49 protein-coding genes and 2 tRNA genes (2 of these 51 running past the window's edge) are annotated in these 57,671 nt (G+C 71.9%); 26 read left to right on the top strand and 25 right to left on the bottom strand.

Annotation, left to right across the window (positions count from 1 at the left end):
- Positions 1-3,542, bottom strand: partial view of a type VII secretion protein EccCa gene (gene eccCa, locus OHS17_RS14055; RefSeq protein WP_330312457.1) — the 5' portion only. The gene continues 424 nt to the left of window position 1, outside the view; the window shows 3,542 of its 3,966 coding nt (coding positions 1-3,542); its start codon is at positions 3,540-3,542; the stop codon falls past the left edge of the window.
- Between the two features lie 193 nt (positions 3,543-3,735).
- On the opposite strand from eccCa, the gene eccD reads away from it, so the two are divergent.
- Positions 3,736-5,205, top strand: a complete 1,470-nt coding sequence (gene eccD / locus OHS17_RS14050) for a type VII secretion integral membrane protein EccD (RefSeq protein ID WP_330312456.1) — start codon at positions 3,736-3,738, stop codon at positions 5,203-5,205.
- Positions 5,206-5,218: 13 nt separating this feature from the next.
- Here eccD and OHS17_RS14045 read toward each other — a convergent pair whose 3' ends face one another.
- Entirely contained in the window at positions 5,219-6,145 is a 927-nt protein-coding gene (locus OHS17_RS14045; RefSeq protein WP_330312455.1) for an aminoglycoside phosphotransferase family protein, read from the bottom strand.
- 169 nt (positions 6,146-6,314) lie between these two features.
- Between OHS17_RS14045 and OHS17_RS14040 the strand changes: the two genes are divergently transcribed.
- Positions 6,315-7,427, top strand: a complete 1,113-nt coding sequence (locus tag OHS17_RS14040) for an ADP-ribosylglycohydrolase family protein (protein WP_330312454.1) — start codon at positions 6,315-6,317, stop codon at positions 7,425-7,427.
- Here the strand turns inward: OHS17_RS14040 and OHS17_RS14035 are convergent.
- From OHS17_RS14035 to OHS17_RS14020, 4 genes are all read right to left on the bottom strand, one after another.
- Positions 7,415-9,010, bottom strand: coding sequence for a sodium:solute symporter family protein (locus OHS17_RS14035; protein ID WP_330312453.1), 1,596 nt, complete (start codon positions 9,008-9,010; stop codon positions 7,415-7,417). The two genes, OHS17_RS14040 and OHS17_RS14035, sit on opposite strands and share 13 nt — an antisense overlap.
- Positions 9,011-9,452: 442 nt before the next feature.
- Entirely contained in the window at positions 9,453-9,653 is a 201-nt protein-coding gene (locus OHS17_RS14030; RefSeq protein WP_026171673.1) for a DUF397 domain-containing protein, read from the bottom strand.
- 209 nt (positions 9,654-9,862) lie between these two features.
- Positions 9,863-10,720, bottom strand: a complete 858-nt coding sequence (locus tag OHS17_RS14025) for a helix-turn-helix domain-containing protein (protein WP_026171672.1) — start codon at positions 10,718-10,720, stop codon at positions 9,863-9,865.
- Positions 10,721-10,934: 214 nt separating this feature from the next.
- A complete protein-coding gene (locus tag OHS17_RS14020; protein ID WP_073968696.1) occupies positions 10,935-11,657 on the bottom strand; it encodes a GOLPH3/VPS74 family protein in 723 nt (240 codons plus the stop codon).
- 194 nt (positions 11,658-11,851) lie between these two features.
- Between OHS17_RS14020 and OHS17_RS14015 the strand changes: the two genes are divergently transcribed.
- Entirely contained in the window at positions 11,852-14,257 is a 2,406-nt protein-coding gene (locus OHS17_RS14015; RefSeq protein WP_330315251.1) for a D-alanyl-D-alanine carboxypeptidase, read from the top strand.
- A gap of 199 nt (positions 14,258-14,456) precedes the next feature.
- Positions 14,457-16,283, top strand: a complete 1,827-nt coding sequence (locus OHS17_RS14010) for an MFS transporter (protein WP_330312452.1) — start codon at positions 14,457-14,459, stop codon at positions 16,281-16,283.
- Between the two features lie 47 nt (positions 16,284-16,330).
- On the opposite strand, the gene OHS17_RS14005 is transcribed toward OHS17_RS14010, so the two are convergent.
- Genes OHS17_RS14005 through OHS17_RS13995 form a run of 3 tightly spaced genes read right to left on the bottom strand, consistent with a single transcriptional unit; the run spans position 16,331 to position 19,837 of the window.
- On the bottom strand, positions 16,331-16,816 hold the full coding sequence (locus OHS17_RS14005) for a flavoprotein (protein ID WP_330312451.1): 486 nt from the start codon (positions 16,814-16,816) through the stop codon (positions 16,331-16,333).
- Positions 16,809-17,681 (bottom strand): GNAT family N-acetyltransferase, encoded by an 873-nt coding sequence (locus tag OHS17_RS14000; RefSeq protein ID WP_330312450.1) that lies wholly within the window; start codon positions 17,679-17,681, stop codon positions 16,809-16,811. Before OHS17_RS14000 ends, OHS17_RS14005 begins: the two co-directional genes overlap by 8 nt.
- Positions 17,682-17,731: 50 nt before the next feature.
- On the bottom strand, positions 17,732-19,837 hold the full coding sequence (locus OHS17_RS13995) for a restriction endonuclease (protein ID WP_330312449.1): 2,106 nt from the start codon (positions 19,835-19,837) through the stop codon (positions 17,732-17,734).
- A 152-nt stretch (positions 19,838-19,989) separates the two neighbouring features.
- Here OHS17_RS13995 and OHS17_RS13990 point away from each other — a divergent pair, with 152 nt between their 5' ends.
- The gene (locus OHS17_RS13990) at positions 19,990-20,457 is read left to right on the top strand and encodes a hypothetical protein (RefSeq protein ID WP_330312448.1); all 468 of its coding nucleotides are present in this window, start codon (positions 19,990-19,992) and stop codon (positions 20,455-20,457) included.
- A gap of 29 nt (positions 20,458-20,486) precedes the next feature.
- Here the strand turns inward: OHS17_RS13990 and OHS17_RS13985 are convergent, their stop codons facing one another.
- From OHS17_RS13985 to OHS17_RS13975, 3 genes are all read right to left on the bottom strand, one after another.
- Complete coding sequence (locus OHS17_RS13985) at positions 20,487-21,302, bottom strand: SAM-dependent methyltransferase (protein ID WP_330312447.1); 816 nt, start codon at positions 21,300-21,302, stop codon at positions 20,487-20,489.
- Positions 21,303-21,574: 272 nt separating this feature from the next.
- Entirely contained in the window at positions 21,575-22,525 is a 951-nt protein-coding gene (locus tag OHS17_RS13980; RefSeq protein ID WP_330312446.1) for a hypothetical protein, read from the bottom strand.
- 295 nt (positions 22,526-22,820) lie between these two features.
- A tRNA-Arg gene (locus tag OHS17_RS13975) sits at positions 22,821-22,893 on the bottom strand.
- A 118-nt stretch (positions 22,894-23,011) separates the two neighbouring features.
- Between OHS17_RS13975 and OHS17_RS13970 the strand changes: the two genes are divergently transcribed.
- Positions 23,012-23,506: a hypothetical protein gene (locus tag OHS17_RS13970; protein WP_330312445.1), complete on the top strand. Its 495-nt coding sequence runs from the start codon at positions 23,012-23,014 to the stop codon at positions 23,504-23,506.
- On the opposite strand, the gene OHS17_RS13965 is transcribed toward OHS17_RS13970, so the two are convergent.
- Positions 23,503-24,783, bottom strand: a complete 1,281-nt coding sequence (locus OHS17_RS13965; protein ID WP_330312444.1) for a M6 family metalloprotease domain-containing protein — start codon at positions 24,781-24,783, stop codon at positions 23,503-23,505. The two genes, OHS17_RS13970 and OHS17_RS13965, sit on opposite strands and share 4 nt — an antisense overlap.
- Before the next feature lie 286 nt (positions 24,784-25,069).
- Here OHS17_RS13965 and OHS17_RS13960 point away from each other — a divergent pair, with 286 nt between their 5' ends.
- Entirely contained in the window at positions 25,070-25,717 is a 648-nt protein-coding gene (locus OHS17_RS13960; RefSeq protein WP_161212698.1) for a TetR/AcrR family transcriptional regulator, read from the top strand.
- Positions 25,718-25,879: 162 nt separating this feature from the next.
- On the top strand, positions 25,880-27,424 hold the full coding sequence (locus OHS17_RS13955) for an MFS transporter (RefSeq protein ID WP_330312443.1): 1,545 nt from the start codon (positions 25,880-25,882) through the stop codon (positions 27,422-27,424).
- A gap of 95 nt (positions 27,425-27,519) precedes the next feature.
- Here the strand turns inward: OHS17_RS13955 and OHS17_RS13950 are convergent, their stop codons facing one another.
- Positions 27,520-28,032 carry a MarR family winged helix-turn-helix transcriptional regulator gene (locus OHS17_RS13950; RefSeq protein ID WP_018104253.1) on the bottom strand — a complete coding sequence of 171 codons (513 nt, stop codon included), beginning with the start codon at positions 28,030-28,032 and terminating at the stop codon, positions 27,520-27,522.
- Between the two features lie 135 nt (positions 28,033-28,167).
- On the opposite strand from OHS17_RS13950, the gene OHS17_RS13945 reads away from it, so the two are divergent.
- Entirely contained in the window at positions 28,168-28,950 is a 783-nt protein-coding gene (locus tag OHS17_RS13945; RefSeq protein WP_330312442.1) for a dioxygenase family protein, read from the top strand.
- Between the two features lie 6 nt (positions 28,951-28,956).
- On the opposite strand, the gene OHS17_RS13940 is transcribed toward OHS17_RS13945, so the two are convergent.
- Positions 28,957-30,003: a questin oxidase family protein gene (locus OHS17_RS13940; protein WP_330312441.1), complete on the bottom strand. Its 1,047-nt coding sequence runs from the start codon at positions 30,001-30,003 to the stop codon at positions 28,957-28,959.
- A gap of 377 nt (positions 30,004-30,380) precedes the next feature.
- Between OHS17_RS13940 and OHS17_RS13935 the strand changes: the two genes are divergently transcribed.
- Complete coding sequence (locus OHS17_RS13935; RefSeq protein ID WP_026171668.1) at positions 30,381-31,379, top strand: sigma-70 family RNA polymerase sigma factor; 999 nt, start codon at positions 30,381-30,383, stop codon at positions 31,377-31,379.
- Between the two features lie 109 nt (positions 31,380-31,488).
- On the opposite strand, the gene OHS17_RS13930 is transcribed toward OHS17_RS13935, so the two are convergent.
- Positions 31,489-32,457 (bottom strand): helix-turn-helix transcriptional regulator, encoded by a 969-nt coding sequence (locus OHS17_RS13930; RefSeq protein ID WP_330312440.1) that lies wholly within the window; start codon positions 32,455-32,457, stop codon positions 31,489-31,491.
- Between the two features lie 62 nt (positions 32,458-32,519).
- Between OHS17_RS13930 and OHS17_RS13925 the strand changes: the two genes are divergently transcribed.
- Positions 32,520-34,043 carry an MFS transporter gene (locus tag OHS17_RS13925; RefSeq protein ID WP_330312439.1) on the top strand — a complete coding sequence of 508 codons (1,524 nt, stop codon included), beginning with the start codon at positions 32,520-32,522 and terminating at the stop codon, positions 34,041-34,043.
- 74 nt (positions 34,044-34,117) lie between these two features.
- Here OHS17_RS13925 and OHS17_RS13920 read toward each other — a convergent pair whose 3' ends face one another.
- Both OHS17_RS13920 and OHS17_RS13915 read right to left on the bottom strand, forming a co-directional pair.
- A complete protein-coding gene (locus OHS17_RS13920; protein ID WP_330312438.1) occupies positions 34,118-34,873 on the bottom strand; it encodes a DUF6227 family protein in 756 nt (251 codons plus the stop codon).
- Between the two features lie 134 nt (positions 34,874-35,007).
- Positions 35,008-36,057: a P1 family peptidase gene (locus OHS17_RS13915; RefSeq protein ID WP_330312437.1), complete on the bottom strand. Its 1,050-nt coding sequence runs from the start codon at positions 36,055-36,057 to the stop codon at positions 35,008-35,010.
- Positions 36,058-36,175: 118 nt separating this feature from the next.
- Here OHS17_RS13915 and OHS17_RS13910 point away from each other — a divergent pair, with 118 nt between their 5' ends.
- From OHS17_RS13910 to OHS17_RS13885, 6 genes are read left to right on the top strand one after another with little or no spacing between them, the layout of a single operon-like run.
- Positions 36,176-37,327, top strand: coding sequence for an MFS transporter (locus tag OHS17_RS13910; protein ID WP_330312436.1), 1,152 nt, complete (start codon positions 36,176-36,178; stop codon positions 37,325-37,327).
- A complete protein-coding gene (locus tag OHS17_RS13905) occupies positions 37,324-39,648 on the top strand; it encodes a molybdopterin oxidoreductase family protein (protein ID WP_330312435.1) in 2,325 nt (774 codons plus the stop codon). The genes OHS17_RS13910 and OHS17_RS13905 overlap by 4 nt, the downstream gene beginning before the upstream one ends.
- Before the next feature lie 7 nt (positions 39,649-39,655).
- Positions 39,656-40,258, top strand: coding sequence for a 4Fe-4S dicluster domain-containing protein (locus OHS17_RS13900; RefSeq protein ID WP_018104243.1), 603 nt, complete (start codon positions 39,656-39,658; stop codon positions 40,256-40,258).
- The gene (locus tag OHS17_RS13895) at positions 40,255-41,064 is read left to right on the top strand and encodes a QcrA and Rieske domain-containing protein (protein ID WP_330312434.1); all 810 of its coding nucleotides are present in this window, start codon (positions 40,255-40,257) and stop codon (positions 41,062-41,064) included. The genes OHS17_RS13900 and OHS17_RS13895 overlap by 4 nt, the downstream gene beginning before the upstream one ends.
- Complete coding sequence (locus OHS17_RS13890; RefSeq protein ID WP_330312433.1) at positions 41,061-41,498, top strand: hypothetical protein; 438 nt, start codon at positions 41,061-41,063, stop codon at positions 41,496-41,498. Before OHS17_RS13895 ends, OHS17_RS13890 begins: the two co-directional genes overlap by 4 nt.
- Before the next feature lie 37 nt (positions 41,499-41,535).
- Entirely contained in the window at positions 41,536-41,739 is a 204-nt protein-coding gene (locus tag OHS17_RS13885) for a hypothetical protein (protein ID WP_073864958.1), read from the top strand.
- Positions 41,740-41,794: 55 nt separating this feature from the next.
- On the opposite strand, the gene OHS17_RS13880 is transcribed toward OHS17_RS13885, so the two are convergent.
- The 5 genes from OHS17_RS13880 to OHS17_RS13860 all read right to left on the bottom strand — a co-directional run bounded on the left by OHS17_RS13880 (position 41,795) and on the right by OHS17_RS13860 (position 47,076).
- Positions 41,795-42,250 carry a hypothetical protein gene (locus OHS17_RS13880; protein ID WP_330315250.1) on the bottom strand — a complete coding sequence of 152 codons (456 nt, stop codon included), beginning with the start codon at positions 42,248-42,250 and terminating at the stop codon, positions 41,795-41,797.
- Between the two features lie 327 nt (positions 42,251-42,577).
- Positions 42,578-43,411 (bottom strand): S-methyl-5'-thioadenosine phosphorylase, encoded by an 834-nt coding sequence (locus tag OHS17_RS13875; protein ID WP_330312432.1) that lies wholly within the window; start codon positions 43,409-43,411, stop codon positions 42,578-42,580.
- Between the two features lie 109 nt (positions 43,412-43,520).
- Positions 43,521-43,862 (bottom strand): FmdB family zinc ribbon protein, encoded by a 342-nt coding sequence (locus OHS17_RS13870; protein ID WP_330312431.1) that lies wholly within the window; start codon positions 43,860-43,862, stop codon positions 43,521-43,523.
- A gap of 67 nt (positions 43,863-43,929) precedes the next feature.
- A complete protein-coding gene (locus tag OHS17_RS13865; RefSeq protein ID WP_330312430.1) occupies positions 43,930-45,213 on the bottom strand; it encodes an MFS transporter in 1,284 nt (427 codons plus the stop codon).
- Positions 45,214-45,528: 315 nt separating this feature from the next.
- A complete protein-coding gene (locus OHS17_RS13860) occupies positions 45,529-47,076 on the bottom strand; it encodes a potassium/proton antiporter (RefSeq protein WP_383165120.1) in 1,548 nt (515 codons plus the stop codon).
- Between the two features lie 278 nt (positions 47,077-47,354).
- On the opposite strand from OHS17_RS13860, the gene OHS17_RS13855 reads away from it, so the two are divergent.
- Complete coding sequence (locus tag OHS17_RS13855; RefSeq protein WP_330312429.1) at positions 47,355-50,108, top strand: penicillin acylase family protein; 2,754 nt, start codon at positions 47,355-47,357, stop codon at positions 50,106-50,108.
- A gap of 28 nt (positions 50,109-50,136) precedes the next feature.
- On the opposite strand, the gene OHS17_RS13850 is transcribed toward OHS17_RS13855, so the two are convergent.
- The gene (locus tag OHS17_RS13850) at positions 50,137-50,721 is read right to left on the bottom strand and encodes a 5-formyltetrahydrofolate cyclo-ligase (protein WP_330312428.1); all 585 of its coding nucleotides are present in this window, start codon (positions 50,719-50,721) and stop codon (positions 50,137-50,139) included.
- Between the two features lie 106 nt (positions 50,722-50,827).
- Between OHS17_RS13850 and galU the strand changes: the two genes are divergently transcribed.
- The 7 genes from galU to OHS17_RS13815 all read left to right on the top strand — a co-directional run bounded on the left by galU (position 50,828) and on the right by OHS17_RS13815 (position 56,251).
- Positions 50,828-51,730: a UTP--glucose-1-phosphate uridylyltransferase GalU gene (galU, locus tag OHS17_RS13845; RefSeq protein WP_330312427.1), complete on the top strand. Its 903-nt coding sequence runs from the start codon at positions 50,828-50,830 to the stop codon at positions 51,728-51,730.
- A 4-nt stretch (positions 51,731-51,734) separates the two neighbouring features.
- A complete protein-coding gene (gene glp / locus OHS17_RS13840; protein WP_330312426.1) occupies positions 51,735-53,045 on the top strand; it encodes a molybdotransferase-like divisome protein Glp in 1,311 nt (436 codons plus the stop codon).
- 121 nt (positions 53,046-53,166) lie between these two features.
- The gene (gene moaC / locus OHS17_RS13835; protein WP_164625758.1) at positions 53,167-53,667 is read left to right on the top strand and encodes a cyclic pyranopterin monophosphate synthase MoaC; all 501 of its coding nucleotides are present in this window, start codon (positions 53,167-53,169) and stop codon (positions 53,665-53,667) included.
- A complete protein-coding gene (locus OHS17_RS13830) occupies positions 53,664-54,179 on the top strand; it encodes a MogA/MoaB family molybdenum cofactor biosynthesis protein (RefSeq protein WP_161208829.1) in 516 nt (171 codons plus the stop codon). Before moaC ends, OHS17_RS13830 begins: the two co-directional genes overlap by 4 nt.
- A gap of 17 nt (positions 54,180-54,196) precedes the next feature.
- Complete coding sequence (locus OHS17_RS13825) at positions 54,197-54,820, top strand: GNAT family N-acetyltransferase (protein ID WP_018104227.1); 624 nt, start codon at positions 54,197-54,199, stop codon at positions 54,818-54,820.
- Positions 54,821-54,955: 135 nt separating this feature from the next.
- Entirely contained in the window at positions 54,956-56,080 is a 1,125-nt protein-coding gene (gene sepX, locus OHS17_RS13820) for a divisome protein SepX/GlpR (RefSeq protein WP_330312425.1), read from the top strand.
- 97 nt (positions 56,081-56,177) lie between these two features.
- Positions 56,178-56,251: transfer RNA gene (locus OHS17_RS13815), tRNA-Ala, on the top strand.
- Between the two features lie 83 nt (positions 56,252-56,334).
- Here the strand turns inward: OHS17_RS13815 and OHS17_RS13810 are convergent.
- Positions 56,335-56,931, bottom strand: a complete 597-nt coding sequence (locus tag OHS17_RS13810; RefSeq protein WP_018104225.1) for a TetR/AcrR family transcriptional regulator — start codon at positions 56,929-56,931, stop codon at positions 56,335-56,337.
- A 151-nt stretch (positions 56,932-57,082) separates the two neighbouring features.
- On the opposite strand from OHS17_RS13810, the gene OHS17_RS13805 reads away from it, so the two are divergent.
- On the top strand, positions 57,083-57,671 hold the 5' portion of the coding sequence (locus OHS17_RS13805) for a hypothetical protein (protein ID WP_330312424.1). The gene runs 5 nt beyond the window's last position; the window shows 589 of its 594 coding nt (coding positions 1-589); the start codon lies at positions 57,083-57,085; its stop codon lies beyond the right edge, outside the window.

The following is a 57,671-nucleotide window of genomic DNA, read 5'->3' as shown; positions in this document are numbered from 1 at the left end:
ATGTCGCCCAGGTACGACTCGAAGGTGCTCTGGGCCGTCGCGTAGCCGACCAGGTACGGCTCCGGCACGCATTCCAGCAGGCTGCGCCGGTAGTCCCCGACGCAGATCAGCGCCTCCTGAGGTGTGTAGCGGGCGGTGATCTGCCGGATGAGGAGCCGGAGCAGGGCCGTCTTCCCGGACTCCGACTCGCCGAACACCGCGAACAGCGGATCGGTGTCGAAGTCGACGTACACCGGCGCCAGGTTCATCTCGTCGATGCCGATCGCGATACCGCGCCGGGGGGTGTCGGCGGGCCCGGACGGCAGGTCCCGGGCGGCCAGCATCCGGGGCAGCATCCGGACCGCCGGGGCGTGCGGGCCCGGCCAGCCGTCGGTCACCTCGCGGACGAACGCGGCGGTCGCCTCGGACAGGTCGTCGCCGCCCCCGCCCGCCGAGTCGTCGGTGCGCGGCAGGGCGCCCATGAAGTGCAGCTTCTCCGCCGTGATGCCGCGGCCCGGGGTGCCGACCGGGACGTTCTTGGCGACCTTGCGGTCCAGCTCGGAGTCGGTCGGGTCGCCGAGTCGCAGCTCCAGGCGGTTGAGCAGCTGGTCCCTGAGCGCGGCGCGCATCTCCATGTACCGGGAGACGGTGACGACCAGGTGGATGCCGAGGCCGAGGCCCCGGGCGCCGATGTCGGCGACGACCGGCTCCAGGAACTCGTAGTCCGACTTGAAGGACTGCCAGCCGTCGATGACCAGGAAGACGTCACCCCACGCCTCGTCCGGCAGCCGTCCGGCGGCGCGCAGCCGGCGGTAGGTGGTGATCGAGTCGATGTCGTTGTCCCGGAAGAACGCCTCGCGCCGGCTGAGGATGCCCGCGACCTCGGCGACCGTACGGCGGACCTTCTCCGGGTCGAGCCGGGAGGCAACCCCGCCGACATGCGGTAGGCCGGCGACGGCGGACATGCCTCCGCCGCCGAAGTCCAGCCCGTAGAACTGCACTTCGGACGGGGTGTGGGTGAGGGCGAAGGAGCCGATCAGGGAGCGCAGGAGGGTCGACTTCCCTGAGCGCGGCCCGCCCACGACCAGCATGTGTCCCGCGGCGCCGGAGAAGTCCCGGACCAGAGTGTCGCGGCGCTGCTCGAACGGCTTGTCCACCAGGCCGAACGGGACGACAAGGGCGCCGTTGCTCGCGTACTCGGGGGAGTGCAGGCCGCGTTCGGGCGTGACCGTGCGCGCGGGGAGCAGCCGGTCGAGCGACGGTGCCTCGGTGAGCGGCGGCAGCCACACCTGGTGGGCCTGGGGTCCCTGCCCTTCCAGGCGGCGGGCGATGACGTCGAGGACCGTGTCAGCCAGGGCGTCGGGCGTGGTCCGCCCGGGCGCGAGGGAGACGTCCGGCGCGGGCTCCGGGTAGTGGACCGCGACCGGGGCGGCGGTGAACAGGACCGGACGCCGGTCGATGGCCGGCCCGTCACCCGTGACCGGCGCGGACCCGGGCCGGTAGGCCCCCGACACGTACGCCGCCTTGAAGCGGGTCATGCCCTCCGTGCCGAACTTCAGGAACCCGGAACCGGGTACCGACGGCAGGTGGTAGGCGTCGGGCACCCCCAGGGCGGTGCGGGACTCGGCGGCGGAGAACGTCCGCAGCCCGATCCGGTACGAGAGGTAGGTGTCCAGTCCGCGCAGCCGCCCCTCCTCCAGGCGCTGCGAGGCCAGCAGCAGATGCACGCCCAGCGACCGGCCGATGCGGCCGATCTGGATGAACATATCGATGAAGTCCGGCTTGGCGGTGAGCAGTTCGCTGAACTCGTCGATCACCAGGACCAGCGAGGCCAGCGGCTCCAGCGGGGCCCCGGCGGCGCGCGCCTTCTCGTAGTCGGTGAGGTTCGCGTAGTTGCCGGCGGCCCGCAACAGCTCCTGGCGGCGCTGGAGTTCACCCGTGATGGAGTCCCGCATGCGGTCGACCAGGGTCAGGTCGTCCGCCAGGTTGGTGATGACCGCGGCGACGTGCGGGAGATCCGCCATCCCGGAGAAGGTGGCGCCGCCCTTGAAGTCCGCCAGCACGAAGTTCAGGGTCTCCGAGGAGTGGGTGACGGCGAGGCCCAGCACCAGGGTGCGCAGCAGTTCGGACTTGCCGGAACCGGTCGCGCCCACACAGAGCCCGTGCGGACCCATGCCCTCCTGTGCGGCCTCCTTGAGGTCGAGCATGACCGGGGAGCCGTCCTCGCCGACACCGATCGGGACCCGCAGCCGGTCGGCGGTGGAGCGCGGCCGCCACACCGTGTCGGTGTCGACCGCGGCGGGGTCGCCGATGGACAGCAGGTCCGTGAAGTCCAGGTTGGCGAGGAGCGGTTCGTCGTCGTCCGCCCCGCTGCCCATCCGGAACGGGGCCAGCCGGCGGCCCAGCGCCCCGGCGACCTCGACCGGCAGGTGGTCGGGCGTGCCGTGGTAGGTGGCGCCGGCCGATTCCAGCCGCAGCCGCCCGGGCCGCACCGCGATGTGCAGCCCGCCGCGCGGCTCGTCCAGCTCCTCCGGGACGATCTCCACGACGGTCACCCCCTGAAGTCCCTCCGCCGAGGCGAACAGCGAGTCCTGAGGGACGACGCCGCCGTCCAGGACGAGGACGACATGGGGCTGGTCCAGGAGCGGTGTGGCCTCGCGGTTGAAGCGCGAGCGGCCGTCCAGGGCGGGCCGGAGCAGCTCCTCCACCTCCGCCAGGTCGTCGCTGAACATCCGCTTGGTGCCCGCCCCGTCGTAGGCGCCGGGGATCTGCGTGTGCGGCAGCCACTTCGTCCAGTCCCACTGGTCCGTGACGTCCGGGGCGGCGACGACCGCGACCACCAGGTCGTCGGGGGAGTGCAGCGCGGTGAGTGCGGCGACCATCGCGCGGGCGGAGCCGCGTACCGGCTCGGGGTCGCCGGAGACCACGACGTGGTAGAAGGCGCGCAGAGACACCGCCATGGGCAGGTGTTCCAGCGAACCGTGCGTGGCCAGGAACCGGTGCATGGCGCCGGCCGACAGCGGTTCCAGCTCCTCCACCGGTGCCGTGGTGGGCGCGACGAGCGGGGTCCACAACTGCTGTGGGCCCAGGCCGACGCGGACCTGCCCGAAGTCGGCGTCGGCGATCCGGCGCTCCCAGAGCCGTTCCCCGTCCACCAGGGACCACAACTGGTCCGGATCCGGGTGCAGATAGAACTGCGCCTCGCGCTGGGCGCGCGCGGTGCGGCGCACCTTGCGCCGGGTCTGCGCGAGGTACTTCAGATAGTCGCGGCGCCCCTCGGCGGACTGGCCCTGGGTGCCCTTGCGGTGGCGTACCACTTGGGCGATGGCCATGGCCACGGTGGACAGCAGCATCATGACGCCCATGATCTTCATGAACGGGTGCGAGCCCGGCATGAAGAAGAACACCACCGACGAGCCCATGCCGAGCATCGGCAGGAGCTGCATCGCCATGCCCTCCTGCTGCCCGCGCGGCAGTTCCGGAGGCGGCTCCACCCGCAGTTCCTCGGTGGGAGTCGCGGGTGGCATCGCGCGGGGCGGGCGTTTGACGACGATCTGGGACACCGGCGAATCAGCCCCTCAGTGCGGCCCGGAGCCCTGTGGGCCGGCACCCCCGTGGCAGCGACCTACCTCCGCGCGCCGATCATCCTAATGTAGGCATGGAGGGTCCTCGATAGGGTGACGTCCAGTGGGCGTACGGCAGTGCTCCGCGGACCCGGTCCGGGAGCGCCGATCAGCGAACGAGGGGACCACGCGGGTGAGTTCGACCCTGGCAAGCACCGGCTTCTGCCGCATCACGGTCGTGGCGCCGGACAGCCGTATCGACGTGGCGCTGCCCGACGACGTCACCGTCGCCGACCTCCTGCCGGAGATCCTGCGGCTGACCGGGCAGGAGACGCCCCCGGGCGCCCCGCCCGGCTACCACCTGACCCGCCGCGACAACACCGTGCTCGACGCCTCGCACACGCTGGGCGTCCAGCGCGTGCTGGACGGCGACGTGCTGCGGCTGCGGCCCTTCACCGAATCGCTCCCGCCCGCCGTCTTCGACGACGTGGCCGACGCGGTCGCCTCCGCCGTCCGGAAGGACCGCGCCCTGTGGAGCGACCAACTCCTCGGCTTCGCCGGGCTCTTCGGCGGTGCGCTGCTGCTCGTCCTGCTGGGTTTCCTGGTCTGGTTCGCCGATCCGGTCCGGCACGACATGCACGGGCTCCCGGGCATCGTCGCCGCCGCCGTCGGCCTGCTGCTCGCCGCGCTCGCCGGGGTCCGCGCCCGGCGGTACGCCGACCGGGCCTCCGCGGTCGCGCTCGGCCTCGCGGCCCTGCCGCACGTCATGATCGCCGGGTCCGGGCTCCTCGCCCTCGACCCGGGCACCGGGGCCGGGCGCCTCCAGTTCATGCTGGGCTGCGCGGCGGTCCTCGTGGTCTCCGCCGGGCTCGTCGTCGCGACGCCCGCGGGGGACGCCCCGTTCGTGGCGTTCGTCCTCGCCTCGGCCGTCGGGACCCTCGCCACCTACCTGTCGATCGTCACGGAGGCCCACCCCCGCGACACGGCCGCCGTCTGCGCCGTCGTCGCGATCGGCGCCCTCGCCTTCCTGCCCGGCCTCTCCGCCCGGGTCGCCCAGCTGCCCATCGGCTACGCGGCCCCGCACCCCACGACGGACGCCGACCTCGACCGGGACCCCGGCCTCGGCGACGCCGACCCCGTCGACACCGAACGCATCACCGCCCAGGCCCGGCGCGGCCACGAGCTGCTGCTCGGCCTCGTCGGCGGTTGCAGCGTGGTGGTGGTCGCCTCGGCCGCCGTCCTCGGCTTCTCCTCCGACGCCTGGGGCCGGGCCCTCGCGCTGACCGCCGGACTCGCGATGCTGCTGCGCGCCCGGCTCTTCCGCTACACCGCCCAGGTCGCCGCCGTGCTCGGCGCGGGCATCGCCGCGCTCGGCCTGCTGGTGCTCGGCCTGGCCCTCAACCCCCCGGCCGACGCGGTCACCGCGCTCCTGACCGAGAACGACCACGGCCCGCTCGACATCCGCACGCTGTGGCTCGCCGCGGCCGTCGCGGGCGGCGCCGCCCTGCTGACCGGGATCGCGCTGATCGTCCCCCGCAAGGGCCTCTCCCCGTTCTGGGGCCGCCTCTCCGACCTGTCCGAGACCCTGCTGCTCCTGGCCCTCGTTCCGCTCTGCCTGGCCGTCCTCGACCTGTACTCGGCGGCCCGCTCCATGACCGGCTGAGCCCCGGGCCCCCTCACCCCCGCGCCTCGTGCTCCCCCACCACCGCCTCCACCACCCCCAGTTCGACGGCCGACCGGGCCGGGTCCGCATCGGTGTCCAGCACCAGATTCAGCAGCGCCTTCCACAGCGCCCAGCCCCGGGCCCGCGCCCAGGTCCCGGGGTCCTGGGCGACGGAGGCCCGGAAGGCCTCGCGGCTCTCGCCGTCGAACATGGTCCAGGCGATCACCAGGTCGCAGGCCGGGTCGCCCACGCCGGAGGTGCCGAAGTCGATGACGGCGGCCAGTTCGCCGTCCCGGACCAGGAGGTTGCCGGAGGCGATGTCGCCGTGGAACCACACCGGGTCCCCGTGCCACTCGGCGGCGAGGGCCGCCTCCCAGACCGCCCGCGCCCGGGCCGTGTCCAGGCGGTCCGCGAGGAGGGCCAGGCAGCGCCGGGTCTGCGCGTCGTAGTGCGCGGGCGGGGTGCCCCGGTACCAGCTGTGCTCGCCCGCCGCCGGGCCGCCGGTCGGATCGCAGCGCCGGAGGGCGCCCAGAAACGCGCCCACGGAGGCCGCGAAGCCGGGGAGGTCCGCGATGTGCCCGCGCGCCGCCGCCTCGCCGGGGAGCCAGCGCCGGACCGACCAGGGGAACGGGTAGCCCTCGCCGGGCGCCCCCAGGGCGAGGACCGGGGGGACCGGGACCGGCAGCGAGGGGGCCAGGCGGGGCAGCCAGACGTGCTCCTTCTCCACGGCGGGGACGTAGCCCGCGGCGGTGGGCAGCCGGACCGTCATCGCGTCGCCGAGGCGGTACGTGCGGTTGTCCCATCCGTCCACCTCGACGGGGACCACGGGCAGGCCCCTCCACTGCGGGAACTGCGCGGCGATCAGCCGCTCCACGAGCGCGGCGTCGATGCCCGCGCGGCCGTCGGGATGGGCATGGGCGTGGGGGAGGGGTGAGGGCATCGGGCGATCATCGCCCCCGGGCACCCGCGCCGCAACGGAATTCGACGCGCCTCGGAGCCGTAAGAAATGCTCCGCCCTCCTTGGCCCCCGCACGCGTTCGATTACAGTGCTGCGCAGTTACCGCACAGTCGCACAGGGGAACGAAGACACGGCATACGGGAGTGGCGCGGTGAGTACAGGGATCCTGGCCGTCTGGGGGCGGGCCGAGCAGCAGGACTTCCGCAGCCGGGTGCGCGGCACCCTCCTCGGCGGCGCCCTCGGGGACGCGCTCGGCGCCGGCGTCGGCGCCCTCACCCTGGAGGAGATCCGCGCGGCCCACGGCCCCGACGCCGTCACCGACTTCGTCCCCGCCCACGGCGCGCGCGGCACGGTCACCGCAGCCACCCAGCTCACCCTGTTCACCGTCGACGGGCTGATCCGCGCCCAGGTCCGCCGCGACACCGGCGCCTGGCACCCGCCCACCGACGTCCACCGCGCCCATCTCCGCTGGGCCGCGACCCAGCACGACTGGGGGCCCGACGAGCGCCGCAAGGACAACGGCTGGCTCGCCGGGCAGGAATGGCTCTACGCCCGCCGCGGCCCCACCCGGGAATGCCTGAACGGGCTCGGCGACGACATCATGGGCACCCTGGACCGGCCCAAGCACCCCGCCGCGCACGACGCCGCAGCCCTCACCCGGTCCGCGCCCTTCGGACTGCTCGTCGGCTGGGAGCCGCAGCTGGTGTTCCAGCTCGCCGTCGAGTGCGCCGCGCACACCCACGGGCACCCCACCGCGCTGCTCTCCGCCGGTGCCTTCGCGGTCGTCGTGCACGGCCTTGCGCGCGGCGAGACCCTGGACGGCTCCGTGCAGCACGCGCTGGGGCTGCTCGCGGACCGCCCGGGCCACGACCCCGTCACCGAGGCGCTGCGCCGGGCCCTCGGTGCCGTACGCCAGGGCATTCCGGGGCCCGCGCTCGTCGAGTCCCTGGGCGTCACGGACTCCGCCGACGAGGTGCTGGCGGTCGCGGTGTACTGCGCGCTCGTCGGGGAGGACGTGCGGCAGGGGCTGCGGCTCGCGGTGAACCACGGGGGCCCGTCCGCCGCGACCGGGGCGCTGTGCGGGGCGCTGCTGGGCGCGATGCACGGGGAGACCGCGCTGCCCCCGGCCTGGCTCGCCGAGCTGGAGGGGCGGGCCACCCTCCTCGAACTCGCCGACGACTTCGCCATGGAGATGACCCAGGGGCCCGCCCTGCACAGCCCGGCCACCGCGGCGCCGGGCTGGCTGGCCCGCTACCCGCGCTGACCGTCCCCCTTCGTGCCCTCGGTGGCGACCGGGACGTCCTGCGGACCGGCCTGCGCCGGGACGGCGGCCGCGCCGGACGCCTCCGGGCCGTCGCCGTCGGTGTTGATCCGCTCGATCAGCGCGTCGCGTTCCGGGGTGTCCTCCGGGCGTACGAAGCCGATCACGACGTACAGCACCAGCGAGATCGCCAGCGGCAGCGCCACCTGGTACTGGAGCGCCACGCCCTCCTTCACCGAGCCGTCCAGGTCGTAGTTGGTGAAGTAGAACGCCAGCAGCCCCGCCGCCCAGCTGACGAGCGCCGCCGTCGGCCCCGACTTACGGAAGCGGCGCAGCAGCCCCAGCATGAACGGGATCGCGATCGGGCCCATCAGCCCGGCGACCCACTTGATGACGACGGAGATGATGTCCTTGAACGTCGGCGAGTTGATCTGCGTCGCCAGCGCCATGGACAGCGCGAGGAAGCCCAGCGTGGACAGCCGCGCGGCCAGCAGTCCGGCCCGGCTGCTCCACTCGCGGGCGGCCTTGGAGAAGACCGGGGCGATGTCCCGGGTGAAGACGGCGGAGATCGCGTTGGCGTCGGAGGAGCACATGGCCATCGTGTGCGAGAAGAACCCGACGACGACCAGCCCCAGCAGCCCGTGCGGCAGCAGCTGTTCGGTCATCAGCGCGTAGCTGTCGGAGGCGTCCGGCTTCTCGGCGTGGACCAGCAGCGGGGCGCACCACATCGGGAAGAACAGGACCGTCGGCCACACCAGCCACAGGATGGCGGAGAGCCGCGCCGAACGGGTGGCGGAGGCGGCGGAGTCGGTGGCCATGTAGCGCTGGGCCTGGTTCCACATGCCGCCGTTGTACTCGAAGGTCTTGATGAACAGGTACGCCAGCAGGAACGTCACGGTGTACGGACCGGCCGTCGGGTCCGCGTGGCCCTCGGGCAGCTTGTCCCAGACCGTCCACAGGGTGCTGAAGCCGTCCAGCTCGTGCATCGCGGTGACGAGCATCGCGAGCCCGGCGAGCAACTGGATGACGAACTGCCCCAGTTCGGTGAGCGCGTCGGCCCACAGGCCGCCGACCGTGCAGTAGACGGCCGTGATGATGCCGGTGATGAAGATGCCCTGGGTCAGGGTGATCCCGGTGAAGACGGACAACAGGGTCGCGATCGCAGCCCACTTGGCGCCGACGTCCACGATCTTCAGCAGCAGCCCCGACCAGGCGAGCGCCTGCTGGGTCGGCACGTTGTAGCGGTTCTTGAGATATTCCAGCGGGGACGCCACGTACAGCCGCGAGCGCAGCCGGTTGAGCCGGGGCGCGAACAGCTTCGCGCCGATGCCGATGCCGATCGCGATGGGCAGCGACCAGGTCACGAAGGACGTGACGCCGTACTGGTACGCGATGCCGGCGTAGCCCGTGAACATCACGGCGCTGTACCCCGACATGTGGTGCGAGATGCCGGAGAGCCACCAGGGCATCCGGCCGCCCGCCGTGAAGAAGTCGCTGACGTTGTCGACACGCTTGTGGGACCAGAGCCCGATCGCGATCATCACGCCGAAGTAGCCGATGAGCACGACCCAGTCGAGACTGTTCATATGTCCCCTCCCGGGGTCCGCCTTGTGAACGGGGTGCGCACTTCGCCAGTACGGCCGCTCAGCGGCGCCCCGTGCGGGAGCGGGGACTTCGGGGATTGAACCGCCTGTGCGGTACCCGGGTCAAGGACCCTTCCGGTCATAGATGTGAACACAGATCAGCAAGAGGAACGATTTTACTCGTTCTTGACTCACGGAAGCGTTGTCGCGAACGTGACGGCGGCCACACGATGAGCGGGCGCTTCGCCAGGCTGTGAGCGCAGGGAAGCACGAAGAAGACCGCACGGGATGCGGGTCCCGTGCGGTCGAGTGAGGAGGGGAACTGCCAGAGAAAACCAGGGAATCCGGCCCGGAAGAGGCGAAAGCCCTCTCGGCCAGGACGGCGGGCCGGTCGAGAGGGCCTGGTGCGGGCCGCGGCGCGAGCGCGCGGCCGGGTCGCGCGGTCTCAGAACCCGGCGGTGCGCGAGACGTCCAGGACGAACGCCGACCAGGTCTTCGCGGAGAAGTCGAGGACCCCGCTGCTCACGCTCTTCGAGTCGCGGACCAGCAGCGCGTGACGCTCCGCCGCCTTGACCTCCACACAGTTCCCATTCGCGGAATAGGAGGACTTGGTCCACTCAGTCAGTGCGTTCTGCCGAATCACCATAATGACTCCGATGGTTGTGCCGGTCGTTGGGCGGTGCGCCCAGCCGCTGCGCCCAGCGACTTGTGAGGACGCTACGCCGCAACATCATCGGCCGTGAGTGGCGTTCACTCGTTCGGATGACTTGCGCCTTGGCGGTCTTCCGGCACAACCTGACGGAGGTGTACCTTCCGCGCCGACCCCGGGAAGTCCCGTGGCGGGCGCGGAAATCGTCACGCTCCGCAGTTCTCCGCCGCCTGGAGGATGTACGCCCGGGACTGCTCCGCGCTGAGTGCCTTCGCGCGCAGGTGCTCGTACATCACGGCATAACTCTGAACGTCGGGCGCCTTTTCGAGATACAGGTCGCTGGTGATGCCTTCGAGATAGACGACGCTCGCGTCCATGTCCTCCTGGAATTCGAGGATCGTGTAGCTCCCGTACATCCCCGGGTGCGCCCCGACGGTGTACGGCAGGACCTGGAGCGTCACGTGCGGCAGCTGGCTCAGCTCCGCCAGGTGCCTCAACTGGTCCGCCATGATCTGCGGGTTGCCCACGACGCGGCGCAGCACGGCCTCGTCGATCACGGCCCAGAACCGCAGCGGTTCGACCGGATCGGTCAGCCGGTCCTGGCGCTTCAGGCGGATCTGGATGCGCTTGTCGATCTCGGTGGGCGTCGCCTCCGGCCACATCCCCTCGATCGCCGCCTGCGCGTACTCCCGCGTCTGCAACAGGCCCGGGACGATCAGCGACTCGTACACCCGCAGGGACGCGGCGTCGGTCTCCAGACCGATGTACACGCTGTACGGGATGTCTCCGAACGCGTGCCACCAGCCCTGCTGGCGCGAGTCCTTGGCCATCTGCATCAGCGATTCGACCACGCGGCGGTCCTCGACCTCGTACACCCCGCAGAGATCGCGGACGTCACGCTGGCTGATGGAACGGCGGCCGTTCTCCAGGCGGCTGATTTTCGACTGCGAGACCAGCAGCCGCTCCGCCACCTCCTCGGCGGTCATTCCCTTGACCTCGCGCAGTCGGCGCAATTCCTGACCCAACCGGCGTCGCCTGACGGTGGGATTGACGTTGGACGGCACGGAAACGGCACCTCCGGCTATGTAGCTGTGCGTATCTACTGCTGAGCAGATTGCCACCCCCGGACCCGGCCGCGCTGGGAAACGCCCACACACAGCGGCGCGGGGCAGTCGGTGGTATCGACTGCCCCGCGCCTCGGTGCGGCTCCCGGACCGGGTCTGGATGACAACGGTTCGGCGGTGTTCGGTTGTTGACGTGCGTGGTGCGGACGCGGCCCTAGTGGGCCGCGGTGTGCGCCATGCTGCCGCGCCGTGAGGGCGACGGCACTTGCGGTTGCAACGGGACGCCGGCCGCCTGAGCGCGGCGCGGCTGTGCGACCGCCCCGTTCTGTACGTCCATCACGGCATGCGCCACGAGGCCGCCCATCGGGTCGTGCCTGATCAGGTCCCGGAGCCGGGAGCGCGATGAACGCCCCTCGTTCCCGGGATACAGGTGCTTGCCGAGTCCGACCGCGTGGGCCAGTGCGGCGAGCGCCGCGGTCCGCGGGTCCGGCGGTACGCCGGTGCGGATCGCACTGTCCAGCCTGGCCCTGATGTCCCGGCTGATCGCCGTGTCCGTCGCCTGGTAGCGAGTCGTCGGCAGCACTCCGCACATCTGGCCTTCGACGGCATGCACCATGCCGCACCGCTCCAGATGAGCGAGGTAAATCTGGCGGAGCCCCAGCCGGGGTCCGCCGATCCAGTGGACCGCCCGTACCGGACTGCCACGCCTGCGCAGCAGTTCCAGTGCGGAGTCCAGGGTCGGATCTCCTGTCGGCCGTGGCATCACCACGGCGATACGATCCCCGTCTGGGGCTATCCGTCCTGCCAGGGCCAGCTCCACTAGCTGGGCTCCGGCGAGGCCGAGGTCGAGCGACTGCGGCTGCGCTGTGGTACCCGTGGTCGGGTCCAGAGCGAGCAGCAGAAGCTCCTCCGGAATTGTTCTGCGGCTCCTGCCCATCCATGCCTCCCCGCGTGGATGAATGACAGGGTGACCCCTCTCACATCTTCCTGTCGAGGGTGCCTGGTGGCTTTGTACGGGAACCAGTAGGTATGTCGTTCTCGTCTAGCAGCCCGGCCAAGGGTTCACACGGGACACTGGTAGATGGTTCGGACAGCGCGGGTGGTTCCCCGCGCCGCATGGAGGAGGCATCGGTGGCGGGCGAGTCCCCCGACAAGTCGGAGCAGCAGCAGTCGTCGGGAACGACTCGCAACGAGCGCGATCCGCGTCTCGGTGTCTTCCGTGAACCCGAACCGGATTCCGGCTCGGCGCGTGCGGATGCCGGCTCTGCCGGTACGGATTCCGGCTCTGCCGGTACGGGTGAGGGCCCGGCGCCCCGCGATGCCGCCGGGGAGTCCGGCGACGCCCCGGAGGCCGCCGAGAGCGATGCGAGCCCTGCGGAGGGCCCGGACGAGGGCGCGGATGCGGCTCCCGAGGGCGCTGAGAGCGCTCTGACGGCCGCTGGGGACGCGGAGAACGCTCCGAACGCCCCCGAGGCGGCTTCGGGCGCTCCCGAGGCGGCGGAGACCGCTGAGGACGCGGAGGCTGATGCGCCGGAGGTCGACGCCGAGCCGGAGGCCGCTCAGGCCGAGGAGGGCGACGCGCGCCTCCGGGCGGCCGTGGCCGCCTGGGTCTCGACCGCCGATGACGGCGAGAAGGACACCGACGAGGCAGACGCCCCGGAGCAGCCCCGCGACACCGCTTCCCGCGGCGAGAAGCCGGACGCCGAGCCCGAGACCGAGCCGGACGAGAAGCCGGAAGCCTCCGCGAAGCCGGAGCCGGAGCCCGCCGCCGAGCCCGAGCCGGAGTCCGAGCCCGCCGCCGAGCCGAAGGCGCCCGTCGCCGACGCGAAGGAACCGGCCGACGACGAGCCGGCTACCGGCAGGAGCGAATCGGCCACCGTCGAGCCCGACGAGGCGGAGACCCCGGGCGACGACGACGCCCCGGACGAGAAGCCGCCCGCCGCCGAGGCGAAGAAGGCGCCCGTCGCCGACGCGGACGCGCCCGTCGATCAGCCCACCGCCGTCTTCAAGGCCCCCCGGCTGCCCAAGGTCGACCAGCCGACCACCGCGCTGAAGATCACCAGGTCGCCGTCGGGGCAGCCCGTCGCCGCCGAGACCGAGTCGCTCACCGAGCGGACCAGCCAGTTCGTACCGCTGCGCGCCGACGACGTACGCCAGGCGCCCGCGCCGCGCAAGCCCGAGAGCCCCGTCGCCGGGCCGCCCGCGGCCCTCAGCGGTGCCGAGCGCACCCGGCAGCAGCCGATGCCGCCGAAGCCGCCGCTCGACCTGCTCGCCGAGCTGACGAACACCCCGCCGCCGCCGGAGACCCCGGTCCGCAACGCGGTGCGCAGGGTCAAGATCTGGACACCGCTGGTCCTCCTGCTCCTCCTCGTGTTTGCGATCGCGCAGATGGTGCGCCCGCTCCCGGACCCGGAGCTGACGATGACCGCCGAGGAGACGTACACCTTCGGGGGCGGCGGGCTGAAGCTCGACTGGCCGTCGCAGGGGCAGTCGGCGGTCACCGTGGACGGCGTCGGCTCGCTCGGTTCGTCCGGGGCGCAGAAGCCCGCGCCGATCGCCAGCGTCGCCAAGATCATGACGGCGTACGTGATCCTCCAGGGCCACCCCCTCAAGGGCAAGGACGAGGGGGAGAAGATCACCGTGGACCAGCAGGCCGAGGACGAGTCCAAGGCAGAGGACGAGTCCACGGCGCCGATCAGCAAGGGCCAGCAGTTCACCGAGAAGCAGATGCTGCAGCTGCTGATGATCCCGTCGGGCAACAACGCGGCCCGGCTGTTCGCGCGCTGGGACTCCTCCTCCGAGGCCGCCTTCGTCACGAAGATGAACGACGAGGCGAAGAAGCTCGGCATGACCCACACCACGTACACGGACCCGAGCGGTCTGAAGAAGACGACCGTGTCCACCGCCGACGACCAGCTCAAGCTGGCCCGCGCCGTCATGGCGAACGAGGTGTTCCGCGAGATCGTCGACACTCCGCAGATCAAGATCGACGGCATCGACACGACGATCTACAACAACAACACCCTCCTGCTGAAGCCCGGGGTGAGCGGGATCAAGACCGGTTCGTCCACGCCGGCCGGCGGCAACCTGATCTGGTCCGCCAACACCGTGGTGGACGGCAAGAAGCTGTGGATATACGGCGCGGTCATGGGCCAGCAGGCGGGCACGGGCCAGCCGTACGACAGCCTCGTGAAGTCGCTGGACAACAGCCTCAAGCTGATCGAGGCCGCCCAGGCCGCCGTGACCTCCGCCAAGGTGGTCCACAAGGGCGACGTCGTCGGTTACGTGGACGACGGATTCGGCGGCCGTACGCCGCTGGTCGCGACCGCCGACCTGAAGGCGAAGGGCTGGCCGGGGCTCGAGGTGGAGCTCTCCGTCCAGGGCAACGGCAAGAAGATCTCGCGCAGCATGAAGGCGGGCACCGAGGTGGGTGTGGTGACCGTGGGCACCGGCACCGGCAAGGTCAGCGCGCCCGTCGCCCTCAAGCAGGACCTGTCCGACCCGACCTTCGGCCAGAAGCTGACCCGCATCGGCTGAGAACCGCGGTGCGGGGCGCCCCCCGGGGCCGCCCCGCACCCCCTCCGGGCGCGACGCCCTTCCCGTACGCCGGAAAGGCCCCGCGTGTTAGCGTCCCGGGGGCAACGCGCGGACCCCGGAGCGCGTCTTTCGGCCCATGAGACCCGAGCAGGAGAGCCGGCCGACACCACGCGTCCGGGAAGGGACGGGGAGAGACGCAGTGACCACTGCCGAGCCGACACGGGCGGACGCCGACACCGCCGGCGCGGACCCCGCGCAGGCGGAGCTCCCGAGCGACGGCGAGGACACCCCTCGGACGCCGGGACGGTTCGACGGCCTGAAGCAGCGCTGCCTGCGCCACCCGGTCCTGCTGACGACCGCGGTCGCCGCGGTCGCCCACATCCTGTGGTTCCTCTTCTTCGCCAACAGCGGCGGCGACATCGCCGCCCAGGACGCCTGGGCCGAGTTCGTCGGCCGGCACCCGGGCACGGCGTACAACCTCGCCTGGTACGGGGGCATGCACCCCGTCTCGTACAGCGTCGTCTCGCCGTATCTGATGTCCCTGCTCGGCGTGCGGACGACGATGATGATCGCCGGCACGGTCTCGGCCGGGCTCACCTCGCTGATCCTGTACCGGGTCAAGGCGGTCCGTAACCCCCTGGCCTGCTCGATGGCGGGCGTCTTCGCGTACCTGTGCAACGCGCTGTCGGGCCGGGTGACGTTCGGGCTCGGCATGATGTTCGCCGTCGGCGCGGCGGCGGCCGTGTTCTGCTGGCCGTACCGGTGGCGCTACAAGCGGTGGGCGAAGGCGGCCGTCGCCGCGCCGCTCGCCGGGCTCGCGACGGCCGGCAGCCCGGTCGCGGGACTCTTCCTCGGCGTCGTCGCGGCCGCCCTGTTCCTGAACAAGCGGCGCCCCGGCGCGTACGCCCTGGGGCTCGCCCCGGTCGTGGTGGTCGCGCTGTCCGCCTGGCTGTTCCCGTTCTCCGGCACCCAGCCGATGTCGGTCGCGACGCTCTCCGGGCCGTTCATCTTCGCGTGGCTCGTCTTCTTCCTCGTACCGTCCGACTGGAAGACCGTCCGGGTGGCATCGGCGGTGTACGGGATCGGCACGCTGGCGACGTACGTGGTCGACTCGCAGATCGGCTCCAACGTCTCGCGGATGGCGATGCTGTACGCGGGAGTCGTCCTGCTGGCAGCCCTCCCGTACACCAGGCCCCGCTCGCAACGCTGGTACGCGCTGGTCATCGCGTTCGTCTCGCTGAACGTCTGGATCGGCTTCAAGGGCGTGGACGACATCGTGAGGACTGCCCCCACCGCCTCCTGGACCCGCTCGCTGGCCCCCCTCGTCGACCAGCTCCAGAAGGTCGGGGCCGAACGCGGCCGGGTCGAGGTCGTCCCGCCGAGCAGCCACCGCGAGGCGTCCGCGCTCCCGCGCTCGGTCAACCTGGCCCGGGGCTGGAACCGCCAGGCCGACATGAAGCGGAATCCGCTCTTCTACGACGACACCCTGGACCCCATCAACTACCGCCAGTGGCTCGACCGCTGGGCGGTGCATTACGTGGTGCTGCCGCAGGGCGACCCCGATTACAGCGGCGCCCGCAAGGAGGCCGAGCTCGTCGGCAAGGGTCTCTCCTACCTGAAGCTGATCTGGTCCAACAAGGACTGGCGGCTTTTCGAGGTGGACAGCCCCGTCCCGCTGGCCGACCCGCCCGCCACGGTGGAGCGCGCGGGCGAGGGCGAGCTGACGATCCACGTCAAGAAGGCGGGCCGGGTCCTGATCCGCGTCCCCTACTCGCGCTGGCTCGCCGTCGTGGACGAGGACGGCAACGGCGTGGAACGCCCCCAGGAGACCGAGGCGTCCAAGCAGCGGGCGGACGAGAGCACCCCGAAGACCTTCGTCAACGAGCACGGCTGCCTGATCAAGATGGACGAGGACGAGGACGGCGACGAGTGGACGGAACTCCTCGCCCCACGCCCCGGCACGTACCGCCTGGGCGCCCCGTACCAGCTCCCGCCGGGGACACCGTGCCCGGACGAACTGCGGTGACGGCCGCCGGACCGGCTTGTCGCCGCTGACCGGCCGGCCGGACCACCTCACCGTCGGGGCCGGGCGCTGACCAGCGCCTCCCGTACCGCCGCCCACGGGAACGGCTCGGCCTGATCCGCGGGCAGGACGCGGACGCCCCATCCCCGCAGGGTCTCCAGGGCGGGCGCGAACACCGGGTGCGCGGCGAGCCTGCCGTTGGTCCACGGCACGACGATCACCGGTGCACCGCCGCCGATCGCGTCGGCGGCCACCGAGAGCGCCAGCGTGTCCGCGATGCCCGCGGCGAGCTTCACGACCGTGTTGTACGTGGCGGGCGCGACGACGACCGCGTCCGCCTGCGGCAGCTCCACCGGGGCGTCCGGGTCGGACTCGCTGTGCACCGCCTGCCCGGCGCCAAGGAACCGGAGCCCCACGGGGGTGGGGACGAGGTACGGGGCCCACCCGGCGTCTTCGAGCGCGGTGGCGAAGGCGGGCAGACCCCCGGTGGGCCGCGAGCCGCAGCCCACGAGATGGACGACCGGTCGCTCAGCCATCCACCGCTCCCGCCAGGTCGTACACCGCGAAGTCCGTCACGGGCCGGAAGCCGACGCGCTGGTACACGCCGTTGCTGGTGGGGTTGGCCAGGTCCGCGAAGAGCAGCACCTCCGCCGCGCCCTCGGCGAGCGCGGTCCGGGAGGCGTGGGCGGTCGCGGCGGCCCCGTAACCCCGGCCCCGCAGCTCGGCCGGGGTGTAGACCGGGGCGACCCGGATCTGCCCGGCGACCTGGGGCGTGAGCGCCGCCATGGAGACGGGGACACCGTCCGGGGTCTCCCAGAGGACGACCCGGCGGCCGGCGATCCGCGTGTCGGCCCAGGCCCCGGGGTGCCGGTGGCCGAAGCCGTCGATGGCCCGCACGAACTCCACGTACCACCCCGCGACCAGCTCCCGGTCCCGCGCCTCCGCGACCCGGCCGCGCCCCTCCGGCGCCGGATCCGGCCACCGCAGCTCCCCGAGCCGGTAGAGCCGCAGCCGCTCGTGGAGCAGGGGCGCCGCCCCCGTACGCACCCGCCAGGCCTCGGCGAACGCGGCGGCGGTCGCGTCGTCCGCGTTGACCCCTGGGACGGGGCCGCCCCTGGCATGCAGGTGCCCGGCCAGCGAACCGGCATCCTCGGGCGTGAGGGGCGTGACGATCAGCCGGTAGGGCGGGGTCCGGAAGTACGCGGCGCGCACCTCACCGTTCCGCTCCAGCACCCCGAAGACGGGCGCCCCGTCCCCGTACGCCTGCGACCCCTGCGCGCGCAGCCCTTCGCACACGGTCAGGGTCACGGTGTGCAGAGCGGGCCGGGACCGCAGGAAGTCCCCGGCGCGGGCGAGGAAGGAATCAACATCGGGAAGGCCACGCCAAGTCGAGGTATCCATGGCACATCCTCCCGTGCCGGGGGAGGGGAGCGCCTGCCCTTTTCCGCTGCCTACTCGACGTCGATCCCGTACTCCGTCACCAACTCCTCAAGGCCGCCCCGGTATCCCTTGCCGCCGGTGACGAACTCCCAGTCCCCGTTGGCCCGTCGGCGGAACGAGCCCAGGACGAGCGCGGTCTCGCCGGGCCGGCCGTCCGAGACGTCCAGCTGGTCGAGCGGGGTGCGTTCGGCGTCGAGCAGTCGGATCCCGGCGTCGGTGAAGCCGGACAGATCGGCGTCGGGGTTGGCGACGGGGTCGATCGCCGCGATGATCACCAGCCGGTCCGCACGCGCCGGGAGCGCGTCGAAGGCGACCTGGATCGCGGCCTTGTCGGGCGCGACGGGGATCAGCGCGCGGACCGAACCGTCCGGTGTACGCGGGTTGTTGAAGAACACGAAGTGGTCGTCGTCCAGCACGCGGGTGCCCTGGCAGACGAGGGCGCAGACGTCCAGGGCGACGGAGCCGGACCAGTACATGCCGAGCACGTTGTGGACGTCGTTCCGGCTGTCGTCGTCGCGGCTGTCGTCGTCGCGGCCTTCCGGTGCCGTCCGCTGGGCCGGGACCGATGGCTCGCCGCCGCCCAGCCGCCCCCGCAGCCCGTGCCGGTGCAGCAGGTCGACCAGTTCGGAGCCCGGGACCAGCTCCAGCGGCTTGCCGTTGGCGAAGGTGTGCGAGCCGGGGCCGAACTTGGAGGTGGTGACCAGGACGCCCTTGTTGGCACCGGCGTCCTGGACCGTCCCGTACAGATCGCGGACCGCCGTCGGCGGCACCGTGTTGCGGTAGCGCTTCACCTGGACGACGATCTTGCCGCCGCGGATCGGGGCCGGGTCCAGCGCGTCGACGTCGACGCCCCCGTCGTTGGAACGCTGCGTGGTGACGGCCTGCATGCCCATGGCCCGGAAGAGCTCGGCGACCAGCGCCTCGAAGGCGAGCGGGTCCATCTCGTACAGGTCGGGCTCCTCGTCGCCGCCGTGCGTCACGACCCCGTTGCCGACGTCCTCGGGGACCCGCCCGGGCCGCACCGCGGCGTACTGGTCGGGGCGCGTGGACAGCTGCCCGCGCAACCCGTCCACCAGGCAGTTCACCGCGTTCACCTGCTCCAGGTGCAGCCCGGCGAAGTCCGCCCGCGTCGCCATGACCGTGCCGAGGAACATGGGCATCCGCCGCCCGGTCGCCGGGTCGTGGTCGTCCACGAAGCCGTTCAGCGCGACGGACTCCAGGGCGCCGAACTCGTCGGCGGCGAAGAGATCGCGCAGGACGAGCAGCAGGCACTGGGCGAGCACGTCCCGGTACAGCGCCCGGCGCTGCGTGACCGGCCGGGGCGACTCCTTCTCCTGGTCCGCGTTGATCATGTACCGCACGGACTTCGCCTCGGGGACGACGTCGTACCGGGGCAGCTCCCAGTTGAGCACCAGCTGCCGCGCGCCCGAGTCGTACGCCGCCGCCACCTGCCGGGGCAGCTCGTCGGGCCAGCCGGTGGAGGCGTAGAGCGCGGCGGAGAAGTACTCGACGGCCGCCTCGGCGTCCCCGGAGCGCAGTCCGGCGGTCATCTCGGCGATCCCGGCGTTGTGACCCCGGATCTCCGCCAACTGCGCGTCCGCCCACTGCCGGTACTGCCGCTGGTAGCCCGCGAACTGCGCCTGCCGCTGCGCCTCGGCCGCCTGCGCGGCCTGCCAGTCCCGCTCGAACCTGGCCCGCGCCTCGGCCTGCGCCTGGGCCCGCCGCCCGGCGGTCCACCCGCCGCCCTGTGGCTCGTACCGTGCGGGGTCGGGCATGGGGACGGGATGCGCCAGCGGCCCGGGCGCGAAAGGCTCGACCGCCTCCGCCCGCGTCAGCGCCGACGCCCGGAACGCCGGAGCCCGGCACCCGGCCGCCAGCAGTCCCTGCAACGCCTCGACCCGGGCATCCAGCTCCCGCGTACGCCGACGCGCCTCGGCCTCACGCTGCTCCCGGTAGGCGGCCTTCTGCTCGCGCTGACTTCGGGCGACCTCGCGCTGATACGCCCGCTGCGCCCGCTCCTGATCCCGCTGATACCGGGCTTGCGCCTCCTGCTGGCGCTGCTGCTGCCGCTGCGCCTCGGCCCATACGGCAACCAACCCATTGGAGCGACGACTCATCCCGCCCAGGCCCTCCCCACAGCAGTGATGGCCGCAACTTTAATGCGCAACGGACCTGGGGCCCATGAAGTCGGCAGGGTTTGGGGGGAAGTTGGGGAAGTCGAGGGTGCGAGGATGACCTCATCCTTCACGTGGACCTCATGGAGGCTCTGATGCCGATCGCCCCGTTGCCGTACATCGACGAGCACGAGACGGTCATCGAGGCCCCGGCCGAGGCCGTCTGGCAAGCCCTGAGCGACACCCTGGACCACTCCTTCGCGGGCCGGGGCGCGACCGCCTACGCCCGCCTGGTCGCCGCCACCGACCGTACGGCCTCCGGCCCCCGCCCCCTGACGGAGGGCTCGACCCTCCCCGGCTTCCGGGTAACGGCCGCCACCCGCCCCCACGACCTGACCCTGTCGGGCCACCACCGCTTCTCGACGTACACCCTGACGTTCCGCCTGGACGGGCTGACCCCCACCCGCTCCCGCCTACGCGCAGAAAGCCGAGCCGTCTTCCCCGGCCTGCCCGGCACCACGTACCGCCACCTGATCATCACGACAGGCGGCCACGCGGTGGGCATGCGCCGCCTCCTGAAAGCGATCCGCCGCCGCTCCGGAGTGGACCGGGTCGACCCGTGAGGTGAATCGGTCGGCGACGGCTTTCGCCCTCAGGCAGTTCCGTGCTTGATGCCCAGGCCGCCACGGAACCCCATGTCGTCAGGCCCCTCGGGCACCGATGCGTCCGGATGCCAGCGGTCGACGGTCACGACGCCCGGTTCCAGCAGCTCCAGTCCCGTGAAGAATTCCTCGATCTGCTTCTGCGTGCGCAGAACCACGGGCTTGGAGACTTTGTTCTGCCGGTAGAAGGCCGATGCCTCCGCTGCCCTGACGGGATCCGCGTCACCGCAGGCATGGGACAACGCGACATACGAGCCGGGCGGAAGGGCGTCCACGAGGACCCGCAGGACGCCCGCCGGGTCCTCGTCGTCGTCGAGGAAGTGCAGGATCGCGGCCAGGACCAGGCCCACCGGACGCGTCATGTCCAGTGTCCCGGTCACCTCGGGCGATTCCAGTACCGCGCGCGGGTCACGCAGGTCGGCCTGCAGGTAGGTCGATCGGCCTTCGGGCGATATCGGGGTGAGCAACGCCTCGGCGTGCCGCAGCACCACGGGGTCGTTGTCCACGTAGACGATCCGGGCCGAGGGCACCATGCCCTGAGCGATCTCGTGCAGGTTGGGCCGGGTGGGGATGCCGGTGCCGATGTCCAGGAACTGTGTGACGCCCCCTTCTTGCACCATGTGCCGTACGGCGCGCGCCATCCATGCCCGGTTCTGCTGCGCACTGCGCTGGATTTCCGGCCAGCGCTGGGCGATGCCCTCCGCGACGGCCTGGTCCACCGGGTAGTTGTCCTTGCCACCGAGGAGGCTGTCGTAGACGCGCGCCGGGTGCGGTTTTCCCTGCTCGAACGACCCGTTGGGGGACACACGATCTCCTTCGCGCGATGGCACATTCGGTTCACACAACAACGTTCTGGCCAGCGCCATTTGAACATACTGCGCAGTGCGAACCCACCCGTGCTCCCGGGGTACTCCGGTCTGCCCCCGCACGTCGTAGGGACGGTTCCGGACGTGAAGTCCGAGGGGAGCGGGTGATCACGAACCGGAAGGGAAGGGGCTTGACGCTCCCTCAGGCGATCACATGCTCGAAGCGGCGGAACCTGGACAAGGGGCGGCGGTCACCGCGCCAGTCCCCGATGCTAAGAGGCTCGGTTTGGGGCAAGCGCCGGGTTCTGGGTGGGGGTGTCGGTCGGGGCCGGGACGTCCCTCCCGGCGGTCTGCGGCGCGCCGAACCAGGCCACCGCGACCGCGCCCGTGACCGCCAGGACGAAGCCGGTCATCGCCGGCCAGGCGAAGCCGGGGCGTGAGGCGTCCCCCAGCCACCAGACGCCGATCACGCCGGGCAGCACGGTCTCGCCGACCACCAGCGCCGCCGTCGCCCCGTTCACCGAGCCGATCTGCAGCGCGACGGTGTGCAGGTACATGCCGCCGATGCCGGCGACCAGAACGGCGTACAGGGCCGGGTCGGTGAGCAGCGCGGCCAGGGCGAACGGATCGATCCCGTTCAGCACTCGCACGCCCACGCCCAACGCGCCGAAGCCGAGACCGGAGAACAGACCGGCCAGGATCGCGGCCCGGGCGCCGAGCATCCGGACCAGAACTGTGCCGCCCGCCATCAGCAGCAGTGAGATCGTGAGGAGCCACCAGTGGGTGGTGATCGGCGTGTGCCCGCTGCCCTCGGAACCCGCCGCGCTCGCGAGCAGCACCAGCGCCGAGCAGACGACTGCGATCGAGGTCCACTCCGCCCGGGTCAGCCGGATGCCGAGCAGCTTGACGCTCAGGACGGCCGTGATGACGAGGTTGGCGCTGATGACCGTCTGGGAGAGGAACAGCGGCAGCAGGCGGGCGGCGAGCGCGCCGAGTCCGAAGCCGATGAAGTCCAGGACCGTGCCGACGATGAATTCCCAGGTCATCGCGGCCTGGGCAGTGGAGGAGAGACTGGGGCCGCCATGCACGGTGACCTGTCCGGTGGCAGGCCCGGCGGCGGCCGCCTCGCGGCGGGCCGACTTGCGGGAGCCGACCGCCTGGAGGACGGAGCCCGTGCCGTAACAGATCGAGGCCGCAACGGCGGTCAGGAGTCCAATGAGCACCGAGCGCTCCGTTCAGGGAGGTGGTTCCTGGCTGTTCTCCCTGCCAGACGCGGGATCGACCGCTCGCGTTGCGTGGACCGGGTCTGCGTCGAGATGGACGTGAAGAAGTCCGTGGAGACAACGCCACTGCGGCCGAACAGGACCATCGGCGGTACCGCCCTTGAACGCCGGATCCGTTGGATGCGGACTCTCCGAACGGGCATGAGGCCGGTGTTCGCCGTGCTGATGGCCACTGCCACGGCTACGACGAACAGCGCACCCACCCGATAGAGGCAAGCGCGCTGTTCGGACACTGTGCCCCCGGCAGGATTCGAACCTGCGACACCCGCTTTAGGAGAGCGGTGCTCTATCCCCTGAGCTACGAAGGCATGGTTGTGGCCGCCAGTGTAGCGGGTGGTGTGCTCGGTGGACGGGGGTCGGGGGGCGTGGGGATCTTGGAAGGGCGGGAGGGCATCGTTGGGGTGTCGGCTGTGAGGGGGAGCGTGCGTGGCGTACAACCTGTTGACCGTTGATCCCGTCCCGCCTGCCGTCATGGCGAGCGCGCTCGCCGCGGTCCTGGATGTCGCCGTCCGGGACGTCGACGTCGCCCACGCCGACGGGGATCAGGAGGCGCGGGACTGGGAGGCGGCCGTCCTCTGCGCGTACGACGTCCTCCGTGGGGACCTGGCGCGGGCGCTCGACGTCTACGTACAGGATTTCGTCGCCGGTCGGCCGCCCGAGCGGGACGTCGCCGCCACCCTCGCGAAGGCCGCCGGGACCACCGTGCTGTTCCCCGCGGACGAGGCGCCGCCCAGCGCGTACTGGGCCGTGACACCGGACGGCATGGTCACCCGGGCCCGGCTCGAACCGTCCGACGACGAGCCGCCGGTCTTCGCGGTCACCGCGGTCGAGGCGCCCGTCCCGCAGCTGCCCGGGGCGATCGTGGAGCGGTTCGCCGAGATCGTGAGGGAGCGGCGGCCGGAGGACCGGGGCGCCCCCTAAGGCCGCGTCACCTGCACCCGGTAGTCCCCCTTCTCGTCCTTCTCCAGCACCGAGATCCGTATCCCGTTGGCCCGGTCCGTGAAGGTGTCGCCCGGTTGGTACGGGGCGTCCGAGAGTTCGGCGTGGACGTTGGGGAGGCGGGTGCAGCCGGGGCTGTTCTTGGTGCTGTCGGAGACCGAGACCGGGCCCTGGCCCGTGTCCACGTCGGAGCTGACCTTGTAGATGAGGACGCCGGGGCGGCAGACCGCCTGGTCGTTGCCCGCCTGGGTGCGGACCTCCACCGCGTAGCCGGACTCCGCGGTCAGCGGGACGAAGGCCAGCTTCAGGCCGCCCCGCGTGGCCAGGGGCTTCAGGACGTGGTCCGTCGTGCCGGGGCGGGCGGCGCAGCTCACCTGGTCGCTGTCCAGCCAGCCGAGCTTCCACTTGTGCCAGCCGAGCAGGTCGTTGTTGGCGCCCCAGTCCTCGGACATGATGTCCCAGTGCCCGACCGAGCCGCCGCCCTCCATCGTGTAGAGGTCGGGCAGCCCGAAGACGTGGCCGTTCTCGTGGGGCAGGACCCGGTAGCCGGTCTGGGCGTACGAGCCGGAGCCGTCGTCCTGGCGGCTGTAGACGAATGAGGTGTTGGACAGCGGCGCCCCGTCCGCGATGGGGGCGTCGTCGTTCCCCGAGAAGGTCACCGAGAGCACGGTGTCCAGGGCGGAGGGCCCGGCGTTCGGGGTGACCAGGATGTTGACCAGGTCGTACTCGTCGAAGTCCACCCTCGGGTCCGCGGCCGCCACGATGTCCTGCACCAGGTGGCGGTAGCCCGGCTCGTACGGGGAGCCCCGCTCGATTCCGTACTCCTCGAAGGGCAGCGGCATCCGCAGCCACGAGCGGATCGGCGCCTCCGGTATGTAGGTGAGGCGGCCGTACGAGCTCGTCCGGAACCAGTCCGTGGTCTGCGGGAAGAATTCCGCCAGCCGGTCCATGGCCGGCTCGGTGCCCTCCGCGTCCGGGAAGTCGATCATCAGGTTCAGCGCGTGGACGCGGCCGGTGGAGCGCGCGTAGCCGGGCTGCGTCGGCATGCCCTCCGACATCTGTACGCCCATGGCCGACGGGATCCGGCAGGGGCCGAGCCCCGTGGCCAGCGGGGCCGTCGCGGCGGGGCCGGCCGACGCGGGGCTCTGCAGGGGCAGGGTGCTGCTCGCGGTCGCCAGGGCCGCGATGACCAGGGCCGTTGCAGCGCCGAGGGCGACCGGGCGGCGGTGCTTGCGTATCCGGTGGCGGGGCTGCTGCATCGAGGCGCCTTCCGGTCCGCGGCAGCCGGCCGACCCCGGCTGCGCTCTGCCGTCAGCCTCTGCCGGGTGATCGCGGGCCGCTCGCTGGGTGCGCCGTTCGGTTGGTTTTCCGGCGGTGGCGGTGTGCGTGACGCGGGTCACAAAGTCCGGGGAAATAACCGGGGAGGGTTTCCCCGTTTGCACTCGTGTCCCCAGCGAAACGGGGAAGCGGTCCCCGGTTGTTTCTCCGGCCGGAACCGCACAGAGAGAACCGCCAGGGAAGTCAAGAAAGACAAGGAGCACCGCCGTGGCCACCACCGCACCCGCGCAGCCCCGTACGCCGAGGCCGAGGGCCGACGCGCTGCGCAACCGGGAGCGGATCGTGACGGCCGCGCGCGAGATGTTCGTGGAGTTCGGGCCCGACGTGCCCCTGGACGAGGTCGCCCGCCGCGCCGGCGTCGGCAACGCGACGCTCTACCGGAACTTCCCCGACCGGGCCGCCCTCGTCCACGAGGTCGTGCTCGCGGTCACCTCCCGTACCACCGACCGCGCCGAGGAGGCCACCGCCGAAGAAGCGGACCCCTTCGACGCGCTCACCCGCTTCGTCCACGCGGCCGCCGACGAACGCATCGGGGCCCTGTGCCCCATGCTCTCCGGCGGCTTCGACAAGGACCATCCCGAACTGCTCGCCGAGCGCCGGCGCCTCGAAGAGGCCGTCGAAGGGCTCGTCGCGCGCGCCATGTCCGCGGGGCGCCTGCGCACCGACATCGCCGTCGGTGACGTACTGGTCGCCCTCTCCCAGCTCACCCGGCCGCTGCCGGGCATCGCCTGCCCGAACATCGACCGGTTCACCCACCGTCACATCCAGCTGTTCCTGGACGGACTGGAGGCCCCGGCCCGGTCCGTACTCCCCGGAACGGCGGCGACCTTGGAGGACCTGCGGCGCCGCACGTGACGTGATCCGCGCCCGCCTGACCTCCGTGATCCGAGTCCGACCTCTGTGACCTGAGCCCGACCTCCTCCCGTCCGTATACGTGCCCTCGGCCGTGCCCGCGACCAGCGGACCGCACGGTTCGCGATCTCTCGCGCCCTCGCGCGCTCCTAGGTGGCCACTCCCATGCCAAATTCCCTGTCGAAAACACCCGATCTCCGACTTCCCGACCCCAGCCGCTGGAAGGCCCTGGCCTTCATCGCGCTCGCGCAGCTGATGGTGGTGCTCGACGCCACGATCGTGAACATCGCGCTGCCGCACGCGCAGACCGCCCTCGGCATCACCGACGCCAACAAGCAGTGGGTCATCACCGCCTACGCCCTCGCCTTCGGCGGGCTGCTGCTCTTCGGCGGGCGCATCGCCGACCTCTGGGGCCGCAAGCGCACCTTCGTGGTGGGCCTGATCGGCTTCGCGCTGGCCTCCGCGCTCGGTGGCGCGGCGCAGAACCAGGGCATGCTGTTCGGCTCCCGCGCCCTCCAGGGCGTCTTCGGCGCGCTGCTCGCGCCGGCCGCGCTCTCGCTGCTCGCGGTGATGTTCACCGACGCCAAGGAGCGCGCCAAGGCCTTCGGTATCTACGGGGCGATCGCCGGTGGCGGTGGCGCCGTCGGCCTGATCCTCGGCGGTCTCCTGACCCAGACGCTGAACTGGCGCTGGACCTTCTTCGTCAACATCCCCTTCGCGATCGTCGCCGCGGCCGGTGCGTACTTCGTCATCCGCGAGCCCGCCGGCACCCGCAACCGCTCGCCGCTCGACATCCCGGGCGTGGTCCTGTCCGCGCTGGGTCTGGTCTCGCTGGTGTACGGGTTCACCCGCGCCGAGTCCGCGGGCTGGTCGGACGCGCTGACCGTCGGTTCGTTCGTCGCCGCCGGTGTCCTGCTGCTCGCCTTCGTCCTCACCGAGGCCAAGGTCAAGTCGCCGCTGCTCCCGCTGCGCGTCGTGATGGACCGCAACCGCGGTGGCGTCTACCTCTCGCTGGGCCTGGCCGTCATCGCGATGTTCGGCCTGTTCCTCTTCCTCACGTACTACCTCCAGGTCGTGCAGGGCTACTCGCCGATCAAGACCGGCTTCGCCTTCATGCCGATGATCGCGGGCATGATCACCGGCTCCACGCAGATCGGCGCCCGGCTGATGACCCGGGTCCCGGCCCGCAAGCTGATGGGCCCCGGCTTCCTGACCGCCGCGGTCGGCATGCTGCTGCTCACCCAGCTGGACATCAACTCCTCGTACGCGGCCGTCATCCTGCCCGGCCAGCTGCTGCTGGGTCTGGGCATGGGTACGGCGTTCATGCCGGCCATGTCGCTCGCCACGCACGGTGTCGAGCCGCGTGACGCGGGTGTCGCCTCGGCGATGGTCAACACCTCGCAGCAGGTCGGCGGCGCGATCGGTACGGCCCTGCTGAACACGATCGCCGCCTCGGCCGCCACGGCGTACGCCACCTCGCACGCCGCGCTCGGCGCCAAGAACCCGGAGCTGCTGAAGCTCCAGTCGATGGTGCACGGCTTCACCGGTGCCATCTGGTGGGCCGTCGGCATCCTGGTGGTGGCCGCCGCCATCGCGCTGACCTTCGTCAACGCCGGCCGTCCGGCCCCGGCGGGCACCACCGGAGGCTCCGCTTCCGGTGACGCGGAGGGCGTCGAGGACGAGTTCCGGGTCCCGGTCGTCGCCCACTGACCGCCCGCTGACCCGTCGCCGCCTGCGCGGATACGTTTCTGCCCCGGTTCCCTCGTGCGAGAGGACCGGGGCAGAGGTGTGTCGGGGCGGGGGGCTCAGCGCAGCCAGGGGAGGTCGGCGTCCGCGCCCTCCGGCTGGAGTCCGGCCGCCAGGACCTGCATGATCTCGCCGAGCGAGCGCACCTGCTCGGGCGTGAGGCGGTCGAACATCGCCTGGCGGACGGCCTTCACATGGCCGGGGGCCGAGCGGCGCAGCATCGCGTGGCCCTCGTCGGTGAGGACGGCGTTCTGGCCGCGCTTGTCGGAGGGGCAGTCCTCGCGGCGGACCCAGCCGTTCTTCTCCAGCCGGGCGACCGCGTGGGAGAGGCGGGAGCGGGTGATCTTGGCGTTCCTGGCCAGTTCGGTCATCCGCAGCCGGTGCCGGGGCGCCTGGGAGAGCTGGACGAGCAGGCCGTAGTAGATGTGCGGCATGCCGGCATCGGCCTGCAACTGGCGGTCGAGGTGATCCTCCAGAAGCGTGGTGGCGTGCAGATACGCGCGCCAGACGCATTGTTCTTCGTCGGTGAGCCAGAGCGGCGCACCGGTTGATGCCGTGGTCATGTACTCCACTGTACGACCTTTTCTTGAAAGTTGAACTAGATAGAGCTAAGGTCTCTGAAGGTAGGAGCTTGAAGATTAAAGAATCCTTCCTGTCGAAGCCCTCTACAGAAGAATTACCTTGAGTAGCCGCAGTTGGGGAGTGTCATGACCATCACCTCGGAGCGCATGCCCGCCCTCTACCTCTCCCACGGGGCCCCGCCGCTCGCCGACGACCCCGTCTGGCCCGGCGAGCTGGCCGCCTGGTCGGCGGAGCTCCCGCGCCCCACCGCCGTCCTCATGGTGTCCGCGCACTGGGAGGAGGCCCCGCTCGCGCTCGGCGCCACCGAGACGCTTCCGCTGGTGTACGACTTCTGGGGCTTCCCGGAGCACTACTACCAGGTCAGGTACGCGGCCCCGGGTGCCCCGCGGCTCGCCGAGAGCGTCCGCAAACTGCTGCGCGGCGCCGGTACGCCGGTCCAGGACATCCCGGACCGCGGCCTCGACCACGGCGCGTACGTCCCGCTGGTCGAGATGTTCCCGGACGCCGATATTCCGGTGCTCCAGATCTCCCTGCCGACGCTCGACCCGCAGAAGCTGATGGACATCGGGCGCAAGCTGGCGCCGCTGCGCGACGAGGGCGTCCTGATCATCGGCAGCGGCTTCTTCACGCACAACCTGGCCGCCCTGCGCCACACCGGCGGCGGCGTCCCCGGCTGGTCGGCGGAGTTCGACGACTGGGGGAACCGGGCGCTCCAGGCGCAGGACATCGACGCGCTCCTGGACTTCGAGCACAAGTCCCCGGCGGGCCGCCTGGCACACCCGCGCACCGAGCACTTCGCCCCGCTCTTCGTCACCCTCGGCGCCGCCGAGCAGGAGCTCGGCCAGGGGCGCAGCGTGATCGACGGCTTCTGGATGGGGCTTGCGAAGCGCTCGGTGCAGTACGGATAGAGGTTCTCAGAGCACCGGCGGGTTCAGCTCCACCGAGCGCAGCGCCGCCGCCAGGGCCGGTGCGTCGCCCACGTCCAGCGCGGTGTCCGTGAACTTGATGGTGTGGTCGTCGCCGTGCGCAGCCGCCCGCTCGAACAGCTCCCCGGCCGTGAGCGACGCCCCGTACCCGGCCGGGAGGACGGCGGCCTCGGCGGGGGAGTACGCGGCGGTCACCGCCGCGCTCGCCGCCCAGGCCGCCCCCACGCTCGGCACCCACAGCTCGCGCGGCAGCGCCGGCAGCGTCCGCAGGACGGCGTTGGGCGCGGTCGCCGCGTGCACCAGCATCACCGGGTTGCCGTGCCCGTACTCCGTATAGCGGTGGACCGCGGCCCCCACCAGCTCCTCCAGCCCCGCGCGCGCCTCGTCCGCGCCGGTCGCGGCCGCGCCCTGCCACTGCGGGAAGGCCGTGATCTGGGCCAGCCGGGCCCGGATGCCGCCGCTCTGGTCGGGCACCCGGGGTACGGCGGCCAGCGCGTCGCCGGCGGTCCGGACCGGGGCGAGCGGGGTCAGCGGGGGCAGCGGCTGGTGGCGGGCCGCCCAATAGCCGAGCGCGTGCGCCATCTCCGTGACGCGGGGGCCGGTCTCCTCGGTGGTCAGCAGGGTGCGCACGCTGTGGCCGAGCCGGATCACGGGGTGCGTGGAGCCGCCCGCGATGCCCGGGAGCAGCCGGGGCCACCACTCGGCGAGCACGTCGCGCCAGGGGCGGTCGGCGGTCTCCCGCTCGAAGTAGGCCGCCCAGTCGGCGATGCGGCGGGGGTCGCCCAGGGCCTCCTGCCAGTTCGCCGGGGTGACCTCGGCGAAACGGTCCGGCATGTCCTCCAGCTTCGCCCGGTAGTGGTCGAGCCAGCGGTGCACGGTGGCCGCCTGGCCGTTGCGGACCAGGGCCTCCACGGCCATGGGCGCGTGATTGGTCAGCCAGCCCTCGCGCTCGGGGCCGGAGGAGTGCAGACGCTCCAGGGCCTCGTCGAGGGTGCCGGTGGTGTCGGGGGCGGTGCGGTGCGTCGTCTCGTCCATGACAGCGACGCTATGCACCCGGTGCGCGCCCGGTAACGGACTGCGGTCCCAAGGTCCCGGGCATGGGGCCTAGGACTCCGGACCGGGGCCCGCGGGCGCCGGTCCCGGGACGGCGGTCCGGGCAACCGGTGACCCGTAGCCGGCGTCTTCCGGGGTACGGGGGTGACGAGGGACCCCGGAACGCTCTGGGTGCCCGGCCTGACCTGCACGAACGTGCCCGGCAGTGGCATGCGCCCGCACCGGTGGCGGGACAGGGTACTGCATGATCTCGAAATTTAATGCCAGGCATGGGAATTCTGTCCGGATTCCAGTCGTTGTTTCCATCGGATGCAGGGCACCCGAGAGGGTGTCGCGACCTACTCAGCAAGGGAGCACGCATGGCAACCCGTGCCGTCGCCCGTCGTTCGTCCGCCACCGGCGGGACCAACCGGGCGAGCAGTGTTCGCGCCGTGGGCGGAGAGATCGCCGATCGCGACCTGGTCGGCATGTACCTGGACGAGATAGCGCGTACGCCGCTGCTCGACGCCGCCAAGGAAGTCGACCTCTCGCAGGCTGTCGAGGCCGGTGTCTACGCGCACCAGATCCTCGACGGCCAGGTGGAGAGCGACGCGGGCGGCGCCTCGCGCGAGGAGTTGGAGGCGCTGGTCGCCGAGGGCGAGCGCGCCAAGGACGTGTTCATCCGCTCCAACCTCCGTCTCGTCGTCGCCGTCGCCCGCCGCTACCCGCGGGCCGGGCTCCCCCTGCTCGACCTGATCCAGGAGGGCAACGCGGGCCTGGTGCGCGCGGTCGAGAAGTTCGACTACGCCAAGGGCTTCAAGTTCTCCACGTACGCCACGTGGTGGATCCGCCAGGCCATCACCCGTTCCATAGCGGACCAGTCGCGCACGATCCGGCTCCCCGTCCACCTGGTGGAGGAGCTGGGCCGCATCCGCCGGGTGCAGCGCGAGTTCAACCGGGAGAACGGCCGCGACCCGGAGCACGCCGAGATCGCCGCCGAGCTGGGCTCCACGCCGGGGCGCGTCGGCGACGTCCTGGACTGGGCCCGCGACCCGGTCAGCCTCAACATGTCCGTGGACGACGAGGGCGACACGCAGTTCGGTGACCTCCTGGAGGACACCTCCGCCATCTCGCCCGAGCAGTCCGTGCTCACGCTGCTGCGCAGCGAGGAGCTGGAGGAGCTGATCGGCAAGCTCGACAACCGCACCGCGTCGATCATCCGCATGCGGTACGGAATCGAGGACGGCCGCGAGCGCACGCTCACCGAGGTCGGCAAGCAGCACGGCCTCACCCGCGAGCGCATCCGCCAGATCGAGAAGCACGCGCTCCTCGAATTGAAGCGAATGGCTCACGACACGGGCTTTGACGCTGCGGCCTGAGCCCGAGTCCAGTAACCTCCGAATTGGGCCGCTTCACCAGGCCCCCTGAGCTGAGTCCCGGCGCCCACCCCCCCTGGCGCCGGGGCTCATTCTTTTGCGCGCGGCTTCTCTACGCCCCGCCGGACCCCGCGCGGCTGAGCCGGCCGCCCAGCTCCGCCACGTACGCCACCAGCTCCGGCGGCCGGTGCACGGTGAACTCGCAGTCCACCATCGCCAGCCGCACCGCCAGCCACTCCAGCTTGTCCCGCAGCACGGTCCGCAGCCGGGAGCCGCCCTCGCCCTCCGGCTCCAGCGGCCCCATCCGGCCGTGCAGCCGCGAGGCCACGAACTCCGGCGGCGCCGCGAAGCTCACCTCCACCTCGATCTCCGGCTGCCGGCGCGCCATCGAGCTGGACAGGAACTCCGCCGCGTCCCCCTCCGGCAGCTCCCTCGGCGTGAACCGGGCCCCGGTCGCGAACGGCTCGCTGACCCGGTCGACGCGGAAGGTGCGCCATGCCTCGCGCCCCAGGTCGTACGCCACCAGGTACCAGCGCCACCCGGTGCTCACCAGCCGGTACGGCTCGACCTGGCGCCGTGTCTCCGCGCCGTCGCCCGCCCGGTACGCGAAGCGCAGCCGCTCCCGGCCGGTGACCGCCGACGCCATCACGGTCAGGGTCTGCGGGTCGATGGTCGAACCGTCGCCCCGGGCGAGGGGGACCGTCGCGTTCTGGAGGGTGGAGACCCGGTGGCGAAGCCGGGAGGGCAGCACCTGCTCCAGCTTCGCCAGCGCCCGTACGGACGCCTCGTCCACGCCCTCGATGGCGTGGCCGGCTCCGGCTCGCAGGCCCACCGCGATGGCGACCGCCTCCTCGTCGTCCAGGAGCAGCGGCGGCATGGCGGTGCCCGCCACGAGCCGGTAGCCGCCGACCGAACCGCGCGAAGCCTCGACCGGGTAGCCGAGGTCGCGCAGGCGGTCGATGTCGCGGCGGATCGTGCGCGGGCTGACGTCGAGCCGCTCGGCGAGCTCGCTGCCCGGCCACTCGCGCGGCGTCTGGAGCAGTGACAGCAGATTCAGCAGTCGTGCCGGGGTATCGGTCATGTCACCCAGGATGCGCGCCCATTGGGTCACAACCTGGCCTATTGGCTGTTTAAGTTCTTTCCATGACTTCCTCCGCACCACTGCCGTCTCCTGCGGCACCTTCGGACCGACGCCGATGGTTCGCCCTGGCCATCGTGATGACCGCGGCCTTCATGGACCTGGTCGACGTCACGATCGTCAACATCGCCATCCCCAGCATCGAGCGGGACACCGGCGCCTCGTTCAGCTCCATCCAGTGGATCGTCGCCGGATACGCCCTGGCCTTCGCGGCCGGGCTCATCACCGGTGGCCGGCTCGGTGACATCTACGGCCGCAAGCGGCTCTTCCTCGTCGGCATCGGGGGCTTCACCCTCGCCTCCGCGCTCTGCGGATTCGCCGCCAACCCGGAGATGCTGGTCGCCTCCCGCTTCCTGCAGGGCGCCACGGCGGCCCTGATGGTGCCGCAGGTGCTGTCGATTGTGCACGCCACCTTCCCCGCCCACGAGCGCGGCAAGGTCTTCGGCCTCTTCGGCGCGATCGTCGGCCTCGGCGCGGTCTCCGGGCCCCTGCTGGGCGCGCTGCTGACCGAGTGGAACATCGCCGGTCTCGAATGGCGCCCGATCTTCCTGATCAACCTGCCCGTCGGGATCCTCGGCCTGATCCTGGGCAGCAAGTTCATCACCGAGTCGAAGTCGCCCAGGGCGCTGCGCCTCGACCTGGTCGGCGTCGTGCTCGTCACGCTCGGCATGCTGATGCTGATCTACCCGCTGACCCGGGGCCGCGAGCTGGGCTGGCCGCTGTGGGGCCATCTGTCGATGGCCGGGAGCGTTCTCGTCTTCCTCGTGCTCGTGCTGTTCGAGCGCGCCAAGGCCGGGCGGGACGGGTCGCCGCTGATCGAGCTGTCGCTGTTCCGGGTACGGAGCTTCGCCGCCGGGATCGCCGTGCAGCTGACCTTCGGCATCGGGCTCGGCATCTTCTTCCTGGTCTGGACGCTGTACATGCAGATGGGCCTCGGCTGGAGCGCCCTGCGGGCCGGTACGACCGGTGTCCCGTTCTCCGTCTCGGTGTCGGTGGCCGCCGGTCTCTCCGTGCAGAAGCTGGTGCCCCGCTTCGGCCGCAAGGTCCTCCAGACGGGCGCCCTGCTCATGGCGGCCGGGCTGCTGCTCTACATCTGGGAGTCGAACCACTACGGCATGGGCATCACGTCCTGGCAGATGGCGCTGCCCCTGGTCGTCATGGGCGTCGGCATGGGCCTGATCGTGGCGCCGCTGGCCGACGCGGTGCTGTCCGAGGTGCCCAAGGAGCACGCCGGGTCCGCCTCCGGCCTGTTCAACACCGTGCAGCAGATGGGCAACGCGCTGGGCCTCGGACTGGTCTCGGTCGTCTTCTACGGGGCGATCGGCGACCGGCTCACCCCGCAGCAGGTGGGCCCGGCCTTCGCGGACGCCTTCGAGCAGTCGCTGTGGTGGGTGGCCGGTGTGCTGCTGCTGATCTTCGTGGTGATGTTCGCCCTGCCGGCCAGGCCGAAGCAGCACGTCGAGGGCGCGGCGGACGACGGCGAGCCGACCGCGACGGAGACCGCCCAGGAGCCGGTGCTCACGCACTGAGCCGGCGGCGTACGAAGCGGAGTCACGGCGCCCGCGTCCCTCCGGGGGCGCGGGCACCGGCATGCGGCATGCGTTCAGCAGATGCGGGTACGGGCTTCCATCGCGCCGCGCGCCGTCGCCTCGTCGCCGTACACCTCGCACATGTGGCGGCCGTCCGGGGTCGCCGTGTGCTCGACCTCCCACAGGCTCGTCTCGCTGCCGTCGAGCAGCAGGAACGCGTGCTCGTACAGCGTGAAACCGGCGTCCCGGCCCTCCACGCGGCACTGGCGGCCGAAGACCTGCGTGATGTGGTGTGCGAAGGCGGCCCGCAGCAGCCGGGCGGTCTCCTCGCCGGGCCCGTCGCCGTTCTCCGCGCGGCGCAGCACCCGGCGGGCGTGGTCCGCGGAGTTGTCCGGCGCGTACATCCGGGGGAGCGGGGCCGGGGGCGCGGCCAGCAGCGCCGACATGAGCTCCAGGTCGGCCCGGGCCTTCTCGTCGTCGCAGAAGTCGGGGAGGTCCCACAGGCTGCCGGTCAGCCGGGCGGCGGCGATGTGCGCGTCGGCCTCGTCGTCGTACAGCTCGTGCTGCCGGGTGTCGGGATGGCCGTCCCCGCGCGGACCGCTGTGCACCAGCTCCCACAGGGTCAGCGCGGAGCCGTCGCTCAGCAGATACGTGTGGCGGTAGGTCTCGCGGTGCAGGGCGGCGCTGTGGTGGGAGGAGTACAGGGAGCTGCTGTGCGCCAGCGCGGAGCCCAGCCGCTCCACCGTGGAGTCGGGGAGGTCGAACGAATTGAGAGCCCGACGCAGGATTCGCTCGAGGTGCTGCTCGGTCGTCTCGTACGGATCGCTCAAGGTGCTGTCTCCAGGCCGTCGCCGCGTGTGACTTGGTGCGTGCATAACGTAGCCCCTGGGGCTGACATCGGGACCGGGGTTCAGAAAAACGCACGGGGCGCACGGAAGGTTCCGCGCACCCGGCCCGGACTTCCTCACGCGGGCGGGACCGGCCCGTAGAGGTCGCCGTACGAGGGGAAGGTGCCCCCGCCGTCCCTGCCCCGGACGCCCTCCGCCGCCCGGACCGCCTTCACGATGGCCCGGGCCACCGCCTCCGCACCCGCCGCGAGCAGCGGGTTGAGCGCGACCGGGTCCTCCGCGTCCAGGTCCCGCCGGCCGGTGGCGAGCGCGAACACGGTGTCCCCGTCGGTCATCAGGTGCACGGGCCGGATGGCGCGCGCCAGCCCGTCGTGCGCGGTGCCCGCCAGCTTCTGCGCCTGGGCCCGGGTGAGCGCGGCGTCGGTGGCGACGACGGCGAGCGTGGTGTTGAGCGGGGGGCGCGCATCCGTGTCGCGCGCCTGCGCCAGGCGCCGTCGCGCTGCCTCGTGGACCTCGGCCGGCGGGGCGAGCGCCGGCTCCTCGCCGCCGTACTCCCCGAACAGCACCCCGGTACGGGGATCGAGCACCGAGCCCGCCGCGTTGACCACGACGAGCGCGCCGACGGTGAGCCCGGACGGCAGCAGGACGCTCGCGGTGCCCACCCCGCCCTTGAGCTGCCCGGCCACCGCCCCCGTGCCCGCGCCGACGCACCCCTCGGCGACCGCCGCGCCCTCCGCCGCCCGGGCGGCGTCCTCCACGGCCGCCCGGCCCGTCGCCGCGTCCGGCCTGGCCCGCCAGTCGCCGCCCCGGCCCAGGTCGAACACGCAGGCGGCCGGGACCACGGGGACCACCTGGGCCGGATCGGCGCCCACCCGCACCCCGCGCCCCCGCTCCTCCAGCCAGGCCATCACCCCGGACGCGGCGTCGAGCCCGTACGCGCTGCCGCCGGTGAGCACGACCGCGTCGATGCGCTGGACCAGGTTGCGCGGATCCAGCGCGTCCGTCTCCCGCGTCCCCGGCCCGCCGCCCCGCACATCGACGGCGGCGACGACCCCGCCCTCGGGAGCGAGCACCACGGTGGTCCCGGTGAGAGCGCCCTCCCCGGGGACCTGGGCGTGGCCGACCCGCAGGCCGTGAACGTCGGTGAGGGCATCCTGACGGGTCATGGTGGCTCCTTCGGGGCGCGCGTGGGCGGCCAACGTATCGCCGTGGGTCCCGCGACTCGCTCACCCGCTGGCCCCGCAAAACAGGACCAACCTCCCCAGACCGCCCTACCGTGGCACCGTGACCGAGCCACCTGAAGCCGCAGGCGCAGCCGCGCAGCCCGCCCCCGGGGGCCGTACCGGGGCCGTCGACGGGCCGGACGGCGCGCCGGTGCCGGGCGGATCCGGGCGGGCCGGGGGGCTCGTGCCCCGGTCCGTCACCGCGCGGGCGACCGCGGCGGGCGTCATCGTCTCCCTCCTGCTCGTCGTGGCCATCGTGCTCGGCAGCCGGTTCCTGGAGCACTTCGACTCCGCGCTGCTGCCGTACGCCGTGGCCACCGTCTTCCTGGCCTTCGGCGTCGCGTACCGGTACACCGTGTGGGTCTCCGCCCCCGGCGCCAAGCGGCTGTTCAAGAAGGGCTGGGGGAGCCTCTTCTCGATGGACAACTTCCGCCGCGCGCCCACCGCGCTGCCGAAGATGATCGCCACCTACCTCGGCTTCCAGAAGTTCCTCGGCGCCCGCTCGCACGCCCGCTGGGCCGCCCACCAGCTGATCTTCTGGGGCTGCATCCTCGCCTCGCTGATCACCTTCCCGCTGACCTGGGGCTGGTTCACCTTCACCTCGGGCACCGGCTCCGGACCCGGCTACGAGATGCGCATCTGGGGCTTCAAGATCCTCGGGTTCGACTCCCTCGACTTCCTCGGCTGGCTGATGTTCCACGGCCTGGACATCGCCGCCGTCCTCGTCATCCCCGGCGCCTCGTACTTCCTGTGGCGGCGGATGAAGGACCGGGCGGCCATCACCGGCCAGCGCTTCGCCTACGACCTGGTGCCGCTGATCGCGCTCATCGTCATCTCGGTGACGGGGCTGCTGCTCACCTTCTCCTCGATCTTCCTGCACGGCGGCGGCTACGAGTTCCTGGCGATCCTCCACATGGTCGCGGTGGTCTTCACCCTCATCTACATCCCGTTCGGGAAGTTCTTCCACATCGTCCAGCGCCCCGCCGCCGTCGGCATGCAGCTGTTCAAGTACACCGGCCGGCAGGACGAAGAGGTCTTCGCCTGCCGCCGCTGCGAGGAACCCATCGACACCGCCCCGTACGTCGACAACCTCCGCGGCACCATGCGCGACCTCAGCCTCGGTTTCGACGAGTGGGCCGAATACTGCCCGCGCTGCAAGCGGGTGCTGCGAGGCAGCGCCTACCTCTCCCATGTGAAGAAGGGCTTCAAGTGACCGCGGACTCGCGAACGCCCGAACCGCATGCGGTCGTGCCCATCGATCCCTCCCTCGCACCGCCGGGCACCCGCGCCTTCCGCGACGCGGGCGGCATCCCCGCCGACCGGTGGCACGCCGACCAGAACGGCGAGACCCTCGTCCCCACCCACTGCTGCTTCTGCGGCGTCCAGTGCGGCATGTATCTGCGCGTCGACCGCGGCGGCAAGGTCTTCGGCGTCGAACCCCGCAACCACGACATCAACCGCATGCGCCTGTGCCCGAAGGGCATCAACGCCTACCAGCAGATCAACCACCCCGACCGCCTCACCGCCCCCCTGATGCGCCGTTCCCGCGACGAGGACTTCCGGGAAGTCTCCTGGGACGAGGCGCTCGACTTCACCGTCGCCGAGATCCGGCGCATCCAGGAGACGTACGGGCACGACGCCTTCGGGCTGCTAGGCGGAGCGAGCCTGTTCTCCGAGAAGACCTATCTGGTCGGCAAGTTCGCCCGGGTCGCCCTCAGGACCCGGCACGTCGACTACAACGGCCGGCTCTGCATGGTCAGCGCGGCCGGCGCCAACAAGCTCGCCTTCAACATCGACCGGGCCGGCAACCCCTTCTCCGACATCCTCCTCACCGACTGCCTGCTCATCGCCGGCTCCAACGTCGGCGAGTGCTTCCCCGTCATGACCCAGTACGTGTGGGGCGCCCGGGACCGCGGCGCCAGCCTCATCGTGATCGACCCCCGCGAGACGGCCATCGCCCGGACCGCCGACATCCACGTCGCCCTGAAGCCCGGCACCGACTCGGCGTTCTTCAACTCCGTGCTGAACGTCGTCATCGAGGAGGGCCTCACCGACGAGGCGTACCTCGCCGCCCACGCCACCGGCTGGGAGGAGGTCAAGGCCAAGGTCGCCGAGTACCCGCCGTCCCGCGCCGCCGAGATCTGCGGCATCCCCGCCGAGCAGATCGTCCAGGTCGCCCGCACCTTCGCCCGCGCCCCCAAGGCCATGGCCTGGCACGCCCGGGGCATCGAGCACCACTCGCAGGGCGTCGAGAACTGCCTCACCGTGATCAACCTCTGCACCGCCACCGGCCACATCGGCAAGCCCGGCGCCGGCTACGGCACCATCACCGGCCAGGGCAACGGGCAGGGCGGCCGCGAGCACGGCCAGAAGTCCGACCTCCTTCCCGGCGGACGCTCCATCAACAACGCGGAGCACCGCCGGCAGATCTGCGAGGTCTGGGGCATCGAGGAGTCCGAACTCCCCCCCGCCGGAACCTCGATGATGGAAATGGTCTGGCAGATGCAGCGCCGCGAGATCCGCGGCCTGATCGGCATCTGCAACAACCCCTTCGTCTCCCTGCCCAACTACAAGGTGGTCAAGGAGGGGTACGACGCCACAGAGTTCCACGCCCAATTCGACTTCTTCCTCTCCGAGACCGCCGCCAACGCGCACGTCGTCTTCCCCGTCACCACCTGGGCCGAGGACGACGGCGTCATGGCCAACGCCGAGGCCCGGGTGGTCAAGCACAACAAGGCCCAGGACCCGCCCCCGGGAGTCCGGACGGACACCTGGGTCATGTGTGAACTCGCCCGCCGGCTCGGCGCCGGTGACAAGTTCGCCTTCGACAACTCCCGCCAGGTCTTCGACGAGCTGCGGATCGCCTCCGCCGGCACCGTCAACGACTACTACGGCATCACCTACGAACGGCTGGAGGAGACCGGCGGGATCGCCTGGCCCTGCCCGTCCACCGACCACCCCGGAACCCCCCGGCTCTTCGAGGACGGCAGGACCTACCACCCCGACGGCAAGATCCACCTCCAGGTGGTCGAGTGGCACCCGCCGATGGACCCGTACGACGACGAGCACCCCATGACGCTCACCACCGGACGTACCGTCGCCCACTTCCTGTCCGGCAACCAGACCCGCAGGCTCGGCGGCCTGGTCGAGCAGACCCCCCGCCCCTGGGCCGAGGTCCACCCCTCCCACGGCTTCCGCAACGGTGAACCGGTCCGCGTCGTCACCCGGCGCGGCAGCGAGGTCTTCCCCGCCCTGGTCACCGAGGCGATCCGCCCCGACACCGTCTTCATCCCGTACCACTGGCCGGTCCCCACCGCCGCCAACGCGCTCACCATCGACGCCCTCGACCCCCGCTCCAAGATCCCCGAGTACAAGGTGTGCGCCTGCCGCATCGAGCACGCCGAGCGGATCGACGAGGTGCCCGCGCCCCCGGTCGCCCCCGGCCACGTCGCCTACCCGGAGGCCCAGGTCTCCCGCACCGACCCACTGCCGCCCACGTCCTCCCAGGGCCGCGGCACCTCGGAGAGGAGCTGATGCCCGCATGATGGGCCGAACGATCTTCATCGACCCGGGCCGCTGCATCGGCTGCCAGGCGTGCGTCTCCGCCTGCCGGGAATGCGACTCGCACCGCGGCAAGTCGATGATCCACCTCGACTACACCGACGAGGGCCAGTCCGTCGCCTCCCTTCCCACCGTCTGCATGCACTGCGAGGACCCCGTCGCCCCGTGCGCCGAGGTGTGCCCCGCCGACGCGATCCTGGTGACCGCCGACGGCGTGGTGCAGCAGGCCGACACCACCCGCTGCATCGGCTGCGCCAACTGCGTCAACGCCTGCCCCTTCGGCGTACCGAAGATCGACCTCCAGGCGAAGCTGCAGATGAAGTGCAACCTCTGCTACGACCGCACCGCCTACGGCCTCGCCCCCATGTGCGCCACCGTCTGCCCGACCGGAGCGCTCTTCTACGGCACCGCCGAGGAACTCCAGGCCGAACGCCCCGGCGTCCAGGTCGCCGACTCCTTCGTCTTCGGCGAGAGCGAGGTCCGCACCGGCGTCGCGATGGTCGTGCCCGCCGACCGGGTCCAGTGGCCGGTCCCCGGCGGCCTGCCCGTCGTGGAGATCAACGGGAAGGACGTCAGACGGTGACCGAGACCGACTACCCGCCCCCCGGCGACCCGAAGCAGCCCCCGCCCCGCGACCCCGGCAGCACGCCGCCCGGCGCCCCCGGACAGCCGGCCTCCGGCGACCCGCGCGAGGCCCTGCACGACCGGATCGCCGCCGACGCCCTCACCACCCGGCGCGACTACCTGCGCATCGTCGCCACCGTGTCCGGCGGGCTCGCCATCGGCGGTCTCGGCGTCGCCGGCGGCATCCTGCCCCGCCACGGCGACCCCGACGACGGCAAGGCCCCGGCCCCCAAGAAGATCGCCGCCCAGCTCCTCCCCGGCGAGTCCATCGCCTTCGACTACCCCGACGAGGAGGACCGCGCGGTCGCCGTCCGGCTCAACGACGGCACGCTCGTCGGCTACTCCGCCATCTGCACCCACCTCGCCTGCGGGGTGCTCTGGCGCAAGGACCGGGGCACCGAGGGCGAGCTGTACTGCCCCTGCCACGAAGGTGTCTTCGACGCCCGCAGCGGCGAGGTCACCGCCGGACCGCCGCCCCGGGGGCTCCCCAAGGTCGTGCTCACCGAGGAGACCGACGGCAGCATCTGGGCCGTCGGCACCACCCGCTCCGGCGAGAGCATCGAGCACGGGCTGTGCCGCCAGTTCGGCGAGGAGCGCCCGGACCTGGCCTCCCGCCTCGGCTGCCCCGGCGTCCGCGACGGCGCCGAGGCACCCGCCGCCCCCGGCGGAACCGCCCGCACGGTGGCCCCCGGCCCCGTCGCCCCCGGCCCGTCCCGTACGCGTACCGGAGCCGGCGCGTCCGACACCCCCGGGAGCCCGTCATGAGCGACGACCACCGGCCCCCCGGCGCCCCGGGCCCGCAGCCCGCCCCCGACCCGCAGACCCCCGGCCCCCCGCAGCACCCCGGACCGCACTATCCCGAGTACCACCCCGGCAGCGCGCGGGCCGAACTCAACCGGCCCGTCCACGAGCGCTACCCGCAGATCCGGCCCACCAGCGGCTACGGGGACCCCCGCGTCCGCCACACCGGGCCCGGGCCCGGCGCCGGCACCGACCAGGAGCCCGAGCGGTCCTCCAAGCTCACCGCCCGCCTCGTGCTGTGCATGTCCGTCGTCATCGGGCAGCTGTGGGGCCTGACGGTCATCGTGGACGAGTGGATGGAGGGCAACTCCGGCACCGCGTGGTGGGGCGCCGGCTTCCTCTGCCTGTCGTTCCTCGTCGTCCTCGGGCTCTGGCTGCTCGACCCCAAGGACCGCTGACCGGCCGGCCGGGGCCGGGCGGCCGTACCCTGGAGGCATGAGTACCGCCCCCGCCCCCGGACCGCGCGATGCGGAGCCCACCACGCCGGACCGCCCCAGGCCGGCGCTGATCTTCGACGATCCGCTGGACCAGCAGTCCGCGGACGATACGGACCAGGGGTGGGGCGAGCGGGCCCCGTCCGGCGGCAGCGCCGCGGACCTGGCACGCTTCCTCGACGAGAAGCCCCCGCACCACATCTGACGCCGGGACCCCTCCGGGGCGGTGACCCACCTCCGTACGGCCCGGGCCGCACGCCTCAGCACAGGACCACCGCGAATCCGCCGGAGATCCCCGCCCCCGCCAGACCGGCCGCCGTCGCCCTGGGCACCGCCAGCACGATCAGCGCCCCCTCGCCCGACGGGCCCCCGCCGTCCGCCGACGGCACCCGTTCCACGCGCGCACCCCGCGCCACCACCCGGGCCTCCGCCGCCCCGGGACTTCCCGACGCGACCACGTCCACCCGGTCGCCCGGCCGCAGCAGCCGCACGGTCTCCGCGTCCGCGATCCGTACCGGCGCCGACACCAGGCGTACCGGAGGCGAAGCCCGCTCCCGGGACACCGCCCGCGCCGTATCACCGGCCTGCCCGCCCGCACCGCCCCCGGCCAGTCCGGAGACGGCCAGCGCGGCCGCCGTCAGCGCCAGGCCCGCCGCCATCGACCGGCGCTGCCGCCACATCGCACGGCGCAGCCGCTGCCCGGCACCCACCCGCACCCGCAACGGCGGGAACGAGGGCACCCCGCACGGCGGGGGAGCGGGCAACGGTCCCGGTGGCCCACCCGCGTACGGGGCGGGCGAAGGGGCCTGGGGGAAGGAGGGGGAACCGGACGAGCGCATCGCGAACACCGCCTGCGTCAGGGGCCGATGGGGCAGGCCCGGCCACCGGAACCCCGAGGTCCCGGCCGCCGGACAACCCCCACGATGCCCCGGCCGCCCGATTCCCGCCGGAGCCTGTGGACCGTCCACCACATGTGGACAACTCCGTCACCCGCAGGCGGGACGCAGGCAGGCGGGAACAGGCCCCAGCGGCGACAACAGGCCCTACGGCAACTCGATCCCCGTATCCATCCCGTCCAGCGCGTGCCCGCACGCGCACCCGCGGCCCTCCGTCGCCGGCAGCGCCGCCACCGCGTCGAAGAGGACCGAGCGCAGCCGGTCCACATTGGCGGCGAACACCTTCAGCACCTCCTCGTGGGAGACGCCCTCGCCGGCCTCCGCGCCCGCGTCCAGGTCCGTGACCAGGGTCATCGTGGTGTAGCAGAGGCCCAGTTCGCGGGCGAGCACGGCCTCCGGGTGCCCGGTCATACCGACGACGGACCAGCCCATCGCCGCGTGCCAGCGCGATTCGGCGCGGGTCGAGAAGCGCGGGCCCTCGACCACCACCAGCGTGCCGCCGTCCACCGCCTCCCAGTCCCGGCCCCGCGCGGCGGCCAGCGCCACCTTGCGGCCCTCGGGGCAGTACGGGTCGGCGAAGCCCAGGTGCACCACGTTCGGCTGGACCCCGTCGGCCCGGGTCTCACCGTCGTAATAGGTCTGCACCCGGGTCTTCGTCCGGTCCACCAGTTGGTCCGGCACGATCAGGGTGCCCGGTCCGTACTCCGGGCGCAGGCCGCCCACCGCGCACGGGCCCAGCACCTGGCGCACGCCGACCGAGCGCAGCGCCCACAGGTTGGCGCGGTAGTTGATGCGGTGCGGGGGCACGTGGTGGCCCCGGCCGTGCCGGGGGAGGAACGCGACCCGGCGGCCGCCGGTCTCGCCGATGAAGACGGAGTCGCTGGGGTCTCCGTAAGGGGTTTCCACGCGGACCTCGGTGACGTCCTCCAGGAAGGAGTACAGCCCCGAGCCGCCGATCACGCCGATCTCTGCGTTCGCCATGCGGTCACCCTAGGCCGTGTCCGGAAATCCCCGTCCGGCGGGCGCGGGCGCGCGAGGACCCCGCCGGGCAGCCCGGCGGGGTCTTCGGGAAAGCTGGGGAGCCGGTCGCTCAGGCGGCCGACGAACCGCTCGTCGTGGAGGACGACGAGGCGGACGGCGTGGACGCCGGGGCGGCCGAGGACTTCGAGTCCGTGGACGCCGAAGACGTGGAGGAGGACGATCCGGAACCGGAGGTCTTCGAGGCGGAGGACGCCGGCGTGCTGCTCGACGAGGAGCCGCGGCTGTCGTTCCGGTAGAAGCCGGAACCCTTGAAGACGATGCCGACCGCCGAGAACACCTTCTTCAGGCGTCCGTCGCAGTTCGGGCACACCGTCAGGGCGTCATCGGTGAACTTCTGCACCGCTTCGAGGCCCTCGCCACACTCGGTGCACTGGTACTGGTAGGTCGGCACTTTGTTCCTCCTGGCACTCTGACTCGATGAGTGCTAACGACGCTCCATAGTGACGTATTCCGCTGGATCAGTCCACCGTGACCGGCCCGCGGTGACCGATACCACGCGCCACGGTCCGTCCCGCACCGGCCGGCAGGAGCCTCGAACGCAGCGTCAGCAGGGTCGCCAGGGCCAGCACCGTACCCACCAGCGGGACCAGGAAACCGGCGCTCGCGCCGTGGCCGTCCGCCAGTCGGCCGGCCACCGTCACCGCGGCCGCCTGGCCCAGCGCCACCGCGCCCGTCAGCCAGGTGAACGCCTCGGTCCGCGCCGAGCCCGGCACCAGCGCCTCGACCAGCGTGTAGCCGCTGATCAGGGCCGGAGCGATGCAGAGCCCGACCAGCAGGCCGAGCCCGGCGAGCAGCGGCGCGGAGTGCACCGCCCACAGGCCCGACGCGGTCAGCGCCAGTGCCGTGTAGCCGACGAGCAGGCGGCGGCGGGGGCCGGACTTCCAGGCGATGGCCCCGCAGGCGATCCCGGCGAGCATGTTGCCGGCGGCGAAGATCCCGTACAGCACGCCGTTGGAGCCCGGGTTGCCGATCTCCTCGGCGAACGCGGTCAGCGAGACCTGCATGCCGCCGAAGACCGAGCCGATGCCGAGGAAGGCGACCGCCAGCACGCGTACGCCGGGGATGGACAGGGCGGAGGCGTGCCGCTCGGCGCCGGGCAGCGCGCGGTCGCGGACCGGCGGCTGGGTTGCGTGCCGCGCGGCGAAGAGCAGACCGCCCACCAGGGTGAGCGCGGCCTCCGCGATCAGACCGGCCGCCGGGTGCACGCCCGTGCAGAGCGCGGTGGCGATGACCGGGCCGATGACGAAGGTGAACTCGTCCGTCACCGACTCGAACGCGGCGGCCGTCGCCAGCAGCGGGGACGCCTCGCGGCCCGGTGCCGCGCCGAGCATCGCCGCCCAACGGGCCCGCACCATGGGGCCGATCTGCGGGACGGACGCGCCGGTCGGGACCGCCGCGGCGAACAGGGCCCACAGGGGCGCGTCCGCCAGGGCGAGCGTCACCAGGAGCGAGACGGACGCGGCGTGGACGAGGACGCCGGGCAGCAGCACGGCCCGCTGGCCGAGCCGGTCGGCGAGCTTGCCGGTCTGCGGCGCGAACAGGGCCATGGAGACCCCGGTAAAGGCCGCGACGGCGCCGGCGCTCCCGTACGAGCCGGTGGTGTGCTGGACCAGCAGCACGATGCCGATGGTCAGCATCGCGAATGGCTGCCGTGCGGCGAAGCCGGGGAGGAGGAAGGTCCACGCCCCGGGGGTGCGCAGCAGCTGCCCGTATCCAGGGCGTTCGGAGACCGTGGACGCCACGGTCCTTGCCTTTCTGCCGCCTGGTGGCCGTGCCCCCAAGACGGCCGGCACAGGAGTGCGGGCCCGGGCGGGGCTGCCGAGAGCTGTCCTCTTCGCGCGGAACTGCGGTAGATGCCGGGCGCTCGTGGCCGGTGTGCGGGGCACGGCCGGTACGGAGGACGCCACGACCGCCATACGGTCGCGCCAGCTCTGCGTCAGGCAGAGTTGGTCGATCAATCGGTGGTACTGGGTTTCTTTCATGCTACAGGCAGGAAGGGCGGGGGCCCTGTGATTGTGTGCACCCCGCCCCTCGCCGCCTGTGAACGCGGCGTTTGCTCAGTGATGTGCCTTCGCGTTGCGTTTCTTGCCCTCGTCGGTCCTGCCGCCGAGCTTCTTCACCGCTTTGAGCGCCCCGGCCACCTGCGGCACCGGGGACTCCATTCCGCCCGGCTGTCCGCCGGGTGTGCCGAGCCAGCCGGCCAGCTTGCCGCCCTCGGCGACCGCGCGCAGCCGTGCCTCGGCCGCGTCGCGCACCGGGTCGGTGGCCACGACGAGCAGTTCGTCGCCGCGCCTGAGCACCGTCGACGGGGCGGGTACGAAGCTCTTGTCGTCGCGCACCACGAGGGTGACCGCGGCGCCCGCGGGCATGCGGAGCTCCCCGACCTCGACGCCGTGCATCTTCGACTCGGCGGGGATGGCCACCGACAGCAGGTGCCCGCGCAGCCGTTCCAGGGGCGCCGATTCGATGCCCAGGTCGGCGGCGTCGGACGGGTCGTCCTTGATGTTGAGGGCCTTGGCGAGCCAGGGGAGGGTCGGGCCCTGGATGAGGGTGTAGACGATCACCAGGACGAAGACGATGTTGAAGACCCGGGTGGAGCCGTCGATCCCGGACACCATGGGAATGGTCGCCAGGATGATGGGTACGGCGCCGCGCAGCCCGGCCCAGGACATGAGGGCCTTCTCCTGCCAGGGCAATCGGAACGGCAGCAGCGAGATGAAGACTTCCAGCGGCCGTGCCACCACGGTCAGGACCAGGCCCACGACGACGGCGGGCCAGAAGTCGTCCAGCAGGTCGTGCGGGGTGACCAGCAGGCCGAGCAGGACGAACATGCCGATCTGGGCGAGCCAGCCGAGCCCGTCCGCGAAGCCCCGGGTCGCCGGCCAGTGCGGCAGCTTGGCGTTGCCGAGGATCATCGAGGCCAGGTAGACGGCCAGGAAGCCGCTGCCATGGAGCATGGCGCCGGCCGCGTACGCGGAGACCGCGATGGCCATGACGGCGATCGGGTAGAGACCGGAGGCGGGGAGCGCCACATGGCGCAGTCCGTACGCGCCGAGCCAGCCCACGGCGATGCCGACGGCGGCGCCGATGGCCAGCTCCAGGGCTATCTCGCCGATCAGTACGTACCAGCTGTCGACCTCGCCGATGGTCGAGAAGGCGACCACCAGGATCACCACGGGGGCGTCGTTGAAGCCGGATTCGGCCTCCAGGACACCGGTGACGCGGGCGGGCAGCGGGACCTTGCGCAGAACGGAGAAGACCGCGGCGGCGTCCGTCGAGGAGACGACCGCGCCGATGATGAGCGCCTGCCGCCACTCCAGGCCCACCAGGTAGTGGGCCCCGGCCGCGGTCACGCCCACGCTGATGCCGACGCCGACGAGCGACAGCATCACGGCCGCCGGAAGCGCGGGTTTGACCTCTTTCCACTTCGTGCCGAGTCCGCCCTCGGCGAGGATCACGACGAGCGCCGCGTAGCCGATGACCTGTGTCAGTTCCGCGTTGTCGAACTTGACGTCGAAGAAGCCGTCCTGGCCCAGGGCGATACCGATGCCGAGGTACAGGAGCAGGCTGGGGAGCCCGCTGCGGGACGAGATGCGGACCGCCACGACGGCGACGAGCAGGACGAGCGAGCAGACGAGCAGGAGTTCGTTGAGCGTGTGGACAGTCAGTGGCCGGTCCTTCCCTGCGTACGCCTGCCGGATCGTCTTCCGGCGGCCGGTACTTCGTTACCTTACCTAATCTTTAACGCTTTCTTGATGCGTTCGAGTATTCGTACGATCGCTACGCAATTCGAGCCATCCTGATACCGCGTCCGAGTGGGTGACGCGCTGCGCCTATGGTTGCTCCTGCACTCCCAGGACCGCCCTGCCCTCGAAGGACAGCGATGCCCGCCACAACAACCGCCTCTTCCGGATCCACCGGTACCGCCGGTGGCGGGCCGCGCAAGAAGAAGAAGGGGCGCCGCGCCCGACTGCTCTTGAGCGTCCTGGTGCTGGCGCTCGTCGCGGGCATCGGTTACGGAACGTACTGGTCCGTGTCCACCGTGCGCGCCTCCTACCCGCAGACCAGCGGGACCATCCACATCGACGGCCTCTCCGGCAACGTCGACGTCAAGCGCGACGGCTACGGCATCCCGCAGATCTACGCGGACTCGGACGCCGACCTGTTCCGCGCGCAGGGCTTCGTACAGGCGCAGGACCGCTTCTGGGAGATGGACGTACGCCGCCACCTGACGGCCGGCCGGCTCTCCGAGATGTTCGGCTCCGGGCAGGTCGAGACGGACTCCTTCCTGCGGACCCTGGGCTGGCGCAAGGTCGCGCAGGAGGAGTACGACACCGTCCTGTCCGACGAGACCAAGAAGAACCTCCAGGCGTACGCGGACGGCGTGAACGCCTACCTCAAGGGGCGCGACGGCAAGGACATCTCCGTCGAGTACGCCGCCCTCGGCCTCACCAACGACTACAAGCCGTCCCAGTGGACCCCGGTCGACTCGGTCGCCTGGCTGAAGGCCATGGCCTGGGACCTGCGCGGCAACATGCAGGACGAGATCGACCGCTCGCTGATGACGAGCCGGCTCGACGCCGACGAGATCAAGCAGCTCTACCCCGACTACCCGTACGACAAGCACGAGCCGATCGTCACCGAGGGCGCCATCTCCTCGGTCACCGGCACGTTCGACCCGAAGGCGACCGACACCGGCGCGAGTGGCGCGAACACCGTGGCGGACGCGACCCAGGGCCTGAACACGCAGCTCGGCGCGCTCTCCGACACCCTGGACGAGATCCCCGCGCTGCTCGGCCCGAACGGCACCGGCATCGGCTCGAACTCCTGGGTGGTTTCCGGGAAGTACACGACGACCAACAAGCCGCTGCTCGCCAACGACCCGCACCTCGCCCCGATGCTGCCGTCCCTCTGGTACCAGATGGGCCTTCACTGCCGGCAGGTCTCCGAAACCTGCAAGTACGACACCGCCGGATACACCTTCTCCGGCATGCCCGGGGTGATCATCGGCCACAACCAGGACGTCGCCTGGGGCTTCACCAACCTCGGCGCCGACGTCACCGACCTCTTCCTGGAGAAGGTCACCTCCGACGGCTACCTCTACGACGGCAGGACCAAGCCCTTCACCACCCGCGAGGAGACCATCAAGGTCGCGGGCGGCAAGGACCGGCACATCACGGTCCGCGAGACCAACAACGGCCCGCTGGTCTCCGACCGCAGCAGCGAGCTGGAGAAGGTCGGCCAGAAGGCCCCCGTCACCAACTCGGCACCGGACCGCGCCGACGGTTACGCCGTCGCCCTGAAGTGGACCGCGCTGGAGCCCGGCCACTCCATGGACGCCGTGTTCGAGCTGAACCGCGCCAAGGACTTCACGAGCTTCCGCAAGGCGTCCGAGCACTTCGAGGTTCCCTCGCAGAACCTGATCTACGCCGACACCAGGGGCAACATCGGCTACCAGGCCCCCGGCAGGATCCCGCAGCGCAAGCAGGGCGACGGCACCACGCCCAGCCCCGGCTGGACCTCGGCGTACGGCTGGAAGAAGGACCCGATCCCGTTCGACGAGCTGCCCTACGAGTACAACCCGAAGCGCGGCTACATCGTCACCGCCAACCAGGCCGTGATCGACGAGGACAAGTACCCGTACCTGCTCACCAAGGACTGGGGGTACGGCAGCCGCAGCCAGCGGATCAACGACCTCATCCAGTCGAAGATCAAGGGCGGCGGCAAGATCTCGACCGAAGACATGCAGAAGATGCAGATGGACAACACCAGCGAGATCGCCGCGCTGCTGGTGCCCGAGCTGCTGAAGATCAACATCTCCGACAAGGACGTCCGCCAGGCGCAGAAGCTGCTGGAGGGCTGGGACTACACCCAGGAGGCCGACTCGGCCGCCGCCGCGTACTTCAACGGCGTCTGGCGCAACATCCTCAAGCTCGCCTTCGGCGACAAGCTGCCCAAGGAGATGCGCGTCGAGGGCGAGTGCCTGAACGTGCCCCCGGCGAAGAACTCGGGCCCGGCCGACGAGCAGGAGCGGCTGGTACGCGAGTGCGGTCAGCGCTCCCCGGACTCCGCGCAGCCGGACGGCGGTGACCGTTGGTACCAGGTCGTCGCCAACCTCATGGACAAGCCGGACAGCAAGTGGTGGAAGTCGCCCAGGAGCCGCAAGGACGACGCGACCGAGACCCGCGACCAGTTGTTCGCCCGCGCCATGGAGGACGCGCGCTGGGAGCTGACGGCCAAGCTGGGCAAGGACATCACCACCTGGAACTGGGGCCGGCTCCACCAGCTGACCCTGAAGAACCAGACCCTGGGCACCGAGGGCCCCGGACTCCTCCAGCGGGTCCTGAACCGGGGCCCCTGGAACCTCGGCGGCGGCGAGGCCGCGGTGGACGCCACCGGCTGGAACGCGGCCGGCGGCTACGAAGTGGTCTGGGTGCCGTCGATGCGGATGGTCGTCAACGTGGCCGACTGGGACAAGTCCCGCTGGATCAACCTCACAGGCGCCTCCGGGCACGCGTTCGCCGCGCACTACACCGACCAGACCGACAAGTGGGTCAACGGTGAACTGCTGCCCTGGGCCTACGGCACGAACGCCGTGGCCGGGACGACGACGGACACGCTGACCCTGAAACCGTAAGCGCGCGCCCCTCAAGGCCCCCGATGCTTCAGCTCACGCCGAAGCGCCGGGGGCCTTCCGGTGTGACCACCGCGTCGACGGGGAAGTCGTGCGGCTCCGCGGGCACCTGTGCGGTCACCTCGTTCGCGTACAGCAGGACGATGAGCGCGGGCGTGGCCCCGGCTGCCGTCAGACGGGCCAGCACCCGGTCGTAGCTGCCGCCGCCGCGCCCCAGGCGCATGCCGCGCGCGTCCACCGCGAGGCCCGGCAGCAGCACCGCGTCCGCCTCCAGGACGGCGTCGGGGCCCAGCCGCTCGCCGGTCGGCTCCAGCAGCCCGCGCCCCGCCTTCGCGAGCCCTTCCGCGCCCTCGTACGCCGCCCAGTCCAGGTCGTTGTCGGCGAGGAGTACCGGCAGCAGCACCCGTGCCCCCCGCGCGCGCAGCGCGTCCAGCAGGGCGCGGGTGCCCGGTTCGCGTCCCACGGAGACGTACGCGGCGACGGTACGGGCCCCGCTCAGCTCCGGCAGTTCGAGCGCGTGGCGGGCGAGAACCGAGGCGGCCCGTTCCGCGTCCTGACCGGTCAGGAGGCGGCGTGCGGCCAGCAGTTCGCGCCGCAGTACCGCCTTTGCGGACATGTCGGTGTTCAACGGGCACCCACCGGCCTCTCGGACAGGGCTATATGAGGACAAAGTTAACCGGAGCCTCATCTTCCGCCCATGTGGCCCCGTTAGGGTTCAGCGCATGACCCAGTCGAACCCCAGGATCAGCAAGGCCGTCATCCCGGCGGCGGGCCTCGGGACCCGCTTCCTTCCGGCCACCAAGGCCACTCCCAAGGAGATGCTGCCTGTTGTCGACAAGCCTGCCATCCAGTACGTCGTCGAGGAAGCGGTGGCCGCCGGACTGCACGACGTACTCATGGTCACCGGCCGCAACAAGCGTCCCCTGGAGGACCACTTCGACCGGAACTACGAGCTGGAGGGCGCCCTGACCCGCAAGGGCGACGCCGACCGGCTGCGCAAGGTCCGCGAGTCCACCGACCTCGCCACCATGCACTACGTCCGCCAGGGCGACCCGAGGGGCCTGGGCCACGCCGTCCTGTGCGCCGCCCCGCACGTCGGCGACGAACCGTTCGCGGTGCTCCTGGGCGACGACCTCATCGACCCCCGTGACCCGCTGCTGAGCCGGATGACCGAGATCCAGGAGCGCGAGGGCGGCAGCGTCATCGCGCTCATGGAGGTCCCGTCCGCGATGATCCACCAGTACGGCTGCGCGGCCGTGGAGGCCACCGCCGAGGCGGACGTCGTACGCGTCACCGGGCTGGTCGAGAAGCCGGAACCCGCCGACGCGCCCAGCAATCTCGCGATCATCGGCCGGTACGTCCTGGACCCCGCGGTGTTCGACATACTGCGCCGGACCGAGCCGGGCCGGGGCAACGAGATCCAGCTGACCGACGCCCTGCAACTGCTCGCCGAGGACGAGAAGGCGGGCGGACCCGTGCACGGCGTCGTCTTCAAGGGCCGCCGCTACGACACCGGCGACCGCAGCGACTATCTGCGTGCCATTGTCAGACTCGCGTGCGAACGTGATGATCTGGGGCCGGAGTTCCGCAGTTGGCTCCGCCGGTACGTCACCGAGGAGATGTAGCACGTTGAGCAGCACGATCTGGTCGGTGGACGAGCACCTGGAAGACATCCTCGCCGCGGTGAAGCCGCTCGAACCCATCGAGCTGCAACTGCCCGAGGCCCAGGGCTGCGTCCTGGTCGAGGACGTCGTGGTGGAGGTCGCGCTGCCGCCCTTCGACAACAGCTCGATGGACGGTTACGCGGTCCGCGTCGCCGATGTCGAGGGCGCCACCGAGGAGTTCCCCGCCGTCCTCACCGTCATCGGGGACGTCGCGGCCGGCGACGACGGCCTCGGCCCCGGCCGCCGCGTCGGCGCGGGCGAGGCCGCCCGCATCATGACCGGCGCCCCGCTCCCGGAGGGCGCCGAGGCCGTCGTCCCCGTCGAGTGGACCGACGGCGGTACGGGCGAGGGCCCCGCCACCACGATGCGCGCCCACAGCGACGCCCCGGAGGGCGCCGGCGGAGAGGTCCGCGTCCACCGCCCCGCCGAGGCCCGCGCCCACGTCCGGGAGCGGGGCAGCGATGTCCGCCCCGGCGACCTCGCGCTCAAGGCGGGCACGGTGATCGGACCGCCCCAGATCGGCCTGCTCGCCGCGATCGGCCGCTCCACCGTCAAGGTGCGGCCCCGCCCCCGCGTCGTCGTCCTGTCCACCGGCAGCGAACTCGTGCAGCCCGGCGGCGAGCTGACCGGCGGCCGGATCTACGACTCCAACAGCTTCGCCCTCACCGCCGCCGCCCGGGACGCCGGGGCCATCGCCTACCGCGTCGGTGCCGTCGCCGACGACGCCGAGACCCTGCGGGCCACCATCGAGGACCAGCTCATCCGTGCCGACCTCCTCGTGACCACGGGCGGCGTCAGCGTCGGCGCGTACGACGTGGTGAAGGAGGCCCTGTCCTCCGTCGGCGACGAGGACGAGCCCGGCGGCGGGGTGGACTTCCGGAAGCTCGCCATGCAGCCGGGCAAACCGCAGGGCTTCGGCTCCATCGGCCCCGACCACACCCCGCTGCTCGCCCTCCCGGGGAACCCGGTCTCCAGCTACGTCTCCTTCGAGCTGTTCGTCCGCCCCGCGATCCGCACCCTGATGGGCCTGCCCGCGGCCGACCGCCCGACGGCGCAGGCCGTGCTCGTCGCGGACAAGGTCCTGTCCTCGCCCGCCGGGAAGCGCCAGTTCCTGCGGGGGACGTACGACGCCGAGGCGGGCACCGTCACGCCCGTCGGCGGCTCCGGCTCGCATCTGATCGCCGCGCTCGCCCAGGCGGACGCCCTGATCGTGCTCCGCGAGGACGTCACCTCCGCCGAACCCGGCTCCGACACCGAGGTGATCCTGCTCCGCTGACCGCGCCCCGGTGGCGGTACGGTATCTGGCGCTGTGCCGTCCGGGGGACATCCCCCGGCCCCCGGACCCGCACCCCGGTGCGGCCCGGGGAATCCGGCGCCCTACCGCTAGGCGGAGTGAGTTGAGTACGCAGAACAGGCTGACGCACATCGACGAGGCGGGGGCCGCCCGCATGGTCGACGTCTCCGGGAAGGACGTCACCGCGCGCGTCGCCCGGGCCAGCGGCCGGGTCCTCGTGTCGCCGCGTGTGGTCGAACTGCTCCGGGGCGAGGGCGTCCCCAAGGGCGACGCCCTCGCCACCGCGCGGATCGCCGGGATCATGGGCGCCAAGCGCACCCCGGACCTGATTCCCCTCTGCCACCCGCTGGCCGTCTCCGGCGTCGGCGTCGAGCTGAGCGTGGCCGACGACGCGGTGGAGATCACCGCCACGGTGAAGACCACCGACCGCACGGGCGTCGAGATGGAGGCCCTGACCGCCGTGTCGGTGGCTGCCCTCACCGTCGTGGACATGGTCAAGGCGGTCGACAAGGCCGCGGTCATCACGGACATCCGGGTCGAGGCGAAGTCGGGCGGCAAGTCCGGCGACTACGTACGCGCCGAGGCCCCCGGGACCGACGCGTGAGCGCCGCCGACGCCCCGGCCCCGTACCGCGCCCTCGTCGTGACCGCGTCGAACCGCGCGTCCGCCGGGGTCTACGCGGACAAGGGCGGCCCGCTGATCGCCGAGGCGCTGACGGGGCTCGGCTTCACCGTCGACGGCCCGCAGGTCGTGCCCGACGGCGACCCGGTCGAGCAGGCGCTGCGGACCGCGGTGGCCTCCGCGTACGACGTGGTCGTCACCACCGGCGGTACGGGCATCTCGCCCACCGACCGCACCCCCGAGGCCACCCGCCGCGTCCTGGACCACGAGGTGCCCGGCATCCCCGAGGCGATCCGGGCCGAGGGCCGCGACAAGGTCCCCACCGCCGCGCTCTCACGCGGTCTGGCGGGCGTGGCCGGCCGCACCCTGATCGTCAACCTGCCGGGCTCGACCGGCGGGGTGCGCGACGGGCTCGCCGTCCTCGAACGGCTCCTGGTGCACGCCGTGGACCAGCTGCGCGGTGGCGACCACCCCCGACCCGGGAGCCCGAGCTGAACGTCGCGACCTGGCCGGTGATCCTGGCGGACGGCGATGTCGCCCTCCGGCCCATCAAGCTGCGCGACCAGCGGGACTGGCGCGAGGTCAACCGGCGCAACCGGGACTGGCTGCGCCCCTGGGAGGCGACGGTCCCGCCGCCCGCGCCCGGCGGACCGGTCGCCCAGCGGCCCACGTACCGCCAGATGATCCGCCATCTTCGCTCCGAGGCGAACGCGGGCCGGATGCTGCCGTTCGCCATCGAGTACCGGGGCCGGCTGGTGGGGCAGCTGACCGTCGCCGGGATCACCTGGGGCTCGATGTGCTCGGGGCACGTCGGCTACTGGGTGGACCGCGAGGTGGCCGGGCGCGGGGTGATGCCGACCGCCGTCGCGCTCGCCGTCGACCACTGCTTCCAGGTGGTGGGGCTCCATCGCATCGAGGTGTGCATTCGGCCGGAGAACGGGCCGAGCCGTCGGGTCGTGGAGAAACTCGGATTCCGCGAGGAGGGGCTGCGCCCGCGTTATCTGCACATCGACGGGGCGTGGCGCGACCACCTGATCTACGCGCTCACGGCGGAGGAAGTGCCGGACGGGCTGCTGCGGAGATGGCACCGCTCACGGCCGGTTCCCCGTACGGATCAGCCGGAGCCTCCCACGTAATAAAAAGTTTGTTCGAATTACTCTCGATCGGCTGACGCGCGCCCTCATAAAAAAGTCCGCGATATCGGCCGGATCGTGCGACACACCGCGCCAATTGGCGGATCCCTCCGCGCAAACCCCTCTACGGTGTGAGATGTGAGCAGCAGCGGCCTCATCTACGCAGTCATTGTCGGGGCCTGGGCCGCCTACTTGGTGCCGATGTGGCTCCGCAGGCAGGACGAGCTGAACGAAGAGCGTCCTACGGAGCGCTTCAGCACCGCCATCCGGCTGCTGTCAGGCCGGGCGGCGATGGAGCGCCGGTATGCCAAGGGGCTGCAGGAGCGCACCGAGGACGAGGCGGCACCCGACGCCGACCCGGACGCGGGCACGGACCGAATGGACTCCGTCGACGTCCGGGCCTTCGCCGCGCCCCCGGCGCACACCGAGGCCCGGATGCACGATCCGGCCGGTACGCCGGAGCGCGCCCCCCGCAAGCGGCGTGGCGCCGAGCCCGCCGCCCCCGTACCCGCCCGGCGCGCGCGCCCCGGCGGCATCGACGCGGAACGCGCCCGGCGCGCCCAGCGCCTCCAGGTCCTCGCGCGCCGTCGGCGCACCACCGTGATCCTCTTCCTCGCCTTCACGCTCGGCGCGATCGTCGCGGCCGTCGGCGGGCTCCGCTTCCTGTGGGCGCCCGCGGTCCCGGCCGTGCTCCTCAGCGCGTACATCGCGCACCTGAGGTCGCACGAGCGGCGGCGGTTCGCCTTCACCATGGACCAGCGGCGCGCCGAGGTGGCGGCCCAGCGGCTCCGCGAGAACCGCCCGCGCCGCCACCAGCCCGCGACCACGGCGTCGGCCGAGGCCGACGAGGACTCCGAGCCGCGCCACCCGGCCCCCGAGCCGACGCCCACGGTCTCCCCGCAGGAGGCCGGGCGCCGCGCCCTGGTCGAGCAGACGGACCACGCGGAGTGGGTGGACCAGCAGCGCGAGCGCGGCCGGGTCCAGGGCGACAGTTGGGAGCCGGTCCCGGTGCCCCTGCCCACCTATGTCACCGCCCCGGTCGCCCCGCGCGCCACGGGCGGGGTCGAGGTCGGCAACCCGGAGACCTGGAGCGCCGCCCGCTCCAGCACCGCCGAACCCGCGCAGCCGGACCCCGCGGCACCCCCGGTGGACCCGGCGCCGCGCCAGCGCTCCCCGCAGTCCCGCCGCTCCCGCGACCGGGGCCGCACCCCGCTCTTCGACCAGTACGAGGACGGCGACCGCCCCCGCGCGGCCAACGAGTGACACCTCGTCGGACAGCCGTGAGCCACGCCACGGCTGACCAGCGCGGAACGGATTTCCGAGCACCCCCCGGAGGGTGCTAGAGTTTCACACGTCGCAAGGGCCTGTGGCGCAGTCTGGTAGCGCACCTCGTTCGCATCGAGGGGGTCTGGGGTTCAAATCCCCACAGGTCCACAGACGCATGAAGTCCCGTTCAGCCTCTGGCTGAACGGGACTTCGTCGTTCCGGGCCCGCTGTGGCGCGGGCCCGGGGAGTCCTCAGGTGAACGATGCCGTTGCCTGGGCCTTGAGGAGGCCTTCCACTCCGTTGAGGAAGGTCTCGGACACCAACTCCGGGTCGAAGAGGCAGCCGGCCGCCATCGCGCCGTCGCGCAGCATGACGAAGTGGCGGGCCGCGCGGTCGGCGGGTTCCTCGCGGATCGTGCGCAGGAGGCCGGTGAGCGTGTCGAGGAACCACTGGCGGTGTGCGAGGACGACCTGGTGCACCGGGTCCGCGGGGTCGGGGTACTCGGCGACGGCGTTGAGGAAGGCGCAGCCGCGGAAGCCGGGGGACTCGATGGCCTGGGCGATGGACGCGCCGATGGCGCGAAGCGTGTCGGGTGCGGGGAGCCCGGCGGCGATGGCCGCCTCGGCCTGGCCGCGCAGGGCGCGGTCCGCCTCGGTCAGGTAGGCGACGACCAGGTTCTCCTTGCTGGGGAAGTGGCGGTAGAAGGTCGCCCGTGTCACCTGCGCTTCCTTGACGATGCGATCCACTCCCACGGAGTGGATGCCTTCCGAGTAGAAGATCCGGGTGGCTGTGCTGAGGAGCCGGTCCCGGGCTTCGGACGGGCGGCTCTCGGATGCGTTGTGCGCCATGACGCCAGCCTACTCGGGGCGAGGTAGAACGTTCGGTCTTGACAGGGGTGCGCGGCCTTGCCAGTGTGGTGCACAGAACGTTCGTTCTTGCGCGGGGTGGCGGTGAGGCCGTCGTGTCCGCGTTCCCCGTACTCCCGTCGAAAGGTTCGTCATGAGCACCGTTGCCGCCCCGTCGGACATCAGGAACACGGCTTCCGCGCTGCGGCGGCTGTACTTCGTCCGCGCAGCGTTCGCCATCCTCTGGGCCCTCGTGATGTTCGCGACGGCCGACGAGATCAGCCCGGTCGTGGCCGCGCTGCTCGTGCTCTATCCGCTGTTCGACGTGGGCGCCGCGGTCGTGGACGCCAACGCGTCCCGTGCCACCCGCTCGCCGGCGCTGCTCTACGTCAACATGGCGGTCAGCCTCGCCGCGGCGGCCGGGGTCGGGATCGCCGCCGCCTCCGGGATTCCCGCGGTGCTGCGGGTGTGGGGGGCGTGGGCGGTCGTCGCGGGGCTGGTGCAGCTGATCGTGGCCGTTCCGCGGCGCCGGATGGGCGGCCAGTGGCCGATGATCCTCAGCGGTGGCATCTCGGTCCTGGCCGGGGCGTCGTTCGTCGGGTCGGCGGGCGCCGAGGACCCCACGCTCTCCAGCGCGATCGGCTACGCCGTTCCCGGCGGCATCTTCTTTCTCGTCTCGGCCCTGCGTCTGGGGCGCTCCGGCAAGCAGGAGGGCCCGCGCGAGCGGATCACGACGACGTCGT

Source organism: Streptomyces sp. NBC_00523 (assembly GCF_036346615.1).
Classification (GTDB): Bacteria; Actinomycetota; Actinomycetes; order Streptomycetales; family Streptomycetaceae; genus Streptomyces.
The sequence above is the reverse complement of the archived record's forward strand: the minus strand, read 5'-3'. Positions and strand labels throughout refer to the sequence as shown.

What these genes read in the sequence shown, in the direction of transcription:
- OHS17_RS14045 (WP_330312455.1), bottom strand. Translation starts at nt 6,145, where the DNA reads ATGCCCTCACCCCTCCCCCACGCCCATGCCCATCCCGACGGCCGCGCG.
- OHS17_RS14035 (WP_330312453.1), bottom strand. Translation starts at nt 9,010, where the DNA reads ATGAACAGTCTCGACTGGGTCGTGCTCATCGGCTACTTCGGCGTGATG.
- OHS17_RS14030 (WP_026171673.1), bottom strand. Translation starts at nt 9,653, where the DNA reads ATGGTGATTCGGCAGAACGCACTGACTGAGTGGACCAAGTCCTCCTAT.
- OHS17_RS14020 (WP_073968696.1), bottom strand. Translation starts at nt 11,657, where the DNA reads ATGGGCAGGAGCCGCAGAACAATTCCGGAGGAGCTTCTGCTGCTCGCT.
- OHS17_RS14005 (WP_330312451.1), bottom strand. Translation starts at nt 16,816, where the DNA reads ATGGCTGAGCGACCGGTCGTCCATCTCGTGGGCTGCGGCTCGCGGCCC.
- OHS17_RS14000 (WP_330312450.1), bottom strand. Translation starts at nt 17,681, where the DNA reads ATGGATACCTCGACTTGGCGTGGCCTTCCCGATGTTGATTCCTTCCTC.
- OHS17_RS13995 (WP_330312449.1), bottom strand. Translation starts at nt 19,837, where the DNA reads ATGAGTCGTCGCTCCAATGGGTTGGTTGCCGTATGGGCCGAGGCGCAG.
- OHS17_RS13990 (WP_330312448.1), top strand. Translation starts at nt 19,990, where the DNA reads ATGCCGATCGCCCCGTTGCCGTACATCGACGAGCACGAGACGGTCATC.
- OHS17_RS13965 (WP_330312444.1), bottom strand. Translation starts at nt 24,783, where the DNA reads ATGCAGCAGCCCCGCCACCGGATACGCAAGCACCGCCGCCCGGTCGCC.
- OHS17_RS13955 (WP_330312443.1), top strand. Translation starts at nt 25,880, where the DNA reads ATGCCAAATTCCCTGTCGAAAACACCCGATCTCCGACTTCCCGACCCC.
- OHS17_RS13945 (WP_330312442.1), top strand. Translation starts at nt 28,168, where the DNA reads ATGACCATCACCTCGGAGCGCATGCCCGCCCTCTACCTCTCCCACGGG.
- OHS17_RS13940 (WP_330312441.1), bottom strand. Translation starts at nt 30,003, where the DNA reads ATGGACGAGACGACGCACCGCACCGCCCCCGACACCACCGGCACCCTC.
- OHS17_RS13935 (WP_026171668.1), top strand. Translation starts at nt 30,381, where the DNA reads ATGGCAACCCGTGCCGTCGCCCGTCGTTCGTCCGCCACCGGCGGGACC.
- OHS17_RS13930 (WP_330312440.1), bottom strand. Translation starts at nt 32,457, where the DNA reads ATGACCGATACCCCGGCACGACTGCTGAATCTGCTGTCACTGCTCCAG.
- OHS17_RS13925 (WP_330312439.1), top strand. Translation starts at nt 32,520, where the DNA reads ATGACTTCCTCCGCACCACTGCCGTCTCCTGCGGCACCTTCGGACCGA.
- OHS17_RS13915 (WP_330312437.1), bottom strand. Translation starts at nt 36,057, where the DNA reads ATGACCCGTCAGGATGCCCTCACCGACGTTCACGGCCTGCGGGTCGGC.
- OHS17_RS13900 (WP_018104243.1), top strand. Translation starts at nt 39,656, where the DNA reads ATGATGGGCCGAACGATCTTCATCGACCCGGGCCGCTGCATCGGCTGC.
- OHS17_RS13890 (WP_330312433.1), top strand. Translation starts at nt 41,061, where the DNA reads ATGAGCGACGACCACCGGCCCCCCGGCGCCCCGGGCCCGCAGCCCGCC.
- OHS17_RS13885 (WP_073864958.1), top strand. Translation starts at nt 41,536, where the DNA reads ATGAGTACCGCCCCCGCCCCCGGACCGCGCGATGCGGAGCCCACCACG.
- OHS17_RS13875 (WP_330312432.1), bottom strand. Translation starts at nt 43,411, where the DNA reads ATGGCGAACGCAGAGATCGGCGTGATCGGCGGCTCGGGGCTGTACTCC.
- OHS17_RS13855 (WP_330312429.1), top strand. Translation starts at nt 47,355, where the DNA reads ATGCCCGCCACAACAACCGCCTCTTCCGGATCCACCGGTACCGCCGGT.
- OHS17_RS13850 (WP_330312428.1), bottom strand. Translation starts at nt 50,721, where the DNA reads ATGTCCGCAAAGGCGGTACTGCGGCGCGAACTGCTGGCCGCACGCCGC.
- galU (WP_330312427.1), top strand. Translation starts at nt 50,828, where the DNA reads ATGACCCAGTCGAACCCCAGGATCAGCAAGGCCGTCATCCCGGCGGCG.
- OHS17_RS13810 (WP_018104225.1), bottom strand. Translation starts at nt 56,931, where the DNA reads ATGGCGCACAACGCATCCGAGAGCCGCCCGTCCGAAGCCCGGGACCGG.